We start from the raw sequence: 45,899 nt of genomic DNA on the forward strand, positions 1-45,899 counted from the left end.
ATGAGTCAGGAGTCAGGAGTCAGGAGTCAGGAGTCAGGAGTCAGGAGTCAGGAGTCAGGATAAAGAACATTCCTATTCTCTATTCCCTCTTAAATGTCACCTGTCACCTGTCACCTGTAATTACAAATCATCAGGATTAATTCCCAATTCTCGTAACTTTGCCGCTAATTTATCACCCCGTTTTCTTTCCTTTTCCACAGGGGTAAGAACCCAGTTTCCCGTGCTATCATACCAGCGTAACCATAAACGTTCAATACCTTCAAAGCTGCCTTGCCAAAGTCCCAAACCTAACTCTATTCCTGGCATCCAAATTTTACCAGAACTCACATCTATTTCTTCATAGCGATCTGCCACTAATTGAAATGCTTGTAATTTATCAGTGTATCTATCAAAAATAATATAATAAGGTACTCTGACAATTCTTTCATACACTTCCCATTTTGTAGGCGGTTGGTTAACTTCTCTCAAAGTTCTGCCTAAATCTTCTTTCTCTGTTTTTGGTGATAATAATTCTACCATGACAAGAGGAGCAATGATTTCTTGCCACATTACATAACTTAAACGTAATTCTCGTTGATCAAACAAACGAGAAACACCAACCACCGCAAACCAATCAGGTCTTTTATACCATAATGGATTACGAGTATCATAATAAAGATTTAAATCTGACGCTACAAATACCTGATCTGGGGGATAATTAGGAGGTAAAAAGGTATCTGTTAACAGTCTCGGTTGTAAAAGATGAAATTCGTCAGGCAACCCTGAATACTCCACGTACTCACTAGGAAGATCATACATGGTAGGGAGGGTTTCTTGAGCAGGAATTGGTGGATCTGTTTGATACATATTATTTATCCTTGATTTGTTCTTGTTTAGTGTTCTTTTTTTGCTGGTATTAGATAAATTATTCCCGAAATTACTGTTAATATTATAGATACCCAAAAGGCAATCAAAGCCGGAATTTGCCAAGCTGCTGATAAAGGTGCTATGAGTAAAGCTATGGCGATAATTTGACTGACTGTTTTTAATTTACCCCAAATATTCGCACCGCTGATAGTGGTTTGATTAACACGCCAACCTGCTATGGCTAATTCTCGTGCTAATATTATAAATACTCCCCAAGCTGGGATTTTTCCTAGTTCTACTAATACTAATAATGGTGCTAGTACCAAGAGTTTATCTACTAATGGATCTAGAAATTTTCCTAAGTCTGTAATTTGGTTCAGTTTTCTGGCTAAATATCCATCTAACCAGTCTGTTAATGCTGCTATTAAAAAGATGGTTAAACAGACCCATTTAGCTTGGGGTGTGGGAATATATAAGCCATATAATAAAAATGGTATTCCTATGAGTCGGGAAAAGGTGATTGTGTTTGGTATGTTCATGATTTTTAAAGTTTGTTATTTTCGGTTTTTTCGTTTTATTACAGGTTTTTTATGAACGAACCGCAAAGTACGCAAAGAACACAAAGAACACAAAGAGGTTTTATAATAAGTCGGGAATATTTTGTATCTATTTTAATTTTAAGCATTCAAATAATTCTCCTAATGTTAAATGTAAATCTTTCATTATTTCGGGAACTGGTAATATGTCTGTTTCATTTTCTAAATAAATTGGTTGTTGGTTTTGGGGATAAATTATGATATTATATTCTTCGGGAATAATTAACCAACCTAAGCTAGTACCATGATTTAAACAATGTAAAATATTTTTGGTGGGTTTGGCTATACTTTGTTCTGGAGAAAGAATTTCAATTGTCCAGTCTGGATGGGTATTAAAAGCATTTTCAATGTTACCTTTTTCATCTACGGGTATTCTATCCCATGCAAATACCGCTATGTCAGGAACTATGGAACGTCCCCCAAATGTACATCTTAACTCTGGAAATGCTAAAGCAATTTTAGCATCTTCAACTACATTGTTAATCGCATTAACTGTTTTCCCTTGTAATCTGCTATGTTTACCTTGTGGCATGGTTTTTTGAATTATTTCTCCGTTAATATATTCGCTTGCTGGTTTGGTTTCTGGTAGTTGTAAAAATTCTGCTAAAGTTAATTTACGAGTGGGTGTTGTTACCATAATATTTTTACCTTTTAGTATTTAACCCAAGTTTATCCTAAAAAAGATTGCTAAATTAGGCTTTTAGCATCCTCACGTGGGATGATCTGTATTTTCAGATAACCTACGACACACTATGACTAACAATACAGATTTTCGCATTGAACGGGACTCGATGGGCGATCGCCAAATACCCAACAACGTCTATTATGGTATTCAAACCCAACGCGCTGTTGAAAATTTTCCCATCAGTGGTTTAAAACCTCTACACACCTACGTCAACGCAGGTTTATATATCAAAAAAGCTACCGCTATCGTCAATGGTGAATTAAATTGTATTCCCGCAGATATTAGCAAAGCTATCATTCAAGCAGTTGATGAAATTTTAGCCGGTAAACTCCGTGATCAGTTCGTAGTTGATGTTTACCAAGCAGGTGCAGGAACATCTCACCACATGAACATTAACGAAGTTCTCGCAAACCGCGCTTTAGAAATTTTGGGAGATGAAAAGGGTAATTATAAACGAGTTAGTCCTAATGATCATGTTAACTATGGTCAGTCTACCAACGATGTCATCCCTACCGCTATCCGCATCGGTGGTTTATTAGCACTTTCCCAAACTCTACACCCTGCTTTGGAAATAGCAATTTCTACCTTAGAAGCAAAAGCGGTGGAATTTCACGATATCGTTAAATCAGGAAGAACTCATTTACAGGATGCAGTACCCGTGCGTTTGGGTGAAAACTTCCGCGCTTGGGCGCACATTCTCAGCGAACATCAAAACCGATTATACACCGCTTCCGGTGATTTGATGGTTTTGGGTTTAGGTGGAAGTGCTGCGGGTACAGGAATGAATACCCATCCTGAATACCGGAAACGGGTAGTAGAGACACTTTCCCAACTATTAGAAATACCTTTAGAACCAGCACCCCATTTAATGGCCGCGATGCAAAGTATGGGTGCGTTTGTGAATGTTTCCGGTGCTGTGCGAAATTTAGCTCAGGATCTAGTTAAAATCTCCCATGACCTGCGTTTGATGGACTCTGGACCCAAAACCGGGTTTAAGGAAATTCAACTACCCCCAGTGCAACCAGGTTCTTCCATTATGCCAGGTAAGTATAATCCCGTAATGGCAGAGATGACATCAATGGTATGTTTTCAGGTGATGGGTTATGATCAGGCGATCGCTCTTGGATCACAAGCAGGACAATTAGAATTAAATGTGATGATGCCTCTTATTGCCTATAATTTAATTCACAGCATTGAAATTTTAGGTAATACAATTGCGGCTTTAACTAACAGTTGTATTCAAGGAATTACTGCCAACAAAGAAAGATGTTTAGGTTATGCTGAGGGTAGTTTGGCTTTAGTTACTGCTTTAAATACTCACATCGGTTATCTTAATGCTGCTGCTGTCGCTAAGGAGTCTTTGGAAACAGGAAAGTCTCTCCGTCAAATAGTTTTAGAAAAGGGTTTAATGACTGAGGAAGAATTAGCTGCTGTTTTAGATTTGGAACAAATGAGTGCGATTATACCTTTATAACCAGGTTGGGTTTACCGTGTGGAAACCCAACAAACCCTTGTAAATGTTGGGTTTCGTTCCTCAACCCAACCTACGTTATTTCGTTGTTTTGGGCTTAACCGAAAAGTATTGGGTAGGGGTTTAGCAGTGCTAAACCCCCATATAAGTTGAAGTTTATCATCATTTGTGGGAATCATTTGATATACTCAGCTACCTACTGACCCGCCATCATTTCCAGAACTTGAGGAGGAAGTTCTCGGACTATGCGAAATGGGAAAAGACGAGTTGAGGCGATTTGAGCATATTCAGACGTGAGGAAAGGCGCATATTGACTAGCTTCAGGGGTTAATTGTGCAGCCATGGCGAGGGTAATAGCACAGAGAAATTTACGCACATCTTTAGCCTGTTCACCAGTAATTTCTCGGCTCAAGATGGGAGTATCGGGAATGTAACTTTGATCTACGGTAAAATCAGGGTCTTTGACACTTAAATGACTAGCCCCAATTACACCTACTAACCATTTTGGGGAACGAATTTTAGCAAAACTCAGGACTTGTTCTGTTAAGGCGGGGGTGGTTTTATCTGCGGAACTGGCGAAAACTAATGTGGGGATTTGTATTTTGGCTAAACCACTATCACCAAACATCAGAGATGATATGGGATTAAGAGCGATCGCCTGTTTCACCCTCCCATCTCGCAATTGATAGGTTTTTTCTGGTAATTCTTGGGCTACACATTGCACCACCTCACCTAAACTCCCTTGGACCAAGTTCCGCTGACACTTTTGTTTGAGGTGATCAATTTGTAACTCACCTCCTGCTAATGCCAAAGCAGTACCACCTCCAAAGGAATGACCCACAACCATGACATTATTAGTGGCCAGCTTACCTTGTAAGGGATTATTAGGTGATTGATTGAGCTTTTCCAATTCATCCAGGATAAAACTAATATCACGGGGGCGGTCTAAAAATTCTTGGGGTTCAACCAGTCGTTTTTTACCTTGGTAAGCTGCATTGCTACTAGCTTCATTACTTCCAGGATGTTCTGGGGCTGCAACTACATATCCATGGGAAGCCAAATGTTTTGCTAAATAACGCAAGTCAGTACCCACTGAACCCAAACCATGAGAAAAAACAATTAGGGGTTTATTGACCGTTGCCGTAGTTGAAAAGTAAATGTCTACGGGAATTTGTCGTTGTCGCTTTTGGTCGTTGTAACTTAAGCTAAGTGTTTGTACTTCTGCTTTTCCTGCTTCCGCAGGGTCCAAGGCAGAATTAAATTTCACTTCTGTGGGGTTAAGCAAAGGAGCGATCGCCAACATAAACTGCTGGGTGCGGAAAAAGGCACTATTCAAATTCCGCAGTACATTAATCGCCTGGGGCAAATTAATTTGTAAGTGCTTACTAGGATACGCCTCAATAAAACTGAGGACAGATAAGCCTTGTGGGGAATTAGCCCCTAAAATTAATCCCGCCTTTATGGCCTTTACCCCGGCTTGATCCTTACGACTAATAGCCGTAGAGATATCACTGAGAATAGTCGTACCAATTTGTGTATTGATTAATCTATCTAAAGTTACAACATTGATGGGGATTGTGTTTTTCAATCCTCCCAGTAAAAACTGGCGTTGCTCCTCGGTCATTCTTTTGGTGTAAAGTTCTAAACTATCTGGTAATTTGCCAGTTTCCACAGCTTTTTTCAACTCTGCTAAGGATACAGATTCTTTTAGAGGACCATAGCGGATAATTACTGTATCTGCGGCCATTGCAGAGGTGTTAACTTCACAAAACGGTGTTACAGCAATAACACAAAATGCACCTGCAAATATTTTCAACTTCTGCCAGCTTTTCTTTGTAAACATCTTGGTATAGGACTCCGTTTTAATTATTGTCAAAGATAGTTAACTTATCTGATTCATTTACGCTGAACATTTGGAGAGCATTGATTGACAAAGCTCGAACTCTAACGATAGCAATACCATCATTACTGACGGTAAAGGCGGAATCTCTCAAAGTACCAATATCAGTAATTATAGTTCACATAGTGTTATATATTGTTTCCCTCTTACCTGAATTTTAGCTAAAAATAGTCTATATTGTGATATATTAACGCAATTATTAATGAATTATGCAGACACCAAAACCAGCCGTTAGTTTAATTCGGGCTAAATCTTACGAACAAGATGCTTTAAGAGAATCCTTAACCACGCTATTAGAACCTTTGGGGGGAATAGCAGCTTTTGTGAAAAGGGGCGATCGCGTACTTTTAAAACCTAATTTACTCACCGGTTCTCGTCCTACTAAAGAATGTACCACACGCCCAGAATTAGTCCGCGCTGTGGCTGAAATGGTGATGGAAGTGGGAGGTAAACCATTTTTGGGAGATAGTCCCGCTTTTGGTAGTGCTAAAGGTGTCGCTACAGCTAATGGTTTATTACCAATTTTAGAAGAGTTGAATATTCCTATTGTGGAATTTCACGGTAAACGTTATCAAACTGTGAATGATGATTTTAATCATCTGCTATTATCAAAAGAAGCCATGGAAGCAGATGTTATTATTAACTTACCCAAAGTTAAATCTCATATGCAATTAACTGTAACTTTGGGTGTGAAAAATCTCTTTGGTTGTGTGCCTGGAAAAATGAAAGCTTGGTGGCATTTTGAGGCGGGAAAAGATACCACAAGGTTTGGAGAAATGTTGGTAGAAACTGCTAGGGCAATTAACCCCAATTTAACAATTTTAGATGGTATTGTTGGTCATGAAGGTAATGGTCCTAGTGGTGGTGAACCTCGTGATTTAGGTGTTTTAGCAGCATCGGATAATGTGTTTGCTTTAGATCGGGCAATGTTAGAAATTCTCAAGGTTGCTCCTTTACAAGTTCCCACTATCGCAGCTTCTCAAAGATTGGGTATTTGTCCAGAATTAAGTGAAATTGATTTTCCTAATTTAACTCCTGAACTTTTGCAAATAGAAGATTGGCGTTTACCTGATAACTTAATGCCAATTGATTTTGCTATGCCTCGTGTAATTAAATCCACTTTTAGGCATCTTTATATCCGGTTTATTAAAGAACCAATGGATGCTTATGCTAAAGGCTAAAAGCTCAAACATATCCTAAATTTTCTCGCTTCTCGTTCCCATACTCTGTATGGGAATGAATTTTCAAAGGCTCTGCCTTTGGTAAAATCAGAGGCCGAGCCTCTATATTGCATTCCCAGTCTGAGACTGGGAACGAGAAAATCTAAAATCTAAAATCTAAAATCTAAAATTGCTGTAAATGCACAATAAAATTAATAATTCTGTGACTACGATCACTAAATCAAGTGATTTTGATGTAGTTAAACGAATTTCCGGAAAATATTAATTACTCCATGAAGAAGCAGATATTTGATATTTCATTTGTAACAAAAATGCCATGTATAAAAAGCTCCTATGCCATTTTTGCAACAGGATAAGTTTCTTTAAAGTTAGCAGCTTGACTTGAGAAAAATAGCTAAAATAGAAATGAAACTCTCTGAAAAAGAGTATAACTACAAGTGATAGGAACAAAAAAATTTTTTGTATGAATTCAAATAGCCAGTCTGCCAAACCTCCCGACACATATTCCCAACGTGTGGCAGACATTGTGGGAACGGCGATCGCACTCGTGACCCTGACCCTACCTGTATTTATCATTTCCCACTATTCTTCACCTATTGTTCCCAATCATCATCCGTCAACCCTGACATACGATTTAGCCAGAAGCAATAAATAACTGTTTCTACATCCAGTTTAGTTGTGCTGTAGCAATTTTAATTTAACCATACATTAGCAGATCCCTGATTTCTCCCAGAAGTCGGGGATCTGTATTTTTTGCCTAAAGCCTTGGGAACAGATGCACAATTGTCCTAAAATCTAACACGGGGAGCCAAACTGCGTGCTACCTGGATTCTCACTATAAGCGAAGGAGTTTTGTTGTGGATTTATCTCTTATTCCTGCCCAACCTAAACCGGGTGTGATTAATGTTTTGATTGAAATAGCAGGTGGGAGTAAAAATAAATACGAATTTGACAAGGATTTAAACGCTTTTGCCCTAGACCGGGTGCTTTATTCTTCGGTAAAATACCCTTATGACTATGGCTTTATACCCAACACCTTAGCTGATGATGGTGATCCTCTGGATGGGATGGTCATAATGGATGAACCAACTTTTCCAGGTTGTATAATTCCTGCAAGACCAATTGGTTTTTTGGAAATGATTGATGGTGGCGATCGCGATGAAAAAATTCTTTGTGTTCCTGCCAAAGATCCACGTTATGCCAATGTAAACTCCCTCAAAGACATCCATCCCCACCGTTTAGAAGAAATTGCTGAATTTTTCCGTTCTTACAAAAATTTGGAGAAAAAGGTAACAGAAATTCTCGGTTGGCAGGATGTAGACAGGGTTGCACCCTTAGTCGAAAAGTGCATCGCTGCTGCTAAAAAATAATAAATGATGGTTAATGGGTAATGGGTAATGGGTAATAGGTAATGGGTAATGGGTAATAAATTCATTCTTCCCAATCACCAATTACCAATCACCCATTACCAACCACAAACCTGTTTAATAGAATAAAACTACTCCCGGTTGTTGCGGAACAACCCAAAACGAAATGCAGCGCACTCTCCTTTTGGCTAAAATTCATAACTGTACCCTCACAGGGGCAAATATTAACTATGTGGGTAGTATCAGTATTGATCAAGTTCTTTTAGATAAAGCTGGTATTTTACCCTATGAACAAGTACAAGTAGTGAATAATGCTAATGGCAAGCGTTTTATTACTTATGCAATTTCGGCTCCAGCTAACTCAGGAATCATTGAGTTAAATGGAGCGGCCGCAAGGCTAGGCATTATAGGCGATCGCTTGATTATAATGGCTTACGGGCAGTTTACACTAGAGGAGTTAAAACATTACTCTCCTACGGTTGTCATTGTGGACGAAAAAAACCGGATGTTAGAAGTAAGAAACTACGATGATCTGCTCAGTAAGCTCTAAGTTCAAGGAAAATGTCAAATCTTGAGCGTTCTGATTCCCAAAACTACGTCAATGATCAATTAACTCCTCCGCTCAATCACCCTGCTGGGGAGTTTTGGGTTAAATTTTGGGGTGTACGAGGTTTAATTCCTACCCCAAACAGTCACACCTGCCGCTATGGTAGTAATACTGCTTGTGTAGAAATATACGTAGCAGGAAAACGCTTGATTTTTGATGGAGGTACTGGTTTACGCATTTTGGGAAAAACTTGGCAACAACAACAACAGGTACTAGAAGCCCATTTATTTTTTACCAACTCCCAATCAAATCGTATCCAAGGATTTCCCTTTTTTGCCCCCGCATTTGTTACAGACAACTGCTTCCATATTTACGGTACAGCTGCTTCCAATGGTGCATCAATTAAACAATGCCTCTGTGATCAGATGCTCCAACCTCACTTTCCCTACCCTTTACAAATGATGCAATCAGAGTTGTTGTTTTATAACATGACTCCTGGTAATGCTGTGGAGTTAGGTGAGGTAAAAATTACAACCGCACTAATTAATAAAACTCAGAGATCAATTGGTTACAGGATAAATTGGGCAAACCACAGTATTGCCTACGCTACAGATTTACATAATAGTCTTGATATAGAAGAGCAAAACCAGATTTTGCCCATTATTCAAGGTGTTGATTTATTGGTTACTAATGCTACTTATACTCCGCCTACCAATAAAAATCATGAATATGCTGAATTACTCTGGAAAACTCCAGTAGATTTAGCGCAAAGTGCTAATGTGAAAAAATTGATTATATCTCACCATCACCCAGATGATGATGATTATTTTCTGGATAAAATTCAGGATGAAGTTAAGTCTGCTTTTCCTAATGTTTTATTAGCTTGTGAAGGAATGGTGTTATCTGTAGGTGACAGGTGACAGGTTACAGAATAAATATTACTTGTTCCCCATTCTTCATTCTTCATTCAATTACCTCTTGTAGTTTAGCTGCGACTACACCACTGCTAAATAATTCTTTGGCTTTGTCTATACCTGTTTGCATATCTGGAGAAATGCCACAGTGCCATAGGTAAAAGCCTCCATTCCATAAAGTTGTTTGCATCAGTTCGCTGTCATTTCCAGCTAGAACAGACTGCATATCTTTGATGAGTTCTTCGGTTGTACCCAGGGGGACGTTTTTGGGGGTAAAACCATATTCACGGGGTGCAAGGTGTAACCTTTCTATTTCTTGTGTTGTGGAAGATGACACGCCAATAATTGCTGTGCGATCGCGTGGTAAGTCACAACTACCTTCTAAACCTTTGACAAAGGTATATTTTTTTACGCCTTGTAAATCTAAAGCAGTTTGAAACATGGCTTCAGTGGGTGGATGGACAAAACCGGCGATAATGTGAGCATCACCAGCATAAGGACACCAAATTAATTCCATTGTCGCTAATGGTGGCCGTTTTCCTAATTGTTCTCGATATTCCCAAAGAGCGTTAGTGAGGGGAAAGTGGTTAGGTGTGTAAATAAAACCAAGATGAGTTTTATTAAATATTTCTTGGATTTTTTCTAGAGATAAATTAGTCCAATTTAATCCTAAATTTTGCCAAATTTCTATTAAAGGTAAACCGTATTTTGTGGGATAGCGAATTCCTCCATGCATAATTACAGGTTGTCCCGCAGATGCTAATAATAAAGCTGTAATAATATTAATTGGTGCAGTGCGAGTTCTACCATCATAGGGAATACCCAGTACAATGGGAATTTTATTATTATTAATTGGTTGTAATTTTGGTCCTAGTTCATAATAAGCATCTAACATTCCTGCTAATTCTTCACCTGTGGGACGTTTAATACGGTGAGCAATTAAAAAAGCTCCAATTTGTGCAGGTTTAGCTTCAGCTAATAACATCATTTTCATGCCGGTATAAGCTTCAGTGCGAGTTAAATTTTCTGAAGTATGACTACCGCTACCGACTTTTTGGATAAATTCTTTAAATGTATTAGTCATTAGTTAGGGAATGGGGAATGGGGAATAGGGATTATATTTTGGATTTTGGATTTTCTTCAGTTATTTCCAATCTAAAATCTAAAATCTAAAATCTAAAATCTAAAATATTAAGATGCTGTGCGCTGTTGTTCTAATTTTGGGGGAATGTTATCACTTACTAATTGCCAAAAATGTTGAATAGGAGGAATTTGTAAACGGTCTTGAGTTGTTACCATGACTACGCGACGAGTCAAACTAGAATTATCACCTAAATTACTATTATTGGCTAGGGGACGGACGGCAAGACTAGGATCAAACTTTGCTTCTATTAATGCTGAATAAGGTAATAAAGCTATTAGTTCTCCTTGACGAACTACTCCGCGAAAAGCATCTAAAGTGTTTACTTCTAAAGCTGCGGGTAATTTGATTCCTAGTTTATCAAATCTATCTTGAATTAAACGCTGCATTCCATAACCATCTTTAAATACTACCTGGGGATATTTAATTAATTCATTCCAGGGTATAGATGCAAATTTCGCCAGGGGATGATTTGCTGCTATTAATACTTCTATGGGTTCATCATATAATGTTTGTACGACCATTTCTTTACCAGTGATCAAAAAGCGATTGTGCATGACTATTGCTAAATCTACAAGTCCATCTTTGAGGACTTTGAGAGAGCGATCGCTTCCTAATGATGTTACTCTTAATTGCACTTCTGGATAATCATGACAAAACTGTTGTAAAATTGGCGGTAGGTAAGAAGCACAAAGAGAATGAATTGCAGCAATACATAATTCTGGCTGTTTTCCTGCCATTAAATCAGTTAATTCTGAAATTGCTGTATCCCATTCTTGGCAAATTTTCCGCACACGGGGAAGTAAACGTTCACCTCCCAATGTGAGTTTAGCGTGGGTGGTTCTGTGAAACAGTTCTACACCTAAATCTGCTTCTAAACCTTGAATTTGTCTGCTAATTGTAGATTGGGTGACACCACATTTTTTAGCAGCTTGTTGAAAACTGCCAGTTTGGGCGATCGCCAAAAAAGCTTGTAACTGCTCTAAACGCATAGGTAGCAGGAATTACATTCCCAATTTTAATAAACTTAACAAAGTTAACAAGTTGATTACATTATTTTAGTAGATTATGATACAAAATTTTGTAAAAATTTCTGATATTGCAGTCAAAATTCAGTAGGAGTTTAGCATTGCTAAACCCGTACAGAATAAAATCATCTTGATGCTTGATTGAGTAATAAAAATCTTTAGTAAGCTGGTTTAACAAACACAGAATCGTTTTCAATTTTAGCCAGGTAGGTTCTTAGTGGTTTTTCGGCTGGTGCTGCTTGCACTTTACCATCACGGGCAAATTTTGCATCATGACAGGGACAGACAAACTGATTTTTATCTGTTTTCCATGCAACAGTACAACCTTGATGAGTGCAGGTAGGGTTAACAGCAATTAAATTTTTTGCAGCTTTAGATGTACCAACTACCAACACTGCACCTACTGGGGAATTTGGTACTAATAATTGCCCTGTTTTGTCTAAGTCTGCCACAGTACCGATTTTTTGCCAGTCTTTAGCAGCACCCTGAGAAGGGGAAGATGCAGTTGTGGTTGTATCTGTGGTACAAGCTGCGATCGCTACAGGTAAAGAACTTGCTAATAAACCTAAACCTACCCAGTTGAAAAATTCACGACGTTTCATAGATGCTGTAATTTATGGTTTGATTTTTGACTATTGTTTATTATTACTCATAAATTAATTTTTGTCGTGAATTTAATCAAGATAATCAAATAATTCCGCTTGTTTTAATAAATGTCTTAGTAATCCTATTTTAATATCTTTATTGCCATGAATAGGCACAGATATTTTTACATTCATACCCGGTTTACCATAAATATGATGACTTCCTTGGATTCTAATTAATACCCAATCATGTTTTTCCAAGATTTTAGCTAATTCCTTACCCGTCATTGATTTCATATAACTATTTCTAAAACCTTAGCATTATCTTGTAGTTGAATATCATTGATATCTACTGATAAATAGCCTTCAATAGCTTCATATAAATTTTGTAAAAGTTCCTCAAAAGAATCTCCTTGAGTAGCACAACCTGGAAGAGAAGGAACTTCCGCCCAATATCCGCCTTCTTCTGCTTGATGTACAATGATTTTTAGTTTCATGATTTTACCGTTAATTGATTGGATTATGATTATAGCACAATGTAGTTAAGTTAATTGTAACAGTTAATTTTGATGATAATTTCTCACATATTGCTTAAACATAGGCAACATTGAAAACAATATTTTCTCACCTTTGGTTTTCTCAACTAAATATCTTTTCTGCCAGGATTCTCAACCATTAATAAAATCAGTACAACATCCCCAGCAATTTGTAATTACCAGGGGAGGAAATTAGATAATCTTTGAAAATTCGCTCATTTTAATCATTTTCACTGAAACCAGTTTTCATCTAAGATTTGTTCTAAAGAACTGATGGGAATAACAGGGAATGTATCAAGGGGAAGTTGAGAACGATCTGATGCTTCTTTTCTAGCCTCTTGATAACATTCATCAAATATTTCTAAAATGTAAGGTTTTAAACTAGGACTATCTTTGATTTCATCTTTTATTTGTATTCTAAATGTTCTAATTTCACCTTTCCAATGTCCTTGATTTTGTTCTCTTTCCTGTTCCCAGTATTTGAGTTGTAGTAAATGTACAAGCAGCTTAATTAATAAACTTTTAATTGTTCGCTTCTGACTTCTACCCATAGTTTCTAATTCTTCTAATAAGTTCTCTAAATCAACAGCAGAAAATTGTCCTGTGCGAAGTTGGTTGATAGTTGTTTTTATCCACAGGTAATAATCTTGATCGTATAGGGTTTGAGTTTTGGGTTGTGTTGATGTAACCATATACTGGTGAGGATTTTGCTATTTATTTTATTGTAGCCTTAATTTAACGACTCAGATAATTGATAAGCTGTTACGCAGCTAAATTGTATAATACTCATATTCTTAGCTCCTGTGGAACTGGCATCTTGCCTGTTCAAGTTTACAAATTAAATGCACACATGAAATATGGCTAACGCCACGCTTCGCTATCATTTCATGGTGGGTGCGGAAGCAAACAAATAATATGTTCTTTTTCAATTAATTTGACACCATTAAGCTTTTGCTTCACCTCTACAAAAAATTCCTTATTCATCTAGCCAATTTTCAATCTTTAAACCATCAACCCGCAACAAATCACTATCATTAGAAACCACAGTAAAACCCTTAACAATAGCAGTTGCAGCAATTAAAATATCTTCCGTTTGAATAGGTAAACCTCTTAACCTGAGATTTGCATGAACTTCTGCTGCTTTTTCTACAATTGCTAAATCATCCAAAAAAATGATTTGATAATCCTTACAAAAATTATCAAATCTTTCTAATTGTTTAGTTGCGTTAACAGCAAACAAGCCTCTTTTAACTTCAAAGTAAGTAACACAACTGATACTCAATAATCCTTCTTGCGATTGAAATTGTTTTAGTTTTTGCTTAATTATGGGATTATTTTTCAGTTCTAAGGAGACAATATTGGTATCTAATAAATAAGTCATTTTCGCTACTTCCGTTTAATCATTTCATCAAAAATTGCTAATTGTTCGGGGGTTAATTCATTTAATGTCCCTGCTACTGCTTCTGTCGTCATAATCCCACTACAACGGGACTTCAATTCCTGATAATCCATACTATTAAACTCCGCAATTGGTAAGTTTTGCTGAAATAAATTACATAACTCTTCCACCATTTCCTCTGCATTTAATTCTTCCTTAAATAACGGGCGTTCTTCCATCAAAATCTTCACAACTTTCTCAATTCTTTCGTTCATAGATTCTTGTTGATTTTGAGTTAATAACATAATCTTTCTTCCATTGAAATCATCATTTATTCCTATTCTATCAAATTTTTAAAGATTACTGTTTATCCTCACTTGCACCCATAAAAACCATTGATTATGCAAAACCCGCAACACCCATATCCGGTTTCTGCATAATTCTAGAAATTTCGTAACAAGCTATACGAATTGTGATGAAAATTCACCTTAACTTATCAATATCGAATTGCTACAACCACCAACCAGGAAACTACTATCAGTTGTTTTCTTAAAAGTGGAAAGTACAGCACCGATAAGAACACGGATAAACAATTAACTCAGTCCTGTTCCCAAAAAACAACATAATGACAGAAACAGCAACTACCACCGAAAAACTGAATAAATTCGAGAAATTCAAAGCTGAAAAAGACGGACTTGCAGTTAAAGACGAAATCAGCGAATTTGTGAAAATTGGTTGGGAAGCAATGGACGAAAACGACCTCAACCATCGCCTAAAATGGTTAGGTGTATTTTTTCGTCCAGTAACACCCGGAAAATTTATGATGCGGATGCGGATACCTAACGGTATTCTCACCAGCAGTCAAATGTATGTTTTAGCAGAAGTGATACAGTGTTACGGTGACGACGGCAGCGCAGATATCACGACCAGACAAAATATACAACTTCGCGGGATCAATTTTTCAGATATTCCTGACATCTTTAATAAATTTAACACCGTTGGCTTGACCGCCATCCAATCCGGTATGGATAATATCCGTAATATTACAGGTGATCCTGTAGCTGGTTTAGATGCTAACGAGTTGTATGATACCAGAGAATTAGTACAGCAAATTCAAGATATGCTGACTAATAAAGGTGAAGGAAACCCAGAATTTACCAATCTTCCTCGTAAATTTAACATTGCTGTAACTGGAGGAAAAGATAATTCAGTTCACGCAGAAATCAATGATTTAGCATTTGTACCAGCATTTAAAGAAGGATTTGGTTTTAATGTTTTAGTCGGTGGTTTTTTCTCCGGTAAACGTTGTGAAGCAGCTATTCCTTTAAATGCTTGGGTGAAACCCGAAGAAGTAGTTAGTTTATGTAAAGCCATTGTTGAAATATTCCGGGATCATGGTTTACGTCTTAACCGTCAAAAAGCCCGGTTAATGTGGTTAATTGATGAATGGGGTTTAGAAAAATTCCGTTCAGAAGTAGAAAAACGCTGGGGAAAAACATTCACACCCGCAGCACCAAAAGACGAAATTGATTGGGAAAAACGGGATCATATTGGGATTTATCCCCAAAAACAACCAGGATTAAATTATGCAGGTTTAAACATTCCTGTCGGTAGATTATCTGCTGATGATATGTTTCAACTTGCCCGGTTAGGTGAAGTTTATGGCAGTGGCGAAATTAGATTTACAGTTGAACAAAATGCGATTATTCCTAATATTCCCGATTCAGCTTTAAACACATTTTTAACTGAACCATTGTTAAATAAATTTGGTGTTAATCCTGGTTTATTAATGCGAGCAGTGGTATCTTGTACAGGCGCACAATTTTGTAACTTCGCATTAATAGAAACAAAAAATCGTGCCGTTGCCATGAGTAAAGCATTAGAACGGGAATTAATATTATCAAAACCCGTCCGTATTCATTGGACAGGATGCCCAAATTCTTGCGGACAACCCCAAGTAGCAGATATTGGCTTAATGGGTACAAAAGTCCGTAAAAATGGGCAAACAGTAGAAGGTGTTGACATTTATATGGGTGGAAAAGTTGGTAAAGATGCTAAACTAGGAACTTGTGTACAAAAAAGCGTTCCTTGTGAAGATGTACAACCCATATTAAAAGAAATACTCATTCAAAACTTCGGTGCAAAAGTTCGGGAAGAAGCCTTAATTTCCCATTAAATAAACCGAAAAATATAGACATCATTGAAAACCCCAATCAAACCTGGGCAATGATTTTCTATTAGCATAAATCTAAAATCCAAAATCTAAAATCGAACAACTGAGAGTTGAAAATGAGCAATATTTCCCGCAGAAAATTTATTATTACTTCCAGTTTAGCGGCAGCGACTTCCATTATAGCGCACGGTTGTTCATCTAATAACTCTCAGTCAGCAACAACAGATAGTGCAGCTTCTTCCACTGCCCAACTTGCTAACAATTCCACAGTTAGTAATGCTCCAAAAGTAGAAACAACCAAAGCTAAATTAGGATTTATTGCTTTAACTGATGCTGCACCTTTAATTATTGCCAAAGAAAAAGGTTTTTTTGCTAAATATGGCATGACTGATGTAGAAGTTAGCAAACAAAAATCCTGGCCAGTAACACGCGATAACCTGAAAATTGGCTCATCTGGTGGTGGTATTGATGGCGCACATATTCTCAGTCCAATGCCTTATTTAATGACCATTAATGATAAAGTTCCAATGTATCTATTGGCCAGATTAAATACCAACGGTCAAGCTATTTCTGTGGCTGAAAAATTAAAAGATTTAAAAGTCGGCTTACAAAGTAAAGCTTTAAAAGACGCTGTAAATAAAGCCAAAGCTGATAATAAATCTATGAAAGTTGCCATAACTTTTCCCGGTGGTACTCATGATTTATGGATTCGTTATTGGTTAGCTGCTGGTGGTATTAATCCTGATCAAGATGTGGTTTTAGAAGCAGTTCCACCACCACAAATGGTAGCTAATATGAAAGTTGGTACTGTTGATGCTTTCTGTGTAGGTGAACCTTGGAACGCGCAATTAGTTAGCCAAAAATTAGGTTATACTGCTTTAACTACTGGTGAATTATGGAATGATCATCCCGAAAAAGCTTTTGCTATGCGAAAAGATTGGGTTGACAAAAATCCTAACGCAGCACAAGCATTATTAATGGCAATTATGGAAGCACAACAATGGTGTGAAAAGCCAGAAAATAAAGAGGAAATGTGTAAAATTTGTGCTGACAGAAAATACTTTAATGTGGCTGTGGCTGACATTTTAGAACGTTCTAAAGGTAATATTGATTATGGTGATGGACGCAAGGAAGAAAACTTTGCCTATCGGATGAAATTCTGGGCTGATAATGCTTCCTATCCCTATAAGAGTCATGATACTTGGTTCTTAACTGAAGAAATTCGTTGGGGTTATTTACCTAAAGATACGAAAATCAAAGAAATGGTTGATCAGGTAAATAGAGAAGATTTATGGAAAAAAGCAGCTACAGCTTTAGGAGTAGCAGCAGCAGAAATTCCTACAAGTTCTTCCCGTGGTGTGGAAACATTTTTTGATGGGGTAAAATTTGATCCAGAAAAACCAGAAGAGTATTTAAAGAGTTTACAACTTAAGAAAGTTTAAGTAGTAGGGGTAATTCATGAATTACCCCTACCCGTTACCTTTGGTATATTTATTCAATTTTTCAGGTTCACCCAGAGGCGCAGAGAAAAGAGAATTAAGGAGTAAGAAATGGCTGCTAGTGTTGGAAGTCGTAGAGTTAGTAGTAAACAGCAGAAAGTAATTAATAAGTTTTTAGTAAATAAAGTAATACCACCAATCTTTGGTTTATTGATTTTTCTGGTTTTGTGGGAATTACTTTGTTTAATTCCTGGTTTTCAGTTACCTGGTCCGATTGAAACATTTTCTGAAACTTGGGACCCTTTTATTATTCAGCCTTTTTTTGATAATGGTGGCAGTGATAAGGGTTTAGGTTGGCAAATATTGACCAGTTTAGGACGGGTAGCTTTAGGTTTTTCCTTAGCAGCAGTTGTAGGGGTGGTTTTAGGAATATTTATTGGGGTGAATAAGTTTTTATATAATGCTGTAGATCCAATTTTTCAAGTATTAAGAACTATTCCTCCTTTGGCTTGGTTGCCTATTTCTCTCGCTGCTTTTCAACAAGCTAACCCTTCGGCAATTTTCGTAATTTTTATTACTTCAATTTGGCCGATTTTAATTAATACAACTGTGGGTGTACAAAATATTCCCCAAGATTATGTAAATGTGGCTCGCGTTTTACGTTTACGTAAGGACAAATATTTCTTGAAAATTGTGTTCCCGGCAACTGTTCCTTATATTTTCACAGGTTTGAGAATTGGTATTGGTTTATCTTGGTTGGCAATTGTCGCAGCAGAAATGTTAGTTGGTGGTGTGGGTATTGGTTCGTTTATTTGGGATGCCTACAACACGAGTACAGAAACTAATTTGAGTGAGATTATTATTGCGTTAGTTTATGTTGGTTTGGTGGGTTTATTGTTAGATAGAATGGTGGATTTTATTGCTGATAAAGTTGTGCAAACAGAACACAAATAATTCTCAGATCCCCGACTTATAACATCTATTTATAATTTAATTACAGCCTGAAAAAGAAGTCGGGGATCTAAACGAACACCAATTACCCATTGCTAAACCTATGAAGACTTTTTTAGAAATTGACCACGTAGACAGAATATTTAACCTCCCTAATGGTGGTAAATATATCGCTTTAAAAAATATAGAGTTGAAAATTCGCCAGGGTGAATTTATTTCTTTAATTGGTCATTCTGGTTGTGGTAAGTCCACTTTACTTAATATTATTGCTGGCTTAGATAGAGCTAGTATTGGTGGGGTGACTTTGGAGGGTAGAGAAGTTAGAGAACCTGGTCCAGATCGGATGGTAGTTTTTCAAAATTATTCCTTACTTCCTTGGTTAACTGTAAGAGAAAATATTGCTTTAGCTGTTGATGAAGTACATCAAAATTTACCTTTAAGAGAACGTCGAGAAATAATAGAAGAACATATTGATCTGGTGGGTTTACGACGTGCAGCTAACAAACATCCTAGTGAGTTATCTGGGGGGATGAAACAACGAGTTGCGATCGCCCGTGCTTTAGCTACTCGTCCGAAATTGTTGTTATTAGATGAACCTTTTGGTGCTTTGGATGCGTTAACCAGAGGTAATTTACAAGAACAATTAATGAAAATTTGTAATGAACACAAAATTACCTCTGTGATGGTGACACATGATGTTGATGAAGCTTTATTATTGAGCGATCGCATTGTTATGTTAACCAATGGACCAGAAGCACATATTGGGCAAATTTTAGAAGTTCCTATTCCCCGTCCCCGTCAACGTCTGGAAGTAGTTAACCATCCCAGTTATTACAACTTGCGGAACGAAATGATCTACTTCCTCAACCAACAAAAACAAGCAAAAAAACGCCAAAAACAACCCACAGCCCCAGCAATTATTTCTAACAAAAATTTAGAAAAAGTACATTTAGAAATTGGCTATATTCCCCTCACCCAAGCCGCACCTTTAATAATTGCCAAAGAAAAAGGTTTCTTTGCACAATACGGTTTAGAAGTCAACCTTCAAGCCGAAAATAGCTGGAAAGAAATTGCTAAAGGTGTAGCTACAGGTAAACTTGATGCAGCCCAAATGGTAGCAGGAATGCCCCTAGCAATGACATTAGGTGCAAGTGGTAAAACGCCCATTTCAATGGTTACAGCCATGACCCTTTCTCGCAATGGTAGTGCCATTACTTTCAGCAAAGAATTATTTAATAATGGGGTTACAAATTTAGCTGAATTTCACAAAATTATCAACGCTGATCTAGACAAAACCAATACCTTGGGAATTGTTCATCCTGCATCAATGCAGAACTTATTATTACGCTATTGGTTAGCGGCAGGAGGAATTGAACCAGATATAGATGTCAGTTTAATGACAATTTCACCAGAGGAAATGGTGAATGCTTTAAAAGATAAAAAAATTGATGGTTACTGTGTTGGAGAACCTTGGAACACACACGCAATTGCAGAAAATATAGGTTCTATTATTGCCATCACATCAGAACTTTGGAATGGACATCCTGATAAAATTTTAGGAGTGCGAGAAGACTGGGCGCAAGAAAATCCACAAACACATTTAGCATTAATAAAAGCCCTATTAGCAGCCTGTGAATATTGTGACGACACTCGTAACCGGGAAGAAGTTCTCACATTAACTAATTTAGATTTAGATTCTGGTTTAATAGATAATTACCCACAAAATAATCACCATCAAAAACAAACTTCCCATCAATTTTATTTCCATAAAGCCAACTATCCCGACCGTAATGAAATGCTATGGATATTAACCCAATTAGCCCGATGGGGTTTAGTAGCTTTCCCCAAAAACTGGGTAGAAGTCATTGATAGAGTTTGTCGTCCAGATATATTTGGTGCAGCCGCAAGAGAAATGGGCATTTTAGATATTGGACGAGAAGAAACAATTCAACTATTTGATGGCAAAATCTTTAACCCTTCCGAACCAATTGAATATCTCAAAAGTTCGGAAATTAAACGCCAGCTTCGCGTTGAAGAGGTGTTTATGTAAAGAGTACGGGCGAAGCATTCGGAAAATAGGGACACAAATTGATAATTAGTCGCCCAAATGCTGATGCTTCCAGCACGCTTCGCGAACGCCCGTACAGGAGTCAGAATAATTTTATATTTTAGATTGGAGTTGACAAAAATAATCCAAAATCCAAAATCCAAAATTGAATTACCCATTACCTATTAGTAAAAAACCATGACAATATTAAACTTCAATAACAAAACCAACAAACAATCACGACCCCAGAAACAAGAAGACTTTTTAGTAATTGAAGGAGTCAACAAAATTTACCCCACTGCCGAAGGTCCATATACCGTCCTAGATGACATTAACCTGAAAGTACGTGAAGGCGAATTTATTTGTTTAATTGGACATTCCGGTTGTGGAAAATCCACACTTTTAAATATGGTTTCTGGGTTTAATAAACCTACAAACGGTGTAGTGTGTTTACAAGGTCAACCCATCACCGAACCGGGACCCGACCGGATGATGGTATTTCAAAACTATTGTTTACTACCTTGGTTGAATGTTTTTGATAACGTTTATCTCGCTGTTGATTCCGTATTTCCTAATAAAACCCAAGTCGAAAAACGGGCAATAGTTAGAGAACATTTAGCAATGGTAGGACTAACAGAAGCAGCCCAAAAGAAACCCAATCAAATATCAGGAGGAATGAAACAAAGAGTAGCCATAGCCCGCGCTTTAGCTATTCGTCCCCAAGTCCTGATTTTAGATGAACCATTCGGTGCTTTAGATGCCATCACCAAAGAAGAATTACAAGAAGAACTACTGCAAATTTGGTCAGATCATCAAGTCACAGTTTTAATGATTACCCATGACATTGATGAGGCACTTTTTCTAGCAGATAAATTAGTCATGATGACCAACGGACCAGCAGCAAATATTGGCGAAGTTTTAGAAATTCCCTTCTCTCGTCCTCGTAACCGTCGCCTCATCATGGAAAACCCAGAATATTATCATTTGAGAAATTACGCTTTAGACTTTCTCTATCGTCGTTGCGCCCACATTGAAGAGTAAATTCTTAAATAACTCACGCAAAGACGCAATCTCAGTCAGGAGATCCCGCAGGGTAGAACGCAAAGAAAATGCAAAAACCTCTCTCTGCGTCTCTGCGTGCAATAAAAAAATCCCAAATATTATGAATGAAATTACAAAAACACTTTGCCCTTATTGCGGAGTTGGTTGTGGGTTAGAAGTCACCCCGCCAGCACAACATGGAAAACCTACAAATAGAGACAGCGAAGGAACACCAACTTGGCGAGTTAGAGGAGACAAAAATCATCCGTCAAGTCAAGGAATGGTATGTGTAAAAGGTGCAACAATTACCGAAGCAATTCACAAAAATAGATTACATTATCCCATGTTTAGAAAATCATTAAATCAAGATTTTCAACGCATTACCTGGGACGAAGCCTTGAATATTATCACCCAAAATATTCAAAAAACATTAGTTAATCACGGTGCAGAATCAATCTGTATGTATGGTTCTGGACAATTTCAAACAGAAGATTATTATATTGCCCAAAAATTACTCAAAGGTTGTTTAGGAACTAATAACTTCGATGCTAATTCCCGTCTCTGTATGTCTAGTGCGGTATCTGGGTATATACAAAGTTTTGGCTCTGATGGACCTCCTTGTTGTTATGATGATTTAGAATTAACAGACTGTGCTTTTTTAATAGGAACAAATACCGCAGAATGTCACCCTATTGTATTTAATAGATTAGCTAAATATCATAAAAAAAATCGTCATGTAAAAATGGTAGTTGTAGATCCCCGTCGCACTCCTACCGCCCAAGCAGCAGATTTACATTTAGCTATTCGTCCCGGTACTGATATTGATTTGTTAAATGGAATTGCCCATTTATTAATGAAATGGAATTATTTAGACACAGCTTTTATTGATGATTGTACTAGCAATTTTCCAGATTATGCAGAAGTAATTCGTCATTATTCTCCTGATATTGTTGCCCGTCAATGTGGTATTTCTATTGAAGATTTAGAAACGGCTGCAAAATATTGGGGTAAATCAAAATCTGTACTTTCTTTATGGTCAATGGGTGTTAATCAATCTTCTGAAGGTACTGCAAAAGTTAGAACTATTATTAATTTACATTTAATGACTGGACAAGTCGGTAAACCCGGTGCTGGTCCTTTTTCTTTAACAGGTCAACCTAATGCAATGGGAGGTAGAGAAGCAGGAGGTTTATCGCATTTATTACCAGGATATCGGTTAGTAAAAAATGCAGAACATCGCCAAGAAGTTGAGGACTTTTGGTGTTTAGAAAGGGGTAAAATTTCACCTATTCCTGGTTTAAATGCTTGGGATATGATTACAGGTTTAGAATCTGGAAATGTCCAATTATTATGGATAGCTGCAACTAACCCTGCTGTGAGTATGCCAGATTTAGAACGGACTAAAAAAGCGTTATTAAAATCTCCTTTTACTATTTATCAAGATGCTTATTATCCAACAGAAACTACTGCTTATTCCCATCTTTTATTACCTGCTGCCCAGTGGGGTGAAAAAACTGGAATTATGACTAATTCTGAAAGAAGAGTAACGTTATGTTCAGCTTTTCAAACACCACCAAAAGAAGCAAAACCAGACTGGGAAATTTTCGCAGAAGTGGGCAGAAGATTAGGTTTTCAAGATAAGTTTAACTTTCAAAATTCCGCCGAAGTTTATCACGAATTTGTTCAATTAACTTGTGATCGTCCTTGTGATATGTCTGGTTTAAGTCATGAGTTGTTATCAATAAATGGTCCAACTCATTGGCCTTTTTCTCAGGGTAAAAATTCAGAAACTCAACGTTTATATACAAATTTACGTTTTCATACTTCAGATGGTCGCGCTAAGTTTGGTGCATATTATTCTAAAGGTTTAGCTGAACCACCTGATCCTAATTATCCTTTTATCTTAACTACTGGAAGATTATACGGGCATTGGCACACCCAAACCCGCACCGGAAGAATTGATAAAATTAAACAAATGCACCCCGAACCGTTTCTAGAAATTCATCCCCGTGATGCAGAAAAATTAGGTATTGTTGATGGTCAGGTGGTGGAAGTGCGATCGCGTCGTGGTTCAGCTAAGTTTCCTGCTAAAATCACTCAAGCTATATCCCCCGGTACTGTTTTTGTCCCCATGCACTGGGGTAAGCTATGGGCAGATGATGCTGAAGCTAACGCTTTAACTCATTCTGAATCATGTCCTGATTCTTTGCAACCAGAATTAAAAGCTTGTGCTGTGCAGTTAGTTCCAATTTCTGTAGAAATTACCACCAAAAATTATCAGCTTCAGTCTTCACAATGGTAAGCTTCACAATGGTAAACTTCTAAGTAAATTCCTCAAGAACGGCTAATATAGTCCATAATCTATAGTAACGATTATTCTTGATGATTCTTGAAGATTTATTTTGGAGTATCAATTGGAGTGTGAGAAACTAATGAAGAGATTATTTAAGCAAATTAAAGCTTGGACTAGCGACGATAACTTCATGCACGTCATTGAAAACATCGAAGTAATAGTTTCTAAGATTCTCTCCATTTTGATGGTAATAGTTATTTTTGTGGCAATTTCAGATTTAAGTATTTTTCTGTTCAACGAATTATTTAATGCGCCCTATGGTGAATTTAAGAAAGTTGTATTTAAGGTATTTGGTTTATTTTTAAATATTCTCATTGCTTTAGAAATTTTAGAAAATATCACAGCTTATCTCAAAAAGCACGTTTTTCAAGTTGAATTAGTAATTGTTACTTCTTTAATTGCTGTTGCCCGAAAAATTATTATTCTAGATTTAGAAAAAGTCACAGGAATTGATATTATTGGTTTAGGAATTGCTGTACTTGCTCTTTCAATTAGTTATTTAATAATTCGTTCTAGTAGGTCTAATGATCAAAATTAGCTTTCAGCATTTGGCTGAAAGCTAATGCCTAACGGCACGCTACGATAACAGCAGTCAGCAAGATACTAAAAAACACAAATTTCATCTGCAAAATTTTCCTAATCCACACTTATAGGTAAAAGCTGATTACTGATAGCTGATTACTTACATAAAATCCAAAATCTAAAATCCAAAATCTAAAATCCCATGACAGCCGAATTTTTTGAATTTGAAGCAGATTTTGTTGAATCTCTCCGTTGTATACCGATGCAAGTCCGTTACAAATTGGATACCTGTGGTATTAAATTGAAATTGTCTGATTGGCATCAGATGACTACATTAGAACGTGCTAATTTAGTAGAATTACCTTGTGCCAAAGAAACAGAAATTCAATTTTACCAAGATTACCTACAAAAATTAATTTTAGAACATACAGGCAACCAAGCTACTAAATTACCCATTGAACCTCATCCCCCTTGGATGGACATTGCAACTATACCACCCAGTGTTCAGGAAAAAGCACAAGCAATAGGTGTGACTATTACCTTACAAAAGTGGGAAAAGTTAACTCAATTACAAAGGTTCGCTCTCATTAAACTCAGCCGTTCTGGACATGAAAACAACAACTTTCCCAAAGCAATAGCAGAATGTCAGATAACTTAGCCTCCTGACTTCTGACTCCTGACTGCTGTTAATTCAACATTTTGTATTTTGAACTGGAGCAAAGCATCGGTTAGTGAAGCTATAGTTGTATTTATCGGAGGTGCTGCCGTTTCTCAGGCTAAGATTAAGTCTACTACCCAAACATTTGATCGCGTAGCATGGCATAAGCCATGAATTTGTTTAGACACACTCACTAACTCGATGACAGGCAAAAACGCAAGACAGAATGCATTTCTGCGGCTAGTGTCTAGTAATGAAGTAGCTTCCCAGTCAGAATCTCGCTACTCACTGCTTCCGAATCAAGAAATGGTCATTGGACGTGATCCTAGCTGCCAAGTTGTCTTGGATGCCATGATGTACAGGATGGTGTCTCGTCGTCATGCAGTGGTTCGTCCCCTCTCCCTATCACCAGATGGCAGATTTAGCTGGGTGATTTGCGATTTAAATAGTGCCAATGGTACTTTTTTAAATGGTCAACTTTTGGTAGGTTCTCAGGAATTACACCACGGCGATCGCATTTCTTTGGGTGCTGATGGTCCACAATTCATATTTGAGCATGAATTTGTTTCCCAACCAACCGTAATCACAACTAACCAAGGTACAGCAAGAGCCTCTACCAAAAATGGAAAACTGCACTCACAGCATGACTCTGTTAGTTTCACACAGCTATTTCCCATCATTTCCACCGGTAAAGATTTAACTCGCAAAGCTTACCTCATACCAGGAATATTAACAGTAATCTTTGTAGTGTTAATGTTCGGTACTGTAGGTCATCCCCAAGCAAATCAAGTAATTGTTGGCTCTTATATCGCCTCAGCTGCTTATTACTTTGTTTACCAACTTTGCGGTAAACAAAAGCCTTGGTGGGTACTCATAGCTATGGCAGTGAGTACAATGCTAATTTTAGTCAGTCCTTTATTAGATTTTTTTATCTTTGTATTTCGCGTGATTTTGCCTGGTAGTTTACCCTCATCTCAAGATTCTATTACCTTCACCGAATTACTGATCAGAATGTTCTTTGGTGCAGGTTTAATGGAGGAATTACTCAAGGCATTACCAATATTAGCTGCATATTTCATCGGTGATTCAGTACCATCACCTTGGAAAGAACGGATCGGAGTTTGGGAACCACTAGATGGCATTCTTCTGGGAACTGCTTCTGCTGTGGGTTTTACTTTGCTGGAAACTCTTGGCCAATATGTACCAATGATTACACAAAATGTCACTCAACAATCAGGAGTAGGCGCAGGTCAACTGGTGGGTTTACAACTATTAATTCCCCGCATTTTAGGTTCTGTCGCTGGACACATGGCTTATAGCGGCTATTTAGGCTATTTTATCGGGTTAGCTGTCCTCAAACCTTTGATGGGTTGGCAAATTCTCACTGTTGGTTATTTAAGCGCCTCCGCTCTCCATGCTTTATGGAATGCTACTGGTTCTATTAATGCTTTGCTGTTGGTGGTTGTCGGTGTTTTATCTTATGCATTTTTGATGGCCGCAATTCTCAAAGCACGAGCATTATCACCCACGCGATCGCAAAATTTCGCTACTCGCTTCCTCGAACACAAGTAGGGTTTGCGGTTCGCGTAGCGTGCTGTCAGGCATCAAAGTCTTGTCGTGGAGGCAGGGAACAGGGAACACTTCGACACTTCGACAAGCTCTGTTACCGCAAGCCCTAGCTAGGGTTTGTTGAAAAAGTTATCTGTGAAGGACCAGTGACAGGTGACAGGTGCTACGCCACGGTGACAGTTTCAAGAGTTGGATAGGAACGATTTTTTCTTTAAGTAGGGTTTGCTGAATAAATGTAAAACCCAGACAGAACAAAGGTTACAGGCTGATAAAGAGGAAAAAAGTGCAAGGCTTTTCAAGGGTATACCTGAAAAAGTGTGCATTTTTTTGGATTTCTAGAGATAGTAAAGAAATTTTCAAACCTCCTCCTGACTCCTGACTCTAACGGAAAGACTTTTTCAGCAAACCCTAGTTAGCTTTTTTGTATCGGCAGAAATTTACGATTCATCTTGTAAATTAGAAAGTTCTTTGAAGGCATAATCAGCAATTGCTAAACTAACTTTCGCCTGTTCTATTTCTGATAAGCCTGTCCAATCTCGATTTTCAATATTGCTGATTATAACTGCCAATTTTTGTTGGTCATTACTTCGCATAGCAGGTTCAAAACGACGGGCTAAAACAAATAAGTCTTCTGTGAGCAAATTTGGCAGTAAAGTTTGCACACATTCTACTAATTTCTCACTTGTAGATTGTTCTACATTATTGATAATTTCCGATGCTTTTTGAGCGATAGTATTTAGCCAACTTAAAGGAACAGAAGGAGCAAAAACACTGTGTAAAGCTGATTTTATACATTTAGATGGTTGTTCATCACGGTCAGTTTTAGAATGGTAAACTTGATCCCAAATTTTGTCTAAATTCTGATAAAAATCTTGCGATCGCCTAGTCAGGTCTTCTCCTAGTAAATCATCATATTCAAATTGCTGTTCTAGTTGATGAAAATAAGGTTCTGATTCTTGATCAGCCAGATCCCACGGATAAGTCTCATCTTCAGGTTGTAGTAGTGCTGCTAATAATTCTAAATCTACTGTCGATGGTAAAAATTGACAAGTATCTAACTCATGGATTTTATTAATCATGTTTCACCTCACAATTAATTAGCATTAATTTATTCTTGTTGTCAGCTACAACTGGAATATTCAAATTTCCGCAAAAAATAATTCATTAGTCATGAGTCATTAGTTACTCTTCCCAATCACCAATCACCAATCACTGTTCATATCTTCAATCACAAATTCCCATGTTTCGCCTTTAGCACTGCCAAACTTTAATTTCATACCTGATGTCAGAAGTATTTCTTCACGGAGAATTTGTTGCCAACCATTTGGACTTAAACACCAAGTTGTACCGTAAGTAGAAAAATCTTGCAGGTAATAAGTGGGAACTGATTGAGAACCAGCGATAATATTCCGGCAGAGAATTTCGGCATGGCGTTTAGAAACATAGAGTTCAGGGATAACAATATCATTATCTTTAGTGCGACCAATACGAGTGACACCAGAACGTAGTAACCAAGTTTTACCTTCTGGTGAAAGCGATCGCAAAGAAGCCGTAGGTATTGGGGAATTTATACCAGAAACAGCAGTATCTGGTAATTCCGTAATTCCTTCATCCACACTTTTGATCAAATCACCATGAAAATCTGGATGCAGGTAGAGAACTGGTAAAGTCCAAGCTGGTTGATTAAACTTATATACTGTTAACAGTTCTTGTCTAGCTGCTGCCACTGCTTCATCAATTGGTTTACGAGATCGCAAAGCTTCGGCAAAAGCTTGAATAAAACTGTGACTTTCTTGGTCTGCAATTTCATCCCGCATCGCTAGTACTGCAGGGACACCATGACGAATCAGGACTTCCGCTAAACTACTTGCAGGTATAGCTTGTTGATTAATTGCTGCTGGTTGCGCTCCCCAACAGGCATTAAACACCCCTAATTTTACACCTGTGCGGGTTAATACTTGGGCTAATTCGATGCCATTGAGGGTCAGATCAGGCCCCAAAAATAATAAACCACCATCAGGGTCTGGCATACCATGACCAGCGTAAAAAAAGACGTTGTAGCTTTGGGTTTCTAACTCTTGAATTAACTGTTGTGAAGTGGGTTGCAAGAGTGTCTTCACCAGACAAGCTGATACAGAATTTTTCTGAGATGGACTACATTCTGACAAAATTTTTTCCAGAATAGCAGCTTCTTTTTCCAATTCTAATTTATCATCATGCCCCAAAACCAACAGGACTTTTAAAGCTGGATCTGTTCGTAAATTTGGCAGAGGTTCAACTTCACTAATAGTCCGACTAAATAAAATATCTTGGGAAAGAGATATTGCTGATTGGCCGGGTTCGCGCTGCATAATTTCCCAAGGTAGCGCAATTAGATCAGGGTCACGAATTTCCAATCGCAAGCGCAACCGTTTATTTTGACCCATAGCCATACCGCGACTACGTTCTAGACTACCAAGAATTTGTCCATCGAATACCCAACGCCATAAACTGATGCCTAAATATTGCATCAACCGACTACTGTAGGGACTGGTAGTTTGACCGACCTGGGGTAAATTCAAATCAATTGTCATGTACTTAGCCCCTGGAGATGTCGAAGCCAAAGCAATATCCAGGGGACTATGACCAGCAAACATTTGCTGCCATTCTTGCCAAATTTGACTCAGTTCAGGAGAAAAAACACAGTCACGCAAAACATAACCACTGGGATAGGGAGCTTTAACGACCCAAATGGCGAAATTATCATTTCCAGTATTTACTAGACGAGCGATCGCCAGATTTAGGCAGGACATGGATTTGTGGAAACTAAACTCTAAGAACTAATAATTGACAACAAGTTTTGACAACAAGTTTTGACAACAAGTTTTGTTTGGAAAGTGAATTTTAATTTTAGTGATCACTAGCATTATGATATCCCATGATGGTGATGAGAATCACTCAGACGCGGGAGTTTAGTCATCAGTTGATGGCGATAAATCTTGTGGGTTTTCTGAGTTTTATGGTGTTGGTGTTTTCGTTGTTGTTGGTTGTGGGGTTGCAGACGGAGTTGATGGGGTAATTGTCGATTGTGGTTCTCGTTGGATTTTGAGCCAATATCCCAGTCCACCGGCTCCTAAAAGCACACCTAAAATAATCAACAACTGTAGCGGTAGTTTGGCAGTACGCCCAGGCTTGGTTTCTGAAATTATTTGAGTTTGCTGGTACTCATTGCCTAAAGCAGTTACATTTGTGGTTCTTGGTGTCAAATCTACTGTTTTACTGGCTGAACTTGTACTGAGCGAAGTCGAAGTAATAGTCGGAATGTCCGCTTGGAGAATGATATCTGGTTCACCGTATTTGACTTGGTAATGTACTAAAGCGATGGTGACATTATCATGTCCATTTTTAGTGTTGGCAATTTCTATGAGTCGGGCTGCAACATCTTCTATATTTGTATTGCCGCCAAGAATTGGTAAAATTTCCGTTTCCCACAACTCTTCTACTCGATCAAAATCACTCAATCCATCGGAGGTGAGCAAGAAAACAGCATCTTCATCAATGATAAATCGTTGGGACGTAGGATGCAATGAGGCACTCTTGCTCATGCCTAAAGCTTGGATCAAGGAGCCAGAACCACTATGTTGTAATGCTTCGCGATAAATAGCATAGCCCAATCGTACTTCACGAGAAGCTACATCATCATCTAAGGTAACTTGATAGCAACCGTGGCGCGTAATCCAATAAGCACGACTATCACCAATATGAGTAATGTACATTTCATGGCCAATCGGTAAGGCTAGAACTAGAGTAGTTCCCATCCTTTGCCGTCCTTGGCGATGTTCCGTATCATTACGCTGACTAATTTTATCGTTTGCAAGTGCTACTGCTTGTTCTAAATTATTGATGATTCTGAAGGGATCTATGTTTTCATCAGCAACAGAAGTGAGTTGCATCACCTCTTGCTCAATAGTTTCAATGGCTAAATTTGATGCTATGTTGCCTCCCTCATGTCCACCGATACCATCACAAACAATAGCTAAGGCGGTTTGCTGGGGAGGTTTACTCACGAGAACGCCACTAGGTGGGTAACAAGCATCTTCGTTGCGTTGACGAGAAGGTCCTTTATCTGTTTGGGTAATAATTTTAATGTTAGTGCTTGGGATTGGCGAGTTTCGTCCACAGGAGGCGATCCCCAATCCTGTCAGTCCTTGATCTAAAACCGTAATTAATTGTTCAGATGAGTGGATTTCACCATCAATTAAAGCATCAATAATTTGCTTGAGGAATTCAGCTATGGCTGGCTTGGCATTTTTGAGGAGTTGTTGCCAAAATACTCCTAATTGTGACAATGTTGGTGCTGTTTGCTGATCAAAACGCAATTCTAATAACCGCACTAAACCCCCTTCCACTCTGATTAAATAGGGGTCTAATAAGCTAGAACCGACTCCTTCAGTCAAAAGCGGTTGCCACAAATGCGCTATCTGCCACAGCCAATTCATTTGCCGCATTGATGAGGCATCATCCCACGCTGCTGTTAGCTGGCTGCACAGATGTACTTGAGTATATGTACTATCAACTGACAGGGGCGGTTTTTCTAGAACTAAGATTTCTGGTTGAGATTTTCCTTCATGGAGAGAGATGATCCCATACACTTGTGGTATATGCAAGCGGTAAGGTATGAGGCTTAGATAAGCTTTGATGTGGTATAAATTATCTAATTCAGGTATTTGGGGTAGTAAACCAGGTTTGAGATCAAGAATGATTGATTGACCAATGACCAAATAGCGATCGGCTAAAATTTCTCCAGGACTACCCAGGCTCACACTATCTGCCACTGCCCACAGGTAACGCTTGGGTAAGGGTGTGGAGCATCGCTGGCAATACTTGTGGGTCAAGGGATTGGCAGCTTGACAATATTCATTTGGGCAGTAAAGCGTTGCCGCGTCATTTTCCATATTTGTCGAACCGATCAGCGATTGGCAATTTATTCAACAGCATGAGTAGCGGTAATTTAGTCCGCTGATGTTTTTGTACTCAATGATAATAGGAGATTGGGACTGGGGATTGGGGATTGGGAATTATTAACTGGGAACTTTGAACTTTTTCCCTACACCCTGCACCCTGCACCCTTGCCTTTTCTCCTCTTTCTCCAGGATAGCTACCTCTTTGGGGGTAGTTTTGCCATACACCTAATTTGTTGGTGAGTTATAGAGTTATAAATGTAGTTATAAATCTTGTAACTCATCAACAACCACTCTCCATCTTATTTATTGGCGTTAGATGCAACCTGGGGTAGTCCCATGCTGTAGTTAGTAACGCGACTAGAGAGATTGTAGCTAATTTCACCTTTTTGTAGGAGCGATCGCAAAAAATGCTCTAGGTCTGACCCAATCCGACGTAAGTTATAATCTGTTAGGTCTACACCACTGGAAGCTTCTACTAGTTCATCGAACTTACGATAAACTTTTTGTAGTGTGTCTTCATTCCAGTTAAATTCGTTGTCTGGGTCAACATCTAACGTCAAGACGTGATTGCTAGGAACTAGTTCATCTTTTTCCATTTCCGCCGCAAAAATGCGAATATGACGGGTTGTGGACTTGAGCAGCATCGGGTTATCCATAAAAAGGTGTAAGATTTCGGCTAATTACACTGCAACTATTTTAACTGCTCTCCCTCAGCTTAATTGTTTTAACTTACAAGCTTTGAGTTGAAAATATCTTTTTCGACATAGCCAGTAATATTTAGAACCAGTAAGAATTGGAAAAAATTCTGGGCTAAAATAATTTAGTTCAGTGTATATGTGATGATCTACAACCGAATTTCTACAGTTGACAAACTTACTATCTTACCCATTAAATTTTTACAGATCAAAAAGAACACATTGTTGATTTAACCTAAATTGCCTAAAATGTTAACTGGCGGATAACAAAGGGAAAATAATCACTAATTTCCATAAGTAACCTCACTATGATTAGCGTAAAAAGTTGCACAGTTATTGACGTTTCCATAAAGTTGATGTAAAAACTTTGAAAAAGGTTGGACAAGTTCTTACAGAAACTTTATTGTATAGAATCTTAAAAACTGAATAATAGTGTATGAATTAGATATGCCAAAACTACCACGGGAATATCAAAACCTAGACAGTAAAAAACCACTTGGAATAAAAATAGGGGGGAGTGAGAAATTGAACGCAAATTTGATGGATGAGAAAAGCCTCTTACATTCAATCAGTTCTTTGTATTTAAAGGAAATATAAAGAATTTTTTTTCTGGATATTTTAGTTTCTCACCTGTATAAACACCCAGTAAAGGAATCCTCAAAACTATGAACTCCAAAGCATTACCGCGTCAAATCAATAATCTCGAAGTAGGTGTTTATGAGTGCGAAATACATCTCAAGTTCCGTTTGATTGAGGAAAAGAGTCTGTTAGGCGATCGCGAACAGCTTTTGCAGGTGCTACTAGACGCACTCACTGAGGGATCTGATGACTTTTTGGAAACACTACAAGCGTCTGTAAAGGCGCAGGAGGTTTCTGAGTTCAAAGCATCACCTCAAATGAGACGACAACTGATGCGCTTAAGAAACTTTGTTGATAATAGCCAATAGACAATAGAGAGAAATAAAGTCACTCTACAACACAACCAAGAAGATTATCTATAAGTTCAATTCAGCATCTACATTAACCCCTTGCCAGTTGCACTACCTCAAAACCTGGATGTCTGTTGATTCGCTCATCCCTTGCTCAAATTTTTGGTTAGGGTGGTTGAAAATTTATACTCAGGGAAATTTCACAAAAACTTAGGGTTTCATTTCTATCACAAGAACCCATTTACATTTAGTAGAGTTTGATAGCAAACTCAACCAGGTGCATTTTACCAATCTTACCAATCGTTTTCATTCAATTTGAATCAGAAAGCTGTCTCTGTAAATCCTCTTGATCATGGTGATCTTCTTTTTTCGTTTGGCTACTACTGAGCTAGTCCATGTTCTAAAGCAAATCTTACCAATTCTGTACGGCTATTAGTACCTGTTTTACTAAATAACCTGCTGACATATTTTTCGACGTTGCGGACGCTGGTTTCCAAGCGGCGAGCAATTTCTTTGTTCATCAACCCTTGTGCTACTAGGTTTAATACACTTTGCTCTCTGGGGGTTAAATCAATTTTAAATGGAGGTGGAGTCTGGGCAATGGCAGTTCTGGGACTTAACAAATCTTTGATTTTGGAAATTTCATGGGCTAATTTGGCAATGTCCATGTTTTCACTATCTTCTCCTATCGCTGGGGCTTGAGCAGTGCGACGGGTGAGTAAATTTTCTACAATGGCTATTAATTCATCAGGATCAAATGGTTTGGGTAGATAAGCGTCAACACCCGCTTGATATCCTTGAATGCGATCGCCTGTCATGCCTTTAGCAGTTAAAAATACCACTGGTAATGCCTGAAACCGTGGATCCTCTCGCAGTTGTTTGAGAAACTGATAGCCATCCACCTGGGGCATCATAATATCAGAAATCACCAAATCAGGTGTATTTTGTTGCATCAATTCCCAACCTTCACGGGCGTTACTGGCAACTTGAACACTAAAGCCGCTTTCTTGTAAATAGTCTTTCACGGCTTCCCGTAACCCTGGTTCATCATCTACCAGTAACAGTTGTGCTGACATTGAAAATTCCCTTAGATTTGCTGTTGATTTACCTTTCTCTAATTTAGCGAAAGTTGGTTAAGATTGGGTACTGGGGATGAGGAAGATTTGAGGCAAGTTATGTTCTAATTGTCTGATAACTCTGCTTATAGTATAAATAATAGCAGATCCCCGACTTCTTGGAGAAATCAGGGATCTTTTCTTTAGTGGATATCAATCCAAAATCCAAAATCCAAAATCTAAAATTGGATGACTTCTGACTCCTTAAAATTAAAATTTCAAATCTTCAGCGCGAATACTCAAAGGTTGAGTATTTTGAGAAGTTTGAGAAGGTGTTGTAGGTTGGGCAAATTTTGTATTAGAGAGAGCTAGAATAGCACGAGCGTATTGTGGGTCATTTAGAGTTCCAATTAAATTGGGATTAGCAGCTAACTGACGCTCCTGTGCTTCCGTTAAATCTAGCTGAATATCTGGTATAATTCCTGTCTTGTTAATATCCGTACCTTTGGGGGTATAGTAGTGGGCAATGGTGACAGCTAACCCAGAACCGTCATTCAGTTCATGGACTGATTGTACCAAGGCTTTACCAAAGGTTTGACTACCTACAACTACCGCCCGGTTATTATCCTTGAGTGCGCCGGTGAGAATTTCACTAGCACTAGCGGAATTACCGTCTACAAGTACAGCTAAGGGTCGATTTGTCAAAGCTGTGCGATTGGCTTTGGTTTCTTCACTATCTCCCACACGGTCTACTGTCTTGACAATGCCACCATTATCTAGCCACATCCGCGCTATTTCAATACTTGCTTGTAATAAACCGCCTGGGTTGCCACGCAAGTCTAAGACAAAGGAATCAGCGTTTTGACGATTCAAGTCACGAATCGCTTTTCGCATCTGATCCGCAGCGTGGCTGCTAAACTCCCTTAACCGAATATAGCCAATGCGACGGCCACCGTCTTGTTTGAGGGTATAATTTACTATGGGAACTTCGATAGTTGCCCTCGTCAGCTTGACATCAAACTGATTTTTTCCCGGTCTTGACAGTCGTAAGGTGATGGCAGTACCCGCTTGACCACGAATCAAATTAGATGCTTCTTCCACTTTCATATTGAGAGTGGGTTTACCGTTAATCGCTACAATTTCATCCCCTGTTTTAATACCTGCTTTCTGGGCTGGAGAATTTTCTAGAGGTTCAACCACTGTCAATCGCTGGTTTTTTTCGTTGATTTCCATGCGAATGCCAATTCCCGTAACCTCTCCAGATGTTTGACGGGTGAGGGCTTCAAATTGCTTGGGATCCATAAACCGCGTGTAAGGATCACCCAATCTTTGCAAGGCTTGGCGGATAGCTACATAAGCTTGTTCATTGGAGGTATATTCTTTGCTTAACAGGCTTTGCCTAATTGCTTGCCAATCTTGTTGATTAAATTTGCCATCAACATATTCCCTATTTACAAGTTGCCATACTTGGTCAACTAACGCTTTTGGACTATCTTGTAAAGCGGCTTGAACACACTTTGTCCAAGCTTGACCAAATAAAGATATAGTAGCAGTTGTAGCGATCGCTCCACCAATCAAGGCTGCTTGGAGCGGTGAGTGACGTTTCGCAGATTGATTCATGTATACAGATGGAATAAATAATTGTATTGTTGACAGTTTAGCAATCAGGCTTTCCTGAAATTTTTAAGTTTTTATACTCTACTTATGAGCTATGCTTAATCTAAGATTAATCCATCATTTTTTCCTTTGTAAATGATGTGGAAATTACGGTCTTTTTATTAATAAATATCGCTGGGATGGAAGTGGTTTTACTGTTAAAGCAGCCACAGCATTTGTGTGAATTTCATCACTCCTTTCTTTTTTCAACTAAGATCCTTTTCCTAAGATAGCGCTTTGTTGACTTGATGGCTGGATTTTTCAATATTAAACAATAAAGCTTTAATTTTCTATGTTATGAAGCACAAACCTACCATCAAATCATTAGTTTCTTGGCTGATGAGATTTAGAAAACTGTGGCGATTGTTACGAAATATTGCTTTTGGGTTGTGTTTGATCCTGCTAAGTTGGCTGACTTTCACTACTATAACCTTAGTTTCTGCTTCTTCACAGCCTGTCGATGCCTTTTTTGTGCTTGGTGGTAGTATTGTCCGGGAAATTTATAAGAAAATCGAGTGAGCCACAACCACCGAAATGAAATTAAAGTATCTCCGCCACGCTCCGATACTTTATTTTACTATGGCTTCGCCTTTAATTTTCGGAGATGTCTAATTGATAATTAGTCGCCCGAATGCTTCGCTCCTACGACTCCTGACTTTTGCTATATTTGCAAAACTTTACTAGCAACTGGCGTTAGTCATGATATTGTTACTCCCATCGGTTCTGATGAGGAGCAGTCATTGGACGCAAGGGGGAAAGTTCGGTGCAAGTCCGGCGCTGTCCCGCAACTGTGAACCATTATTAGGTTAAGTCAGGATGCCCGCCGATGACAATACTTTTACATCAATCTGCGAGGTACAGATTATGTCTCTAAAAAAACGGGGTTGGATGAGTCTAACCCTGATGGGATTTATTAGTTTTTACTTAGTAGTTGGTTTACCTAAACCTGCCTATGCTATGCACATTATGGAAGGTTTTTTACCAGTGCAATGGGCGGTTTTTTGGTGGGTTGTAGCATTACCATTTTTTGTTTTCGGTTTGCGAAGTTTGACTCGCATTACTCAAGCTAACCCAGAATTGAAGTTATTGTTGGGGTTAGCTGGTGCTTTTACTTTTGTCTTGTCAGCGTTAAAAATTCCTTCTGTGACAGGTAGTTCTTCTCACCCCACAGGTACAGGGTTAGGTGCGGTGCTGTTTGGACCTTTGACGATGACAGTTTTAGGAACTTTGGTACTATTGTTCCAAGCTTTGTTACTGGCACATGGTGGTTTGACAACTCTGGGAGCAAATGCTTTTTCAATGGCGATCGCTGGACCGTTTGCCGCTTACTGGATCTATCATCTCATCATTCGGTGTAGTGGTAAACAAAGAATTGCTATATTTTTATCAGCAGCGATCGCTAATTTACTCACCTACATTATTACTTCTATCCAACTGGCTTTAGCTTTTCCTGCACCTGTTGGTGGGTTTATCGCTTCATTTACCAAGTTCGCTGGTATCTTTGCTATTACTCAAGTTCCTTTAGCTATTAGTGAAGGACTACTAACGGTGTTGGTATGGAATTTGTTACAATCCTATAATCCTCAAGAATTAGAATTGCTAAAGTTAATCAAACGGGAAACTCAAAGTAATGAATCAGTCTAAACAAGGATTCAATAATTGGTTATTAGTCTTAGCTGTTTTCGCTTTAGCGTTTGCTCCCATAATATTAGTCAAAAATGCTGAATTTGGTGGTGCAGATGATCAAGCCAAAACCGCCATTAGTGAAATTCAACCCGCATATCAACCTTGGTTTCAATCAATATTTGAACCTCCGAGTGGAGAAGTAGCTAGTTTATTATTTTCTGCTCAAGCTGCCATAGGTGCGGGAGTAATTGGTTATGTTATTGGTTTGTATAAAGGACGTTCTCAACAACAAAAACATGAAGAATAAGTCTACAAAATGAGCCTAAAATTAGATACTTTAGCTTACACCAATCAACTGCGAAAACTTCCCCCAGCACATAAAATTATCTTTGCCTTTACTACGCTGTTACTTGCACTTTTCACCCATCCATTTGTACAAATTTTACTATCATTATGGATGGGTATTTGGACAGTAGTGTATGCTAAAATTCCTCTGAAAATCTATTTGCGGTTGTTAATTTTTGCTAGTTTTTTCTGGTTGACAAGTTTACCAGCATTAACAATTAATATGGTCAACCTCGCTAACTTTTCACAAATTCAAAGAGATTTAATATATGGGTTAAAGTTTGGTACTGTTTATATTTACATTAGTCACAGTGGAAGTATACAAGCTTTAGTAATTTTTTGTCGTGCCTTTGCAGCCATTTCTTGTTTATATTTTCTCATGTTAACTGTGCCATTTACAGAATTATTACAAACGCTACGATACTTAAAATTTCCAGCAATTTTAACCGATTTATTATTATTAATGTATCGGTTTATTTTCATACTTCTAAACACAGCCAATGAATTATGGATAGCACAAAATTCTCGTTGTGGCTACCGCAACTGGAAAATAGGAATGAGAAGTTTAGCAATATTAATAGGACAATTGTTACAGCGTACTTTACAACAATATCATCGTTTTTCTTTGGGATTAGCAGCAAGGGGAATGACAGAAGAATTTAGAGTCTGGCATCCCCAACGTTATCAATTATCTAAACGATATATTATTGAAGCAATTAGTGGCTGTGTAGTCTTAATAGCAATAGAATTAGGATGGAATGCAGGAATATTTACTAGAATTTGAACAGGTATATTACACCTATCCAGGTACACAACAATCAGTTTTAAATGGGTTAAATATAAAAATTCCCTCTGGAAAAAAGTGTGCCTTAATTGGTCAAAATGGTTGTGGTAAAACCACGCTATTTTTATTAGCTAATGGTTTATATAAACCTGAACGGGGAATTATCAAATGGTTGCATGAACCGTTAAGCTATCATAGAAACTATCTGACAAAATTACGGCAAAAAATTGGTTTAGTATTTCAAGATCCAGAACAGCAATTAGTCGCATCTACTGTGGAGGAAGATATATCCTATGGGTTGTGTAATTTGGGTTTATCCCCATCGGAAATTCAAATCAGAGTCGAGAAAATATTAGGTGAATTTGGGCTAAACAGTTTAGCAGAAAAACCCGTACATCATCTTAGCTTAGGGCAGAAAAAACGAGTTTCTATAGCTGATGTCATGGTATTAGAACCTCAACTTTTAATATTAGATGAACCTACAGCATATTTAGATATAAAACACACTCGTAACCTGATGAATACGCTCAAAAAAATTCATGGTAATGGCACAACTTTATTAATGGCTACCCATGATTTAGATTTAGTTTATCGTTGGGCAGATTGGGTTTTTGTTATGGATAAAGGAAGATTGATCTTAGAAGGAACACCAGAAGATGTATTTAGTCAGTATCATCTTTTAGAGGAGTTAGAATTAGGTGTACCATTAATATATGAAATGTTATTTGCAGGGCTATCTGTTGAGGAGAAAGCCGTTTTAGAACGGGTGAAACAACGGATATTTCAGGATATATAACTCTTTCCAGCTAATTTTTCTACAAAATCTTGATGTTCTCCTGAACTTAAACCTGTCTGTAAAGTAGCCATTACTTGTGACATATTTCTTGTTACTAATGCGGAAACATTCAGCCATAAACCTGGAAATACTTGACTTTTAATTATTCCTTGTTCATTTGCTACCAGTTCTATATATTCACCATTCTTTAAACTGAACCAACTTACAGTACCTTCAAAAACCTGCCAAACTATATATTCTTCAATTCCATTGCGACGGTAGGCTCTTTTTTTATCATATAAATCTTTGGTAGCACTGCTGGCTGCTACTTCTGCGATTAATTCTGGTGCGCCTTCTATATAACCATCTGCGCCTATATAAGACTTGCCACCACAGGCTGTATCTATTAATAGTACAGCATCGGGTTGAGGTTCGTTGTCTAAATCTAGTCTTACTGTTGCATTGTCACCCAGTCTGACACCAGGTGTAACTATTTTATAAGACCACAACCAACCCATTAAATTAGCATGAGGTTCGGCGTGAGGTTCAAAACGCAGAGGGGAAGCCACGTAAACTACTCCTTCAATTAATTCAGCTTTTTTGAGATTTGGCATAGCACTATAACGGCGCTCAAATTCTGGACGAGTCAGGCGATCGCCACTTTCCAAAGGCGGAATATAATCAGGATAATTATGGGCAGTTTTTACAGAAGTGTTAACCATAACTGCAAATAATATTATGGGTAGGTAAATTGATTATATCTTACTGTTATCAAAGTAAACCATTAAAAGCGATCGCCTGAATAGTAGATATAGGAACTGTGGCAAAATATTTTTTTTGAAATTGTTCTTCTTGTAATGCGGCTAAAAATTGATTAACTGCATTTTCAGCCTTAGTTGTATCATTGATAAATTCATTCCACGTAATTTGTAGATAACGATCTTGACGTTCAATAGTAAAACCTAAATATTTCAAAGCCTGAAATCCTAAATATAAACTAGGATCACTAATACCCAGTTTTTCTAATATTTGTACACGGGTAACTAGCTGATTTTTGCGACTGATAAATTTAGCAACTCCTACCAACGTTAACCAAATTTCCTGGGGAGTTTGGTTTTCTGGTTTTGCCCAAGCTAAAGCTAGTTTTTGTTGTTTATAAACCGATTTTCTCAACCAAGCTCTTACATCCTCCCAAGTTGTGGGACAATCTTTAATAATTAATATTGAATCATCTACAGTAAATTCCGAAACATCCTGATTTCGCCAATCTAAAATCATTGCTGATTTCTCAGTTTGCACTTCTAAATCAGCACTAGGACGCACAGCAATTAATCTGATTTCATAACGTTTTTTAAAGCTATTAAAATCTATTTCCGCAATACAATCACATTTACCTGTAGGCAATTCTTCTTTATAATGTCCCCACCAAATACCAGGAAAAGGATTTTTACTAGAATCATCTCTAATGTCAAACTCGGTTTTAATATATTGTATTTTCTTACCTTTTAGATCTTGTTGATTTCTATGCCAAGCATTTTCAAACCAACAATTTTTAATGAGTAATTTTGGTACAAGGTTTCCCATTCCACAAGGTTCTAAAAGTTTCAGTTCTAAAAATAATTCTTTCCCTAAATCTGCAACTGTCACCACCACATCAGCTTGGACAGTGGGTGTGAGATTTATTCCCCCTAAAGATTGCCGTAATTTTTGATTAATTGCATCTGTAAATAAGGGGATATTTTCTACAGGTAAACTTAAACCAGCCGCAAATGGATGTCCACCAAAACGATGTAATAAATGGGATTGTTCGTTAACTAATTGATATAAATCCACACCATTAATTGATCTGGCAGAACCCCGCGCCAATTGTGGTTTATTTGGTTCATATTCTCCGCTTTCTGTACTTAATAAAATTGTCGGTTTTCCTGTTTCTTGGGCAATTTGACCTGCTACTAAACCTAACACACCGTTAGCCCATTGTGGATCTTCTAAAACTATGACATTGGTAGTTGATAAATCTAATTGGGAGATTTTTTTTAATACTTGATTTTGTACATCTTTCTGTAAAGATTTGCGTCGGGTATTCGCTAATTCTGTTTCTTCTGCTAGTTCTTGACAACGTTGTATATCACGACTGGTTAATAGTTCTACACAGAAACTAGCATCACCTTTAATCCTACTAACTGCGTTAATTCTAGGACCTAAACCAAAGGAAATATCTGTAGGGCGATCGCCACTTTTCTGGCATAATTCTAATAATCTACCTACCCCTGGTCGTCTTCTTTCAACAACAGGTTTTTTATAATCTGCTTGTAATCTTTCAATTCCTACTTGTGCTAAATAACGGCAATCTCCACTTAATTGCACCAAATCAGCAATTAATCCTACCGCTACTAAATCTAATAAATCTTCTAGGGGACGTTGGGGTACATCTGGCAAAGTTTCATATAATGCTTCCACTAATTTATAAGCAACTGCAACTCCAGAAAGATGAAATAATGGATGTTCTTTTGGTAAGTAACGAGGATTAATAATTGCAGTTACCGGAGGACGTTCAGCAGGTAAAGTATGATGATCTGTGACAATAATATCAATTCCTAATTTTTGGGCATAAATAATTTCATCAATATTTGTACTTCCCGTGTCACAAGTAACGATTAATGTACAACCTTGTTGGGCTAAATTATCAATTCCTACTAAATTTAAACCATGAGATTCTGTTAACCGATTAGGGATATAATAAGTTAATTGTTCATGTTGAATAAAAAATTGTCCTAAACCATCCCATAAAACCGCAGTTGAGGTAATACCATCTGCGTCAAAGTCTCCCCAAATCGCTATTTTTTCACCAGATATAGCCGCTTTTTTTAAACGGTTAACCGCCAAGTGCATCTCTTGTCCAAATTCAAAAGGACTTGCAGCTTGATAACTTTGGAAATTCACAAAACTGGCTAATTCTAATTCTGTTTTTATTCCTCTTTGCCATAATAATTGTGCAGCAAAAATACCACTTGATAAAGGTGTGTACTGTTTAACTGCTTGGATGAAGCACTCAGGAATTTGTTCTGTTTCTAATAAAATCCACTGCATTGAATTAATTTAAAATAGAGATTGGTGATTGGTGATTATATTTTGGATTTTGGATTTTGGATTTTGGATTGTATTTCATGAATCCAATCTAAAATCTAAAATTCTCCTGACTCCTGACTCCTGTACGGGCGTTCGCGAAGCGTGCTGGAAGCGTCAGCATTCGGGCGAACAATTATCAATTTGATGAAAAGGTTATTTTCCGAATGCTTCGCCCCTACTTCGCCCCTACGACTCCTGACTCCTCTCTTTATTCCTCATTAATCATTAAATCTGTTGATGATTCATTCACTAAGGGATTCATCGCTATTTCCCCAGGAATACCTTCGGATTTTCGAGAACGAATTGTAGTTCGTGTGCGCCTATAACCTGCCCTTTCTGCTTTTTGATGTTCATAATCTATTAGTCTGCCATAATATGGATGTTTACTCAAATTCATTGATAAGAAAATATGTTGGCGAATGTTACCAAAACCTTTTCTATTAAAAAATTTCACTGCTGGAGTATTTGTAGGATCAGTATCTACTAACATAAACCGCGCCCCATCTTCAATCATTCGCGCTACAACTTTATCAACTAATTTATCTGCAACTCCCTGACGTTGAAATTTAGGATTTACTCCTAACCACAAAATGTAACCATAGGTCCAAGATGCTTTACTAATTATTGTCCCTAAAATAAATCCTGCAAGTTCACTTTCTGTTTCCGCAACTAAGCAATATTCTGGATCTGTATTATAAAGTCCTATTACTTCCCATTCATCCCAGGTACGGTATAAATAAGGATATAAATCGCTGGTAAATAGTTCTTCACCTAAGTGGTAAACAGGTGCTATATCATCAATTCCTAATTCCCGAACATAAATTGTATCGTTTTCATCAAAGGTTTTCATAATTTTGTTAATTTTGTTAATTTTTTGATTTATTTGATTTAGATTTATTGGATTTATTGGATTTATTGGATTTATTTGGTTAATTTTTGCTATATTTCCTGTTCTCTGTTAAGAGTTCCCTGCTATAGTGCTACTTCTTCAATAATATCAAGATTAGGTAGATTATTAATTGCGGGTGCTACTAAAGTTTTTGAGTCATACCTCCGATCAGCAAAGCGATCGCACTGTTTAGTAAACTGACAAAAATTACAAGTTTTAGATTCTTCTACCTGCGGAAATGGTTTACCCTTTTCATAATCATCTAACCAATTTGTTAATTTATTTAATAATTGATGAAGTTGTTTTTCTGTCTGTTTGTGTTTTTGGGTTTCATAGTGAAAAGGAATATTGTTAGATCGGGATTTAGCCTGAACAAACCAGTAAGTCATAGATATATTTTCCAGCAAATAGTTGCTAGTTTCTGCTAAAACATACAGATAAAGTTTGGTTTGCCAATTCTTAGCTAAATCATTTCTTTTTTGTGGTTTTTGATATGTTTTCCAATCAAAGATATGTGCTTTTTCTTGATTTGCAATTAATAAATCATAAACTACTGTCACTAGGTAATTTTGTGTTTGCAAAGTTCGATAATGTTCACTTTCTCGGAAGGTTTGATTATTAATATCAGGTGTTAATATTTCTGGTGCAGTTTCTTTAAAATCTTTCATCCAAGTTTTCAATTTATCATCTGCTTCGAGAAAACTATTAATTGGTAAACCTATTTCTCTCTGCTGCATTAATAGGTGAAAACGACTACCTGCAATCTGATGTTCTTCTTGTTTGGGATCTGTCGGTGTCGTCAGTTTTTCTAAATAATTATACTGGAATTTACGCGGACAGGTTTCTAGTAAGTTGAGGTGTCCTTGCGAAAGTCTTAATAATTTACTATCAGTTGATGTTAATACCATTTTTGCATTTTCTGTTTTCATCAAATTACTTATTATCAATCTATCAATTTTTATTTTTTATTTTTAATTAGAGTCGCGCAACTTTTTATCTTTGGGTCGTTGACTTTTTCTCTGGGGCGCGGTACTATTCTAGTATAATGGAGTGTTGCTAAAATTTTTTAAAAACTTTACATCCCATTATATTGAAGATACTATATAGCCTACCACCCCCCTAGAAAAAAATCAATCCTCTCTCCTACGGATTTTTCTATATTTTTTTTGTTAAATTAAATACTTTTAAACCACCAATCACCAATTACCAATCACCAAAAAAAACAAAAGGTAAAAGAATAGTATAAACTCTTACCTTTTTGTATACCTGATGCTTATTTAATATTAGCCCGTGCATCCTTGACTGCCGCAATAAAAAATAAAACAGTCAGGGGAATGCTTAGAGCTAGAATAATGGTAGTAGTTTGGACACCAAAATCAGGTTGTCCAGAACTGAGTTCAAAAACAGAACCAACAGCAGCGATCGCTGTAAAACAAGACCCACCTAAAAATAAACCGCTTTTTGGAGTTAAATACACAACAAGACCACCCTATGCTACTGGTTTTACAGCTTGATACGAGAAGCCATTTTTAGATAGCTCCTGTGCTAAAGTCAAGGAATTATCTACACGATCTACAAAAACCACACCATTGAGGTGATCCATCTCGTGTAAAATACATCTTCCCAGTAAATCACCAGCTTTTAAGGTTTTGGGACGACCATATTCATCTTTATAAGCAATTTCTACAACTTTCGGGCGTTTGACATCCAAAAAAACTTTAGGAATACTTAAACAGCCCTCTTGAGCAATACAAAGCTCACTGCTAACCTGTTTAATCACAGGGTTAATTAATACCAATGGGGGTACTTCTGGTTTATCGGGTTCACAGTCGATGACAATTAGTTGTTTATTAATTCCAACTTGGGGTGCAGCTAAACCAATACCATCTTCGCTGTACATAGTTTGCAGCATATCCCGCACCAGTTGACGAAGTTCATCATCTATTTTTGTTACCCGCTTTGCAGGTTGACGGAGGGCGCGATCGCCTAAATAATGAAGCTTCAAAGGTGGATTTTTTAACTTTTTCTTCTCTACAGCAATATCAGAGGGCATGATTGTCTTGGCTTTATGATGAATGTCTGATTAATTTCATTCTATCGTTATTTGGTTGGTGATTGGTGACTGGGGACTGGGGACTGGGGACTG

General features: G+C 37.7%; 45 protein-coding genes, 1 pseudogene and 1 riboswitch. Of the genes and pseudogenes, 22 read left to right on the top strand and 24 right to left on the bottom strand.

All coding sequences use genetic code 11. The annotated features are described in order from the left end of the window. Positions 1–120: 120 nt before the first annotated feature. The 3 genes from PN497_RS19015 to PN497_RS19025 form a co-directional block, all read right to left on the bottom strand. On the bottom strand, positions 121–846 hold the full coding sequence (locus PN497_RS19015) for a Uma2 family endonuclease (protein ID WP_096570482.1): 726 nt from the start codon (positions 844–846) through the stop codon (positions 121–123). A 26-nt stretch (positions 847–872) separates the two neighbouring features. Further along, on the bottom strand, positions 873–1,385 hold the full coding sequence (gene pgsA, locus PN497_RS19020; protein ID WP_096570484.1) for a CDP-diacylglycerol--glycerol-3-phosphate 3-phosphatidyltransferase: 513 nt from the start codon (positions 1,383–1,385) through the stop codon (positions 873–875). A gap of 127 nt (positions 1,386–1,512) precedes the next feature. Beyond that, complete coding sequence (locus tag PN497_RS19025) at positions 1,513–2,079, bottom strand: Uma2 family endonuclease (protein ID WP_096570486.1); 567 nt, start codon at positions 2,077–2,079, stop codon at positions 1,513–1,515. A gap of 115 nt (positions 2,080–2,194) precedes the next feature. On the opposite strand from PN497_RS19025, the gene PN497_RS19030 reads away from it, so the two are divergent. Continuing rightward, positions 2,195–3,601 (top strand): aspartate ammonia-lyase, encoded by a 1,407-nt coding sequence (locus tag PN497_RS19030; RefSeq protein WP_096570488.1) that lies wholly within the window; start codon positions 2,195–2,197, stop codon positions 3,599–3,601. 193 nt (positions 3,602–3,794) lie between these two features. On the opposite strand, the gene PN497_RS19035 is transcribed toward PN497_RS19030, so the two are convergent. Then, a complete protein-coding gene (locus PN497_RS19035; RefSeq protein ID WP_096570490.1) occupies positions 3,795–5,441 on the bottom strand; it encodes an alpha/beta hydrolase in 1,647 nt (548 codons plus the stop codon). A 266-nt stretch (positions 5,442–5,707) separates the two neighbouring features. Here PN497_RS19035 and PN497_RS19040 point away from each other — a divergent pair, with 266 nt between their 5' ends. The 5 genes from PN497_RS19040 (at position 5,708) to PN497_RS19060 (ending at position 9,513) form a co-directional block, all read left to right on the top strand. Further along, the gene (locus PN497_RS19040; RefSeq protein ID WP_096570492.1) at positions 5,708–6,679 is read left to right on the top strand and encodes a DUF362 domain-containing protein; all 972 of its coding nucleotides are present in this window, start codon (positions 5,708–5,710) and stop codon (positions 6,677–6,679) included. 463 nt (positions 6,680–7,142) lie between these two features. Further along, positions 7,143–7,334 (top strand): hypothetical protein, encoded by a 192-nt coding sequence (locus PN497_RS19045; protein WP_096570494.1) that lies wholly within the window; start codon positions 7,143–7,145, stop codon positions 7,332–7,334. A 202-nt stretch (positions 7,335–7,536) separates the two neighbouring features. Further along, positions 7,537–8,049: an inorganic diphosphatase gene (locus PN497_RS19050; protein ID WP_096570496.1), complete on the top strand. Its 513-nt coding sequence runs from the start codon at positions 7,537–7,539 to the stop codon at positions 8,047–8,049. A 163-nt stretch (positions 8,050–8,212) separates the two neighbouring features. Continuing rightward, positions 8,213–8,596, top strand: coding sequence for an aspartate 1-decarboxylase (gene panD, locus PN497_RS19055; protein WP_096570498.1), 384 nt, complete (start codon positions 8,213–8,215; stop codon positions 8,594–8,596). Positions 8,597–8,607: 11 nt separating this feature from the next. Beyond that, a complete protein-coding gene (locus PN497_RS19060) occupies positions 8,608–9,513 on the top strand; it encodes an MBL fold metallo-hydrolase (RefSeq protein ID WP_096570500.1) in 906 nt (301 codons plus the stop codon). 43 nt (positions 9,514–9,556) lie between these two features. Here PN497_RS19060 and PN497_RS19065 read toward each other — a convergent pair whose 3' ends face one another. The 8 genes from PN497_RS19065 to PN497_RS19100 form a co-directional block, all read right to left on the bottom strand. Further along, entirely contained in the window at positions 9,557–10,591 is a 1,035-nt protein-coding gene (locus tag PN497_RS19065) for an anthranilate phosphoribosyltransferase family protein (RefSeq protein ID WP_096570502.1), read from the bottom strand. 107 nt (positions 10,592–10,698) lie between these two features. After that, the gene (locus tag PN497_RS19070; protein WP_096570503.1) at positions 10,699–11,640 is read right to left on the bottom strand and encodes a LysR family transcriptional regulator; all 942 of its coding nucleotides are present in this window, start codon (positions 11,638–11,640) and stop codon (positions 10,699–10,701) included. Between the two features lie 194 nt (positions 11,641–11,834). Further along, complete coding sequence (locus PN497_RS19075) at positions 11,835–12,278, bottom strand: QcrA and Rieske domain-containing protein (protein ID WP_096570505.1); 444 nt, start codon at positions 12,276–12,278, stop codon at positions 11,835–11,837. 72 nt (positions 12,279–12,350) lie between these two features. Beyond that, positions 12,351–12,557, bottom strand: a complete 207-nt coding sequence (locus PN497_RS19080) for a type II toxin-antitoxin system HicA family toxin (RefSeq protein ID WP_096570507.1) — start codon at positions 12,555–12,557, stop codon at positions 12,351–12,353. Next, positions 12,554–12,757, bottom strand: coding sequence for a type II toxin-antitoxin system HicB family antitoxin (locus PN497_RS19085; RefSeq protein WP_096570509.1), 204 nt, complete (start codon positions 12,755–12,757; stop codon positions 12,554–12,556). Before PN497_RS19085 ends, PN497_RS19080 begins: the two co-directional genes overlap by 4 nt. Before the next feature lie 269 nt (positions 12,758–13,026). Further along, a complete protein-coding gene (locus PN497_RS19090; RefSeq protein WP_096570511.1) occupies positions 13,027–13,488 on the bottom strand; it encodes a DUF29 domain-containing protein in 462 nt (153 codons plus the stop codon). Between the two features lie 284 nt (positions 13,489–13,772). After that, positions 13,773–14,177, bottom strand: a complete 405-nt coding sequence (locus tag PN497_RS19095) for a type II toxin-antitoxin system VapC family toxin (RefSeq protein ID WP_096570513.1) — start codon at positions 14,175–14,177, stop codon at positions 13,773–13,775. 5 nt (positions 14,178–14,182) lie between these two features. Further along, complete coding sequence (locus PN497_RS19100) at positions 14,183–14,479, bottom strand: hypothetical protein (protein ID WP_096570515.1); 297 nt, start codon at positions 14,477–14,479, stop codon at positions 14,183–14,185. Between the two features lie 320 nt (positions 14,480–14,799). Here PN497_RS19100 and PN497_RS19105 point away from each other — a divergent pair, with 320 nt between their 5' ends. From PN497_RS19105 to PN497_RS19150, 10 genes are all read left to right on the top strand, one after another. Beyond that, entirely contained in the window at positions 14,800–16,350 is a 1,551-nt protein-coding gene (locus PN497_RS19105; protein WP_096570517.1) for a ferredoxin--nitrite reductase, read from the top strand. A 113-nt stretch (positions 16,351–16,463) separates the two neighbouring features. Continuing rightward, entirely contained in the window at positions 16,464–17,789 is a 1,326-nt protein-coding gene (locus PN497_RS19110; protein WP_096570519.1) for a CmpA/NrtA family ABC transporter substrate-binding protein, read from the top strand. Positions 17,790–17,897: 108 nt separating this feature from the next. After that, positions 17,898–18,740 (top strand): nitrate ABC transporter permease, encoded by an 843-nt coding sequence (gene ntrB / locus PN497_RS19115; protein ID WP_096570521.1) that lies wholly within the window; start codon positions 17,898–17,900, stop codon positions 18,738–18,740. Positions 18,741–18,840: 100 nt separating this feature from the next. Next, entirely contained in the window at positions 18,841–20,787 is a 1,947-nt protein-coding gene (locus PN497_RS19120; protein ID WP_096570523.1) for an ABC transporter ATP-binding/substrate-binding protein, read from the top strand. Between the two features lie 195 nt (positions 20,788–20,982). Beyond that, positions 20,983–21,825: a nitrate ABC transporter ATP-binding protein gene (locus PN497_RS19125; protein WP_096570525.1), complete on the top strand. Its 843-nt coding sequence runs from the start codon at positions 20,983–20,985 to the stop codon at positions 21,823–21,825. 121 nt (positions 21,826–21,946) lie between these two features. Further along, entirely contained in the window at positions 21,947–24,127 is a 2,181-nt protein-coding gene (locus tag PN497_RS19130) for a molybdopterin oxidoreductase family protein (RefSeq protein WP_096570527.1), read from the top strand. Between the two features lie 130 nt (positions 24,128–24,257). Continuing rightward, positions 24,258–24,716: a phosphate-starvation-inducible PsiE family protein gene (locus tag PN497_RS19135; RefSeq protein ID WP_096570529.1), complete on the top strand. Its 459-nt coding sequence runs from the start codon at positions 24,258–24,260 to the stop codon at positions 24,714–24,716. A 186-nt stretch (positions 24,717–24,902) separates the two neighbouring features. Next, positions 24,903–25,358 carry a nitrate reductase associated protein gene (locus PN497_RS19140; RefSeq protein WP_096570531.1) on the top strand — a complete coding sequence of 152 codons (456 nt, stop codon included), beginning with the start codon at positions 24,903–24,905 and terminating at the stop codon, positions 25,356–25,358. Positions 25,359–25,406: 48 nt separating this feature from the next. Beyond that, positions 25,407–25,532, top strand: a complete 126-nt coding sequence (locus tag PN497_RS19145) for a hypothetical protein (RefSeq protein ID WP_265586215.1) — start codon at positions 25,407–25,409, stop codon at positions 25,530–25,532. 27 nt (positions 25,533–25,559) lie between these two features. Further along, the gene (locus PN497_RS19150) at positions 25,560–26,930 is read left to right on the top strand and encodes a PrsW family glutamic-type intramembrane protease (RefSeq protein ID WP_096570533.1); all 1,371 of its coding nucleotides are present in this window, start codon (positions 25,560–25,562) and stop codon (positions 26,928–26,930) included. Between the two features lie 434 nt (positions 26,931–27,364). Here PN497_RS19150 and PN497_RS19155 read toward each other — a convergent pair whose 3' ends face one another. From PN497_RS19155 to ndhM, 4 genes are all read right to left on the bottom strand, one after another. Beyond that, complete coding sequence (locus PN497_RS19155) at positions 27,365–28,006, bottom strand: hypothetical protein (protein WP_096570535.1); 642 nt, start codon at positions 28,004–28,006, stop codon at positions 27,365–27,367. A gap of 123 nt (positions 28,007–28,129) precedes the next feature. Next, positions 28,130–29,719 carry a CHAT domain-containing protein gene (locus tag PN497_RS19160; protein ID WP_096570537.1) on the bottom strand — a complete coding sequence of 530 codons (1,590 nt, stop codon included), beginning with the start codon at positions 29,717–29,719 and terminating at the stop codon, positions 28,130–28,132. Between the two features lie 204 nt (positions 29,720–29,923). Beyond that, entirely contained in the window at positions 29,924–31,861 is a 1,938-nt protein-coding gene (locus PN497_RS19165) for a protein phosphatase 2C domain-containing protein (protein ID WP_096570539.1), read from the bottom strand. Positions 31,862–32,169: 308 nt separating this feature from the next. Next, positions 32,170–32,526 carry an NAD(P)H-quinone oxidoreductase subunit M gene (gene ndhM, locus PN497_RS19170; protein ID WP_096570541.1) on the bottom strand — a complete coding sequence of 119 codons (357 nt, stop codon included), beginning with the start codon at positions 32,524–32,526 and terminating at the stop codon, positions 32,170–32,172. A 704-nt stretch (positions 32,527–33,230) separates the two neighbouring features. Between ndhM and PN497_RS19175 the strand changes: the two genes are divergently transcribed. Continuing rightward, positions 33,231–33,512: an Npun_R1517 family heterocyst differentiation transcriptional regulator gene (locus PN497_RS19175; RefSeq protein ID WP_096570543.1), complete on the top strand. Its 282-nt coding sequence runs from the start codon at positions 33,231–33,233 to the stop codon at positions 33,510–33,512. A gap of 362 nt (positions 33,513–33,874) precedes the next feature. Here the strand turns inward: PN497_RS19175 and PN497_RS19180 are convergent, their stop codons facing one another. Together PN497_RS19180 and ctpB are read right to left on the bottom strand one after the other, a co-directional pair. Beyond that, positions 33,875–34,570, bottom strand: coding sequence for a response regulator transcription factor (locus tag PN497_RS19180; protein ID WP_096570545.1), 696 nt, complete (start codon positions 34,568–34,570; stop codon positions 33,875–33,877). A gap of 249 nt (positions 34,571–34,819) precedes the next feature. Beyond that, positions 34,820–36,169: a carboxyl-terminal processing protease CtpB gene (gene ctpB, locus PN497_RS19185; protein ID WP_096570547.1), complete on the bottom strand. Its 1,350-nt coding sequence runs from the start codon at positions 36,167–36,169 to the stop codon at positions 34,820–34,822. A gap of 333 nt (positions 36,170–36,502) precedes the next feature. Between ctpB and PN497_RS19190 the strand changes: the two are divergent. The 5 genes and pseudogenes from PN497_RS19190 to PN497_RS19210 form a co-directional block, all read left to right on the top strand. Next, positions 36,503–36,709, top strand: a pseudogene (locus PN497_RS19190) (YdcF family protein); the annotation flags it as partial. 197 nt (positions 36,710–36,906) lie between these two features. Then, positions 36,907–37,047: riboswitch (cobalamin riboswitch) on the top strand. Positions 37,048–37,069: 22 nt separating this feature from the next. After that, on the top strand, positions 37,070–37,849 hold the full coding sequence (locus PN497_RS19195; protein WP_096570549.1) for an energy-coupling factor ABC transporter permease: 780 nt from the start codon (positions 37,070–37,072) through the stop codon (positions 37,847–37,849). Further along, positions 37,836–38,138: an energy-coupling factor ABC transporter substrate-binding protein gene (locus tag PN497_RS19200; protein WP_096570551.1), complete on the top strand. Its 303-nt coding sequence runs from the start codon at positions 37,836–37,838 to the stop codon at positions 38,136–38,138. Before PN497_RS19195 ends, PN497_RS19200 begins: the two co-directional genes overlap by 14 nt. 9 nt (positions 38,139–38,147) lie before the next feature. Then, a complete protein-coding gene (gene cbiQ / locus PN497_RS19205; RefSeq protein WP_096570553.1) occupies positions 38,148–38,960 on the top strand; it encodes a cobalt ECF transporter T component CbiQ in 813 nt (270 codons plus the stop codon). Next, a complete protein-coding gene (locus PN497_RS19210; protein WP_096570555.1) occupies positions 38,935–39,756 on the top strand; it encodes an energy-coupling factor ABC transporter ATP-binding protein in 822 nt (273 codons plus the stop codon). Before cbiQ ends, PN497_RS19210 begins: the two co-directional genes overlap by 26 nt. On the opposite strand, the gene PN497_RS19215 is transcribed toward PN497_RS19210, so the two are convergent. The 6 genes from PN497_RS19215 to def all read right to left on the bottom strand — a co-directional run bounded on the left by PN497_RS19215 (position 39,744) and on the right by def (position 45,806). Further along, positions 39,744–40,457 carry a Uma2 family endonuclease gene (locus PN497_RS19215; protein WP_096570557.1) on the bottom strand — a complete coding sequence of 238 codons (714 nt, stop codon included), beginning with the start codon at positions 40,455–40,457 and terminating at the stop codon, positions 39,744–39,746. The genes PN497_RS19210 and PN497_RS19215 overlap by 13 nt on opposite strands. A gap of 49 nt (positions 40,458–40,506) precedes the next feature. Beyond that, positions 40,507–42,825: a single-stranded-DNA-specific exonuclease RecJ gene (gene recJ / locus PN497_RS19220; protein WP_096570559.1), complete on the bottom strand. Its 2,319-nt coding sequence runs from the start codon at positions 42,823–42,825 to the stop codon at positions 40,507–40,509. A gap of 247 nt (positions 42,826–43,072) precedes the next feature. Beyond that, positions 43,073–43,714: a GNAT family N-acetyltransferase gene (locus PN497_RS19225; RefSeq protein WP_096570561.1), complete on the bottom strand. Its 642-nt coding sequence runs from the start codon at positions 43,712–43,714 to the stop codon at positions 43,073–43,075. Between the two features lie 122 nt (positions 43,715–43,836). Continuing rightward, the gene (locus tag PN497_RS19230) at positions 43,837–44,682 is read right to left on the bottom strand and encodes a PD-(D/E)XK nuclease family protein (RefSeq protein ID WP_272110766.1); all 846 of its coding nucleotides are present in this window, start codon (positions 44,680–44,682) and stop codon (positions 43,837–43,839) included. Positions 44,683–45,026: 344 nt separating this feature from the next. Next, positions 45,027–45,230 (bottom strand): hypothetical protein, encoded by a 204-nt coding sequence (locus PN497_RS19235; RefSeq protein WP_096570563.1) that lies wholly within the window; start codon positions 45,228–45,230, stop codon positions 45,027–45,029. 12 nt (positions 45,231–45,242) lie between these two features. Continuing rightward, positions 45,243–45,806, bottom strand: a complete 564-nt coding sequence (gene def / locus PN497_RS19240) for a peptide deformylase (protein ID WP_096570565.1) — start codon at positions 45,804–45,806, stop codon at positions 45,243–45,245. Positions 45,807–45,899: the final 93 nt, after the last annotated feature.

The organism is Sphaerospermopsis kisseleviana CS-549, from assembly GCF_028329225.1.
GTDB classification, from domain to species: Bacteria; Cyanobacteriota; Cyanobacteriia; order Cyanobacteriales; family Nostocaceae; genus Sphaerospermopsis; species Sphaerospermopsis kisseleviana.

Coding starts and splice junctions, on each gene's coding strand:
- PN497_RS19090 (WP_096570511.1), bottom strand. CDS start 13,488: ATGGTTACATCAACACAACCCAAAACTCAAACCCTATACGATCAAGAT.
- PN497_RS19070 (WP_096570503.1), bottom strand. CDS start 11,640: ATGCGTTTAGAGCAGTTACAAGCTTTTTTGGCGATCGCCCAAACTGGC.
- PN497_RS19065 (WP_096570502.1), bottom strand. CDS start 10,591: ATGACTAATACATTTAAAGAATTTATCCAAAAAGTCGGTAGCGGTAGT.
- ntrB (WP_096570521.1), top strand. CDS start 17,898: ATGGCTGCTAGTGTTGGAAGTCGTAGAGTTAGTAGTAAACAGCAGAAA.
- PN497_RS19195 (WP_096570549.1), top strand. CDS start 37,070: ATGTCTCTAAAAAAACGGGGTTGGATGAGTCTAACCCTGATGGGATTT.
- cbiQ (WP_096570553.1), top strand. CDS start 38,148: ATGAGCCTAAAATTAGATACTTTAGCTTACACCAATCAACTGCGAAAA.
- PN497_RS19110 (WP_096570519.1), top strand. CDS start 16,464: ATGAGCAATATTTCCCGCAGAAAATTTATTATTACTTCCAGTTTAGCG.
- PN497_RS19230 (WP_272110766.1), bottom strand. CDS start 44,682: ATGAAAACAGAAAATGCAAAAATGGTATTAACATCAACTGATAGTAAA.
- PN497_RS19015 (WP_096570482.1), bottom strand. CDS start 846: ATGTATCAAACAGATCCACCAATTCCTGCTCAAGAAACCCTCCCTACC.
- PN497_RS19080 (WP_096570507.1), bottom strand. CDS start 12,557: ATGAAATCAATGACGGGTAAGGAATTAGCTAAAATCTTGGAAAAACAT.
- ndhM (WP_096570541.1), bottom strand. CDS start 32,526: ATGGATAACCCGATGCTGCTCAAGTCCACAACCCGTCATATTCGCATT.
- PN497_RS19085 (WP_096570509.1), bottom strand. CDS start 12,757: ATGAAACTAAAAATCATTGTACATCAAGCAGAAGAAGGCGGATATTGG.
- PN497_RS19045 (WP_096570494.1), top strand. CDS start 7,143: ATGAATTCAAATAGCCAGTCTGCCAAACCTCCCGACACATATTCCCAA.
- PN497_RS19150 (WP_096570533.1), top strand. CDS start 25,560: ATGACAGGCAAAAACGCAAGACAGAATGCATTTCTGCGGCTAGTGTCT.
- PN497_RS19175 (WP_096570543.1), top strand. CDS start 33,231: ATGAACTCCAAAGCATTACCGCGTCAAATCAATAATCTCGAAGTAGGT.
- pgsA (WP_096570484.1), bottom strand. CDS start 1,385: ATGAACATACCAAACACAATCACCTTTTCCCGACTCATAGGAATACCA.
- PN497_RS19120 (WP_096570523.1), top strand. CDS start 18,841: ATGAAGACTTTTTTAGAAATTGACCACGTAGACAGAATATTTAACCTC.
- PN497_RS19155 (WP_096570535.1), bottom strand. CDS start 28,006: ATGATTAATAAAATCCATGAGTTAGATACTTGTCAATTTTTACCATCG.
- PN497_RS19215 (WP_096570557.1), bottom strand. CDS start 40,457: ATGGTTAACACTTCTGTAAAAACTGCCCATAATTATCCTGATTATATT.
- def (WP_096570565.1), bottom strand. CDS start 45,806: ATGCCCTCTGATATTGCTGTAGAGAAGAAAAAGTTAAAAAATCCACCT.
- PN497_RS19130 (WP_096570527.1), top strand. CDS start 21,947: ATGAATGAAATTACAAAAACACTTTGCCCTTATTGCGGAGTTGGTTGT.
- PN497_RS19165 (WP_096570539.1), bottom strand. CDS start 31,861: ATGGAAAATGACGCGGCAACGCTTTACTGCCCAAATGAATATTGTCAA.
- ctpB (WP_096570547.1), bottom strand. CDS start 36,169: ATGAATCAATCTGCGAAACGTCACTCACCGCTCCAAGCAGCCTTGATT.
- PN497_RS19135 (WP_096570529.1), top strand. CDS start 24,258: ATGAAGAGATTATTTAAGCAAATTAAAGCTTGGACTAGCGACGATAAC.
- PN497_RS19140 (WP_096570531.1), top strand. CDS start 24,903: ATGACAGCCGAATTTTTTGAATTTGAAGCAGATTTTGTTGAATCTCTC.
- PN497_RS19040 (WP_096570492.1), top strand. CDS start 5,708: ATGCAGACACCAAAACCAGCCGTTAGTTTAATTCGGGCTAAATCTTAC.
- PN497_RS19210 (WP_096570555.1), top strand. CDS start 38,935: ATGCAGGAATATTTACTAGAATTTGAACAGGTATATTACACCTATCCA.
- PN497_RS19025 (WP_096570486.1), bottom strand. CDS start 2,079: ATGGTAACAACACCCACTCGTAAATTAACTTTAGCAGAATTTTTACAA.
- PN497_RS19180 (WP_096570545.1), bottom strand. CDS start 34,570: ATGTCAGCACAACTGTTACTGGTAGATGATGAACCAGGGTTACGGGAA.
- PN497_RS19225 (WP_096570561.1), bottom strand. CDS start 43,714: ATGAAAACCTTTGATGAAAACGATACAATTTATGTTCGGGAATTAGGA.
- PN497_RS19200 (WP_096570551.1), top strand. CDS start 37,836: ATGAATCAGTCTAAACAAGGATTCAATAATTGGTTATTAGTCTTAGCT.
- PN497_RS19100 (WP_096570515.1), bottom strand. CDS start 14,479: ATGTTATTAACTCAAAATCAACAAGAATCTATGAACGAAAGAATTGAG.
- recJ (WP_096570559.1), bottom strand. CDS start 42,825: ATGCAGTGGATTTTATTAGAAACAGAACAAATTCCTGAGTGCTTCATC.
- panD (WP_096570498.1), top strand. CDS start 8,213: ATGCAGCGCACTCTCCTTTTGGCTAAAATTCATAACTGTACCCTCACA.
- PN497_RS19060 (WP_096570500.1), top strand. CDS start 8,608: ATGTCAAATCTTGAGCGTTCTGATTCCCAAAACTACGTCAATGATCAA.
- PN497_RS19075 (WP_096570505.1), bottom strand. CDS start 12,278: ATGAAACGTCGTGAATTTTTCAACTGGGTAGGTTTAGGTTTATTAGCA.
- PN497_RS19095 (WP_096570513.1), bottom strand. CDS start 14,177: ATGACTTATTTATTAGATACCAATATTGTCTCCTTAGAACTGAAAAAT.
- PN497_RS19035 (WP_096570490.1), bottom strand. CDS start 5,441: ATGTTTACAAAGAAAAGCTGGCAGAAGTTGAAAATATTTGCAGGTGCA.
- PN497_RS19125 (WP_096570525.1), top strand. CDS start 20,983: ATGACAATATTAAACTTCAATAACAAAACCAACAAACAATCACGACCC.
- PN497_RS19160 (WP_096570537.1), bottom strand. CDS start 29,719: ATGTCCTGCCTAAATCTGGCGATCGCTCGTCTAGTAAATACTGGAAAT.
- PN497_RS19030 (WP_096570488.1), top strand. CDS start 2,195: ATGACTAACAATACAGATTTTCGCATTGAACGGGACTCGATGGGCGAT.
- PN497_RS19105 (WP_096570517.1), top strand. CDS start 14,800: ATGACAGAAACAGCAACTACCACCGAAAAACTGAATAAATTCGAGAAA.